Genomic DNA, 57,671 nt, shown 5'->3' with positions numbered 1-57,671 from the left:
GGTGCGTATTTATCCCAGTACTCCGAGCATAAGAGTTCGATCGAGACCCAATGGGAAGAGATCATGCGCGGCATTTCCATAGACGCGCAGACCAAGTATCAGGATCTTATTTTCCGCGATCCGGACTTCATGACCTTCTTCAAGGAATCGACGCCGCTTCCGGAAGTCGGAGAGCTCAACATCGGTTCACGTCCTTCGAAAAGGAAAGGAAGCGATCGTTTCGAAGACTTGCGCGCGATTCCGTGGGTATTCGCATGGACGCAAAGCCGCTACTTGTTACCGGCATGGTACGCAGCGGGTACGGCCTTCCAAACGTACGTGAACGGCGATGTAGAACGTCTAGAAACGCTTCGCACGATGTATCGCGAGTATTCGTTCTTCCGTTCCTTGCTTGATAATCTCCAGATGGCGCTTGGCAAAGCGGATCTCATGATCGCCCGCCAATACGCGGGGATGATCGAGGACGGCACGATCAAAGACCGGATCTTCACTCAGATCGAAGAAGAGTACGCGAAGACGACGGAAATGATTCTGACGATTACGGGACAAGAGGATATTCTCGATAACGTTCCCGTCATCCAGGAATCGATCCGGCTTCGCAATCCGTACGTCGATCCGTTAAGCTATATGCAAGTTCAATTATTAACCGAATTGCGCGCCTTGCGTTCTCAGAACGGAGACGACGCGGAACTCCTCCGCGAAGTATTGTTAACGATCAACGGCATTGCTGCGGGTCTCCGCAATACGGGCTGATTATAAAGGAACGAAGAAGGGCCCGGGTTAAGTCCCCGGGCCCTTCGTGCTCAAGGAAGCAGGTCAAACCATGAACGGAACGAAAAAGCCGATCTTAGCCATAGTACTCGTGCTGGTCGGCGCGGCAAGCTATGGATTATTGTCGGCGGTGTTCAAGTTGGCCATAGCCGATGGTTGGGGCGTTAATCAACTCACTTTCCAACAAGTATTCTCCGGAGCGGTATTGTTGTGGCTTGCGCTTGGCGTCGCGAGACTGCGCGGAAGCAAGCTTGTGCTGGCGGGTAATTGGAAAGCTTGGATAATGCTGATAGCTACCGGAGTCATCGGGTTGTCGCTTACTACCGTTTTGTACAACGAGTGCTTGTCGCGTTTGGACGCTTCTTTGGGGATTGTCTTGCTTTTTCAGTTTACGTGGATTACGATTCTGCTAGAAAGTATTCGCAAACGTCAATGGCCCACGCGCCAAGAATGGATCGCCGTCCTGTGTATTGCTATCGGAACGGTGTTAGCCGTTGGAGTTCTGCAGGACGATTTCGGTAAAATAGATGGATGGGGCGTCGTGTTCGGTCTATTGTCGGCCGTCGCATATAGCTTGTTTTTCTTCCTCTCCGGATTTCTCCCCCAGCAAATGGATCCGATCGGGAAATCGACGATCATGTCTACGGCATCGCTCCTATTCGTGATTTTGCTCCAAACGCCAGGTACTATTGCCGAAAGCTTCGATGTATCGTTGATGGGCTGGGGGCTATTGCTCGGCTTCCTTGGGACTGCGTTTCCTTTTTTCTGTTTTAATTACGGAATACCCAAGGTAGGCAGCGGATTAGCGGCATTGCTCGGCTCGATGGAACTTCCGGCTGCCGTACTCGCTGCTTCCGTCCTTCTAGGCGAACCGCTGACAATAGGGCAAGGGGCGGGAATCATACTGATCATAGCGGGAATCATGGCCGCACAACAAAAGTCTCCGGGGCTTGTCACAGTCGGAAAGGAAGGTGAGTCGTAACTTTGAAGCCAGTTGAAACGCGGCTGGCGCGTTTAGCCCGGAAAGGGGATCAACGCGCGTTCGCGGAGATCGTGGATCTATATAAGGACAAGCTGTTTCACCTCGCATACCGAATGACGAATAACCGGCAAGAGGCCGAGGACGTCGTACAGGAAACATTCTTAAGGGTGTACAAGAATCTGGATCGATACGACGAGAATCAGAAATTTTCCACTTGGATTTATAGGATTGCCACGAATTTATGCATAGACCGACTTAGGAAAAGGAAAGCGATCTATTCCTTGGATGCGGAATCGTCCGAGCACGAAGGGTTGGACGGCTATGCCATGCTGCCGAGCGATGATCGAACGCCGGAAAGCGAGCTGCTGCTCTCCGAGACGCAGAGGCTTATTCACGAAGCGATTTCGACATTGCCCGTAAAGTATAAATCCGTGATGATTTTGCGATACCTGCAAGATCTATCCCTGCAGGAAATATCGGACGTGCTTGAGATGCCGGTAACGACGGTAAAAACGCGAGTCCATCGCGGACGAGAGTTTCTACGGAAGAAACTGGAGCACAAGCTGTAGCAATTTCATTGAAATAAGTGAAACCGTGTTGCTTAGCTGCACGTACAGTATAGAAGCATCGATAGTGGGGTTTGATCTCCGCAGAGGAAAGGGATGGCTGATATGAAGTGCAACGTCGCCGTCGTGTATATGCATGATCACCTGGATGGGGACCTGGCACGCGAGGAAATGAAGCAGTTGCAACAGCATCTGAGCGAATGCCCGTCGTGCTATACTCGTTATGAATCATTAGAGCGCACCGATGCGCTTGTAAGAGCTTTACCTATAGAGAAGGCGCCGGACGATCTGAGCGCTCGGATTATGAAGTCGCTGCCTAGCCGGAGACGCCCAGCGGCTTGGACTTCGTGGGTACGAAGACATCCGGCGGTGTCGGCCGCCGCGATATTCATGGTCGTCATGTTGTCCAGCTTCGTGTCTATGTGGAATCAGAGTCAAGAGTTCTCCGTCTCCGGTCCGGATCTGGAGCATGTCATCATCGAAGGCAAGAACGTAATCGTACCGGAAGGCCAGAAGGTGTCCGGGAATTTAACGGTCGTTAATGGGGACGTACAGGTACTCGGCGATCTGGATGGCAATCTAACGGTCATTGACGGACACCTCACTCCACTGGCATCGACGGCGCATATCGCCGGCGAGATTAAGACGATCGATCGTGCCGTAGACTGGTTCTGGTACAAGGTAAGTTCATTTTTTGGAACGTTGGCCTATGGTTCCTGACTCTAATCGACAGCGATTGACACGCCGAGTTATGCGCTCCGGATTGAACGAAAGAACCTCTCTGGAACAATGGAGAGGTTTTTTTGTGTAAATGACAGGATTTCTGGGCAACAGTAGAGAAAGATAATAAGAAAGAAACAATAAACTTTTCCGACAATATTCGTCGCAACTAAATCCAGCGCCGGGACGGGGGGTCGCGTCTTGGAGTATTTTGCCGGGCTGACACTAAAAAACTCCATTAAAGATATCATCGATGTGCTCATCGTGAGCTACATCATCTACGTACTCATCAAGATGGTGAGGGGCACCCGGGCGGTTCAATTGCTGAGGGGCATTTTCCTGCTTGTCATCACATGGGCATTGAGCACATGGCTGAATTTGTATACGCTGAAATGGCTTATGAATCAGATGTTCACCTTCGGCGTCGTTACGGTTCTGATTATTTTTCAGCCTGAGCTTAGGAAAGCTCTCGAGCAGCTCGGACGAGGCAAGCTGTTCACCCGTTCCTCCCCGGAGGAACAGGATACGAGACATCAGATCAACGAGGTCATTAAGTCGGTTAATTATTTAGCGCGCCGAAAAATAGGGGCGTTAATCGTCTTCGAACGAAACACGGGATTGAACGATTATATCGAGTCGGGAATCAAGATGGAATCAAGGCTGAGCTCGGAGCTTCTTAGCAACGTGTTTATCCCGAACACGCCCCTGCATGACGGGGCGGTTATTATCCGCGCCAATCAGATCATGGCGGCGGGCTGTTACTTGCCGTTGTCCGAGAACCCTTTTATCAGCAAGGAATTGGGAACGCGGCATCGTGCGGCAATCGGCATCACCGAAGTATGCGATGCGATTACGGTTACCGTCTCCGAGGAAACGGGGCAAGTCTCGCTAGCCATTAACGGGCAGATCGTTCGCGATATTAAGGAAGAGTCGCTGATCTCCAAGCTTTTCGAAGAGCTGCGTCCGCAGTTCAAGGGGAAGAGTACGGATTGGGCTTTCTGGAAACGGAAAGAAGGTGGCAACCGTGGATAAATGGTTGAATAATCCGACTGCAGCCAAACTAATCGCTCTCGCCGTTGCGATCCTCATGTGGGCGGTCGTGCATTTCGATCCGGACGAATCGACGCCGAACAACGTGTCTTCTTTGTACGATACGAAGGTGATCGAAGGGGTTACCATTCAGCCTTACGGGCTGGATGAAAGAAATTACGTTCTGATCGGCATGGAGCCGTTGAAGGTCAATTTAACGGTCAAGGGATCGAAGAGCGACTTGAAGACGGCGCAGTCGAAGGATTACCGCTTGCGCGTCGATTTAAGAACCGTAGGCGAAGGAGAGCATACACTGCAGTTGGAAGAGAATTTGCCTAGAGGAATTACTCTCGTATCGATGTCTCCGACATCGGTGTTGGTGAAGATAGAAGCGCTCCAGACGAAGGAATTCGAGGTCGATGTTCAGACCAAGGGGAATCCCGCGAAAGGCTACAAGGTTGGTACTCCGATTATCAAGCCGAGCAACCGGGTTCATGTCACGTTGCCTAAGAGCCAACTGACGAATGTCGTTAGCGTCGGAGCAACGATCGAGATCGACGGAGAAAAAGAAACGATTAAGAATAAGAGCGTCAAGTTGGCGGCATACGACGAAAGCGGCAAAGTCATCGAAGAAGCCGTGATCGAGCCGGCCGTATTGGAAGTGGAAGTGCCGATCACAAATCCGTTCAAGACGGTTCCGTTGCAGTTCAAATTAATCGGGCATATGCCCGCGGGTTTAAGTATTTCTTCGTTCAAACCGGAAGTGGAGCAGGTGACGTTATACGGCCCGCAGGATGCGTTGGACAAGATCGAGTTCCTTGAGGTCGAAGTACAATTAGACAGCTTGAGGAATTCGGGCAAAGTGTCCGTACCGCTCAAGATCGTGGCGCCGATCATCGAGATTTCGCCGGCGGAAGTCAGCATCAATATCGAGGTGTTGTTGTCCACGACGAGAACCCTTGAGGGTCTTACGATCTCTCTAAGCGGATTGGGCGAAGGACTGTTAGCAACGATAACCGATCCTTCGACGGGCAGGGCGGATATCACCATTCAAGGAGCTCCTGCGATATTGGATCGCTTGAGTCCGGGCGACGTGGATGTAATCGCCGATCTCAGCGGTCGCGGACCGGGCATCTATACCGTACCGCTGATCGTTAGTCTTGAGCGGTTCATGGAGCAAGCGGGCGGTACGAAAAGCATTACGGTCGAGATTAAGGATGAAGCGGCGGCAACGGCAACGACAACGGACGGCGAAGAAGCCGTCGGCGGCAACATCGTAGAGGAAGACGACGAGCAGACTCAGGAACCTGTGCCGCAGTAGATCAGAATGAAGGGGTAGAATAGAAGATTATGGGGAAATATTTCGGAACGGACGGCGTGCGCGGAGTCGCGAATCAGGAATTAACGCCGGAATTGGCTTATCGAATCGGACGTTGCGGCGGAGTCGTATTGGCAGGTAAGGCAGAACGTCCTAAAGTGCTAATCGGAAGCGATACCCGAATCTCGGGACCGATGCTCGAAAGCGCGTTAACGGCAGGATTATTATCCATCGGTGCGGACGTTATCAGATTAGGCGTCGTAAGCACGCCGGCGGTTGCATACTTAACCCGGATTATGGGAGCGGACGCGGGAGTCATGATCTCCGCTTCGCACAATCCGGTTGCGGATAACGGGATTAAGTTTTTCGGCGGGGACGGCTTTAAGCTATTGGACGAGACGGAAGCGGAGATCGAGCGCTTAATGGATGCGGAGGAAGATACTTTACCGCGTCCGGTCGGCGGCGGCATTGGATCGGTGACGACGGATCTTGGCGCTAAGTCGCGTTATCTTGAATATTTGCAAACGACGGTAGGACACTCTTTCGCGGGCGTTAAGCTTGTGCTTGATTGCGCCAACGGCTCGGCCTACGAGTTGGCGCCGGAAGTATTTCGGGCACTTGGCGCCGAGGTTATCGCGTATGGAGCGGAGCCTAACGGTTTGAATATTAACGAGGGAGTCGGATCTACGCATCCGGAGATGCTCGCGGCTAAAGTAAAGGAACATGGAGCCGATCTTGGCCTGGCATTCGACGGCGACGCGGATCGACTGATCGCGATCGACGAGGACGGCGAAGAGGTGGACGGCGACTACATCCTCTGCATTTGCGGAGATGCGATGCGCAAGTCCGGACAATTGGCGCACGATACCGTCGTGACGACGGTCATGGCGAACATCGGGTTCTTCAAAGCGGCGGAGACGCTCGGCTTACGCACGGCGAAGACGGCGGTCGGCGATCGTTACGTGATGGAAGAGATGGTTAACGGGGGCTACAACCTCGGCGGCGAGCAATCCGGTCATGTCATCTTCCTGGATCATAGCACGACGGGAGACGGCATTCTAACGGGGCTTCAGCTAGTCGATACGATCGTCGGATCGGGTCGCAAGCTGGGCGAGCTGAAACGAATGATGCGGAAATATCCGCAGGTGTTAGTGAACGTACGGGTAGCCGATAAATCCCGCTATCCGGGTAACGAGGCGATAGCGGAAGCGGTTGCGGCGGCGGAGACCGCGCTAGGCGATAACGGGCGTGTCTTGGTGCGGCCGTCCGGCACGGAAGCGTTAATCCGCGTTATGGCCGAAGGGCCGGAGCGGGAAGAGATCGAGCGCCATGTGGCGGCGATCGTCGACGTGGTGAAGGCGGAGCTGGTGTAGCCTGAGCTGTAATTGGGCGTAGCGGTGCCGTGTGAGCAGTATGGCGGCTGATAACGTTACGACATCACTCTATTCGGACTCAGTGCGTTCGGTTTTTTACCAATAACGTTACAGAATCACTCTATTACTTTAAGGAAAGCCAATATTGGTGGTGATGAGCGAGTATAGCGCTATGGCATCACTTTATTGTGGCTGAGCTGCATTTACATGGGTGTAATAACGTTATGGCAACACTCTATATTGGAATCTAATCGCATTAAACAAGCTCCCGTTCCTGAGAACAGGAGCTTTGTTTGTGTGACTCTTATGAAGGGAGCTCTTCCCCGAATTCGTTCACTCCGAGGGAGTGCCGAGCCATAGCGAGATAATCTTCCAATCCGGATTTCATTGCAAAGCTGGCGATGAGAACGGGGTATGCGGCCAGCATCTCGACAATATGCTCGCGCATCCGTGGCCACACCTGACCTCCGGCCTTCTCATATTGCTCAAGTAACTTCTCCAAACCAGACTCTCCGAATGCCGCGCAGTAGATCGTGAAGTCGGAAGCGGGATCGGCGACCTCCGCTTCGGTCCAATCGAGTAACCCGGTTACCCGGCCATCGGAATCGATGACGATATGACCGGGATGAAGATCGCCATGGATCAGGGAGGAATGCGGAGGCCAGTAGCTGTCATCGGCTAACCAAGCTTGCCAACGTTGCCAGAGGGCTTCCGCTACTCCGAAGATTCTTTTGATTTCATACATCTTGTCGGTTAGATCGCGGCGTACTTCTTTTGGCTGGTTGACCCTCGCTCCGGCTTCGCGTGCGGTCTCGTGATCTATTTCATGCAGAGCAGCCATTGCCCTTGCCAGCGTCTCAATGAAGACCTCTGGAGGCGATTGCGGGTCGATCACCCAATCGTAATTACTCGTCTTGGGATTAATGGTGGCTGCGGGGGTACCGTTCAGTCGCGGGTAAGCGATTAATTCCGGCGTGCAGATTCGCCAATCGGGAACGGCTACCGGCAGTCGCTCCTGAATAAGCTTAAGCACGTTCTTCTCATATACCGCCGATGCGACAACATCTGGCCGTCTGGGTTCACGGATCACCCAAGCATCCCCGTTGTCCGTTTGGCCGAATACCGCGAGAAAATCGAGCCCGGATTCATTAATCTCGGCGTTAGTCGACGAGATATTCAGGTCATGCTGCCGAGCGAGTTCTAATATACGTTCAATTCGAGCGTTCGTAGTCATAGATACACCTCTCCAATTTGATCAAGGTCACTGTAATGCGTCAGAAATAAACTCCGTCCTCTACGGTCTTTTTTCGCGAAAGCCACCCACACTATAACATCCGAACCCGCTTGCATCAATCGAACCGAGAACGGAAGGGGGAAAATAAGAAAAATGTCATTTCCGAGGAAATAATGACGGAAAGGTTGCAAGACAATTTCAAAACGAATAAGATAAGGGATAGATTCCGGAACAGAAGGGCAGGGTAGTGGAGAAATAGCAAGAAAAGCGCCAGAACTTGTTGAATCCTGGGAGAACGGGGAAGGGCAAAGATCAGGGACGGGAAAGCTGATCCGAGCGTCAAACTTCAGCGTGTCGACCATGCAGGGGGCAAGTTGACGAGGTGGAGGTGTTCGAAATATTCGGCGGGGACCTTCCGGCTTATCATCGGAGCCGACAATCGGAATTCAAAACGCAGCGGGCAACCGGGCGTACAAAGATCCGATACGATGAGGTAACTAGGAACATTAAGTAAGAACCAATAGAGATGTCCAGCGGCTGTAACCAGTCGCGAGAGGGGCATGACGTGGGAAGTTCGGGTAGGGAGCGAACCCTTATTTGAACATTATTATTTTACGGCTTATGCCGCTCAATATCGGCTTGGTTGCGGTGTCTCTGGAAAAATAACCTGAGAAACCAAAACGGAGGCTTATATAAATATGTGCGGAATCGTTGGATATATCGGATTTAGGGAATCACAGCCGATCTTGATCGAAGGGCTTAAGAAGTTGGAATACCGGGGTTACGATTCGGCGGGCATCGCCGTTCAGACGGAGCAAGGCTTGGAAGTCACGAAGACGGTCGGTCGGCTTGTGAACTTGGAAAATCGCTTGAGCGGTGATCCGCTGCGCGGAACGGTCGGAATCGGACATACGCGCTGGGCGACTCACGGTAAACCATCGGACGTGAATTCTCATCCTCATACGGACAATACGTTGAAATTTTCCGTCGTTCATAACGGGATTATCGAGAACTACTTGGAGCTTAAGGAAGAGCTCGTGCAAGCCGGTCATAAATTCCTGTCCGAGACGGATACGGAAATCATTTCCCATCTGATCTCGGTCGAGTATGACGGGGACATCGTAAAGGCGGTACAGCGTGCCGTTAAAAAAATGCGCGGAGCTTTCGCGCTCGGCGTGTTGACGGAGCACGAACCGGATCGGCTAGTTGCGGTACGTTACGCGAGTCCGCTCATTATCGGCGTCGGCGAAGGCGAGAAATATATCGCTTCGGACATTCCGGCGATTCTGGAGCATACGCGCGACATCTATATTCTGAACGACGGCGAGATGGCCGTTCTGACGCGCGATGGCGTGGAGCTGCTTACGATTGAAGGAAATTTCATTTCGAAGGAAATTTTCCATGTCGATTGGGATTTGATGACCGCGGAGAAGGCGGGCTACGATCACTTTATGTTGAAGGAAATCCACGAGCAGCCTAAAGCGTATCGCGACACGATGCTCGGTCGCATTAGCGAGGATGGCCGTTCGGTTGAATTGCCTGAGCTTAAGATGACAGCCGAACAGTTGAAAGGGATCAATCGCGTACACATCGTAGCTTGCGGAACGGCGCTACATGCGGGACTTGTCGGGAAAAACGTGATCGAGTCGCTCGTTCGGATTCCGGTCGAGACGGATGTCGCTTCCGAGTATCGTTATCGTTCGCCGATTATTACGCCGGATACATTAGTTATCGTGGTAAGCCAGTCGGGGGAAACTGCGGATACGTTAGCCGCGTTGCGCGAAGCGCAACGTTGCGGAGCTCGAGTGCTCGCCATCACGAACGTAGTCGGTAGCTCCGTCGCTCGTGAAGCCGATGACGTAATTATCACGTTGGCGGGACCTGAGATTGCCGTTGCTTCTACGAAGGCTTACTCGTCACAGCTTATTGCTTTTTTCCTGTTGGGATTGTATTGGGCGCAAACGGTTGGCCGGAAGGACGAAGCCGAAGTGGCGAATGTGCTGGCCGCGATGCAGGCATTGCCTGAACAGGTGGAGAAAATCCTCGCGCAATCGGAAGTCATCAAGCAAGTCGCGGAATCGATCTCCCACCACAGCAGCCTGTTCTTCATCGGTCGAGGCGTCGATTACGCAGTGGCGATGGAAGGCTCGCTGAAGCTGAAAGAAATCTCGTATATCCACTCCGAGGCTTACGCGGCAGGTGAACTGAAGCACGGAACTTTGGCGCTGATCGAAGAGGGTACTCCGGTGATCGCGCTTCTGACGCAAGAGGATCTATACGAGAAGATGCTTAGCAACATTAAAGAAACGAAAGCGCGCGGCGCGGATGTTCTCGGAATCGTCAATGAAGGGCGCGAGGAGGAAGTGGCGAAGTCGGTTGATCGCCAGTTTGCGATTCCCCGCACGTTGCCGTTGCTGACTCCGGCGTTGTCGGTAATTCCGCTGCAACTGCTGTCGTATTATGCCTCGCTAGCGCTTGGGCATGATGTTGATAAGCCTAGGAACTTGGCTAAGAGTGTTACGGTGGAGTAGGGGCGGTTAAGTGTTGGGTGATAAATATTGACTTACAATTAAGTTTTGAAGTTGACAATAAAGATTTGAAATAACAAACATATTTTTGGAATGACAAATAAAAGGTTGAAGGAACATTGAGGGTACCCGGTATTCATCCTGGGTACTTTTTTATTTGGATAAAAAGACGGAAGGGCTATCGTACGCAGGTACGACAGCCCTTCCGTCTTTTCAGGATTAATCCAGAAACTCAATGGAAGACCTCGTTATTCGTTATTCGTCAGTCTATCGGACGATTGCAGATCATCTATTCGTCAAACTTACAGCCTGTGCAGGTGACCTTGAGGAAAGTCTCTCGATAAAGTGCGTATCCACCATGATCTTAGATGTCACAGCAGAGTCCGATTCAATGGACTCCATGAGGATGTCAACCGCTAAGTGAGCCATGCGCTCTTTCTCTACATGGACGGTCGTAAGTTCGGGCGAGACGATCTGAGCTTCGGTGATGTTATCAAAGCCGACAACGGAGACGTCCTCCGGTACTCGATATCCGAGCTCGTTTAACGATTTGATAGCGCTAATCGCGATATAATCGCATTCGCAGAATAAGGCGGTTGGTAAAGGCAAACCTTTGTCCAAATACGCGGAGAGCTGTTTCTTCAAGGCATCCTGGGAAGACAAGATCGTAGGGGCGACGGAAAATACAGTTTCCCCGGCCAATTCTACGCCGGATTCTCGTAGCGCCTGAACGAATCCGATCCGTCGGTCGTCGAAATTCCGGATACGAATATCCGATGCGATGTAGCCGATGTCTCGGTGGCCGAGTCTACACAAGTGCGTACCGGCCTGATATCCTCCCATCACGTTATTGATTTGAATGAAAGGGATTGGAAGCATCTCTAAACAGGTGTCCAGAACGACCAGCGGAGTACTCAAGCCGCTTGTGACCTGCCCCAGGAGATCTTTGTTTAAATTTGTTCCGAGAAGAATAACGCCGTCGCTGCGTCTATCATCAGCAATCAAACGAATTTCATCTTGAAATTTCGACATGTCTACGGAGCTGAAGAGCAGCGAATAGCCGTGAGCCCTGCAACGTTCCTCAATATATTGAATCAGCTCTCGGAAGAACGGCTGCTGATAATACTGCTCCAGTACGATACCTGAGTTGGTGAAAACAAGAAATGTAAACGAACCGGCCTGCGGATCGCGCGGGGCGGTTTTTGTTTTGGGTTGGTAACCGTGCTCGTTGGCGATTTGGAGAATACGTTCCCGGGTTTCGGGTCCGATTCCGGGTTTCCCGTTGAGTGTCAAGGAAACGGCTGCCTTGGAAACCCCCGCCAGCCTAGCAATGTCGTCAATTCTCAATTGGATTCCCTCTATCCTTTTGTTAAGTAAGTTTAGTGTACAATCCAAACGGTTTAGATGCAACAAGTATTGATTGTTTACTAAATTTAGTTCGATTTAAATAAAATATTCGACTAAAAACAACTAAATATCGTTGACCATCTATGATTTAGATGATAAATTGAATGCGTAGTCATTAAACACGTAAATTTGTTTAGTTTAGTTTAGTTAAGTTAAGTTAAGTTAAGGGAGAGGGCATAAATGAAAAAATTCAAGTTAGGTTACGCGCCAACGCGCCGTTTCGTATTCAGCGCGGAAGATGCCTTCCGTTACAAAGTGCTGATCAAGGAGAAGATCGAGAGCTTCGGGATGGATATCGACATCGTCGACTTGGAGGGACTTAACCATGAAGGTCTACTATACGACGATCACATCAATGCGGATCAGATCGCGGACCGATTCCGACAAGAAAATGTTGATGCCGTCTTTTTCCCGCACTGTAATTTTGGCACGGAGGATACGGTAGCTCGCGTAGGCAAAGCATTAGGCAAGCCTGTGCTTCTCTGGGGGCCGCGCGACGAGGCACCGTTGGAGGATGGTATGCGCCTTCGCGATACGCAATGCGGCCTGTTCGCGACCGGGAAGGTACTACGGCGCTTTAACGTTCCTTTTACCTATGTCACGAACAGCCGCGTGAATGATCCCGTATTCGAAAGAGGATTCACCAACTTCATTGCGGCCGCGAATGTCGTCCGTAAATTCCGCAGCCTTCGCATCCTGCAAATCGGACCGCGGCCGGCTTCCTTCTTGACCATGATGTGCAATGAAGGAGAGCTCCTCGAGCGGTTCGGCATCGAAATCCATCCGATCACGCTAGTGGATATCCAACGCGCTTCCCAGCGCATCGAGAAAGGCAACAGTTCGGAGCTAGCCGAGGCGATTGATTACATCAAGGCAAAGCTGGACTGGTCGGAAGTGACTGAAGCGGACGTTAGGCGTATCGCGGCGCTGAAAGTCGCGATGAAGCAATACGCCCTAAGCACGGGCAGCACCGCGATCGCAATCCAATGCTGGTCTTCCCTCCAGGATGCCATGGGCATCATGCCTTGCTTGGCCAATGCCATCTTGACCGACGAGCAGATCCCGGTCACATGCGAAACGGACATTCACGGAGCGATAACTTCGGTCATGGTGCAGGCGGCTACGATGAATCAGCATCCGACCTTCTTCGCCGACCTGACGGTCCGCCATCCGGAGAATCCGAACGGAGAGCTGCTGTTCCACTGCGGCAATTTCCCGGTATCCTTGTCGGTCGAAGACAAACCGAAGCTACGCAAGCATTTTTTGTTCGATGACCATGCTCCGGGAACGCATGAAGGGGAAATAAAAGGCGGAGATATGACGCTGGCTCGCTTCGATGGCGACCACGGAGAATATCAGCTTTTCCTCGGCAAGGCACGAGGTATTCAGGGGCCTTACACCCGTGGATCATATGTATGGGTCGAAGTGAATGACTGGCCGCTGTGGGAAGAAAAACTGGTCAAGGGACCTTATGTCCATCATTCCGTAGGCATCCACGCGAACGCCATTCCTGCGCTATACGAAGCTTGTCAGTATATTCCGGGACTTACTCCCGATCCAGTCGATCCGACCGAAAAGCAGATTCAGGCATGGTTGCGTGGCGCTGGATTGTAATTAAAGGAGGCATTTATCAATGGATATTATTGAACTCAAGGCGAAAGCCGCTGAAATACGAATGGCTCTGCTTAAGATGATCCATAATGCCAAAACTGGCCACACGGGGGGATCGCTGAGCAATACCGATATCTTAACCGCTCTTTATTATAGGGTCATGAAAATCGATCCAACCCGTCCCAAATGGGAAGATCGTGACCGCTTTATTGCCAGTAAGGGCCATTCGGTAGAATCGCTCTGGTGCATCCTTGCCAACCTGGGATTTTTCCCAGAAGAAGAGTTGAAAACCTTCAGCCAGTACGGTACTAGGCTAATCGGTCACCCGAATAACAAAGTTCCCGGCATCGAGATGAACACAGGCGCTCTAGGCCATGGACTAGCTATATCTGTCGGAATGGCGCTCGCGGGTAAAAGAGACGGAAAAGGCTACCGTGTATATTGCTTAATGGGGGACGGCGAACAAGCTGAGGGCTCAGTTTGGGAAGCCGCGATGGCAGGGGCGCATTATAAACTTGAAAATCTCGTTGCAATCATAGACCGCAACCGGCTGCAGATCAGCGGCTCGACTGAGGAAGTAATGGGCCTGGAGCCACTCGAAGAGAAGTGGGCTGCATTCGGTTGGAATGTCGTTTCCATCGACGGCAACGATATGGACGCTCTCGTACGTACATTCGAGTCGGTTCCGACAGTGTCGGGCAAACCGACTTTGTTTATGGCAAATACCGTTAAGGGAAAAGGTGTTTCTTTCGCAGAGAACGTCGCGCATTGGCATCATCACGTACCGAACGACGAGCAGTTGGAACTGGCGTTGGCGGAGTTGTCGGCAGCGCTCGAACGTTATAAGCAGGAAGGACAGGTGCAATAAACATGGCGAATTCGATTCCGAACCGGCAAGTCATTTGCGATACGTTGCTGGAGCTTTCCAAAGGAGATCGCAATATCATGGTGTTGGCCAGCGATTCTAGCGGATCGGCTGCTATGGCTCCGTTTGCCAAAGCGTATCCGGATCAGTTCGTTGAGGTCGGTATCGCAGAGCAGAACATTGTCGGCATTGCCGCAGGACTCGCTCACAGCGGCAAGAAGCCATTCGTAACGTCGCCAGCCTGCTTCCTCAGCATGCGAAGCATTGAGCAAATCAAAGTAGACGTAGCTTATTCGGCTACTAACGTTAAATTGGTCGGGATCAGCGGCGGTGTTAGCTACGGTGCGCTGGGGATGTCGCATCATTCCGTCCAGGATATCGCAGTAGCCCGCGCCATTCCAGGACTAGCCGTGGTTCTACCTGCCGACCGGCACGAGACGAAGAAGATGACGGAGGCGCTTGTCCAGTATGAAGGCGGTGTATATGTACGCATCGGGCGTAACCCTGTCGAGGATTCATACGAATCCGAGAACTACGAGTTTGTACTCGGCAAAGCGGTCACGATGCGGGAAGGTCGTGACATCACAATTATTGCCGTAGGAGAAACGGTTCGAGTCGCGCTGGATGCGGAAGCTGCGCTGAAGGAAGCTGGCGTATCTTGCCGTGTCCTCAACATGCATACGATCAAGCCTCTGGACAAAGAGGCGATTCTTAAGGCGGCCGAGGAGACCGGATATATCATCACGGTCGAAGAACATAGCATTCATGGAGGGCTGGGCGCTGCGGTTGCGGAAGTCATTGTTCAACAACGGCCGGTGCCGATGCGGATTTTAGGAATTCCGGATGAACCTGCTATTGCCGGCAAAACGTCCGAGGTGTTCGATCATTACGGGATCAGTGCAGCCAACATCACGAAGATCGCCCTGGAAATGCTGAGTAGATAAGGATGGCCTCTTATGCGAAATTATATATTGGCGATCGACCAGAGCACGGCCGGTACGAAGGCATTGCTCGTCGACTACGCTGGGCAAGTCGTTGCAAAGTGCAGCGCCGAACATAAGCAAATCTATCCAAAACCGGGCTGGGTAGAACACGACCCGCTCGAAATTTATGACAACGTCAAACGCACGATCCGGGAAGTATTAACACTGGCGGGGATAACGCCCGCTAGCCTAGCCGCCATGACGATTACGAATCAACGTGAAACGGCCATGATGTGGGACAGTACGACCGGTAAGCCAATCTGTCACGCGATTGTATGGCAATGCCAACGGACTGCTGATAAATGCGCGTTCTTGCAAGAAGCTGGTCATGGACAGGTCGTGAGGTCTGCAACAGGCTTAATGCTGGATCCGTATTTCTCAGCCTCCAAATGGGAATGGATGCTCGAGAATGTCGAAAGCGCTAAAGTACTTTTAGCGCAAGGAAAGCTACTGGCCGGCACAATGGACAGTTGGCTCATATGGAAGCTAACGGGTGGACGAGTGCACGCGACCGACTTCACGAACGCGAGTCGCACTTCTCTTTTCAATATTCATTCCTTACAGTGGGACGAAGACATGTGTCGTCTGTTTGGAGTCCCAGCTAGCCTCCTTCCAGAAGTTCGGTCGTCCGACGACGTCTTCGGGTATACAGGAGATTCGGATCTGTTCACGGACCGAATTCCGATATCGGGTATCATCGGGGATTCTCAGGCGGCCTTGTTCGGACAGATGTGCCTGGAAACCGGAATGGCGAAAGCGACTTACGGAACGGGAACTTCGGTGCTCATGAATACGGGGGAAAAACCAGCTACGTCGGATAGCGGTCTAGTGACTGCCGTCGCTTGGGCAAGAGGAGGCAAGGTAACGTATGCTCTTGAAGCCGTCATTCGTAGTTCCGGCGACAGTATTAAATGGGTACGAGACAATCTGGGGCTGTTCAATTCGTTTCAGGAATTGGATGCCATTCTAAGGCAGACGAAGGACAATGAAGGCGTTTATCTTGTGCCTGCATTCGTTGGATTAGGCGCCCCGTACTGGGATCCTTACGCGAGAGCCGCAATAACGGGCATGAATCGATCAACGGGTAAAGCTCACATTGTTCGCGCGGCGGTCGAGAGCATCGCCTACCAAGTGCGCGACGCTGCCGACATGATGGAGCGAGAGACGGGAATCCCCATGACGAAGCTTCACGCGGACGGCGGAGCATCCAGCAATCGGCTGCTGATGCAGTTTCAGGCCGATATGCTTAATCATCCCGTGTCGAAATCCGAGATCGATGAGTTGTCGGCGATGGGATCCGTGTACATGGGGGGACTTGGCGTCAGCTTTTGGCGCTCGATCGAGGATATCCGAAGTCAAATGAAAACTGGTACTCTGTATGAGCCTTCGATGGAACCCGCAGTGAGAGAAAAGTTATATTTCGGATGGCAGCGCGCCGCGGCTTCAGTTCTAAATGACCGTTCGTCATTATGAAAGCAATCAAGGGAGGATAAGCTAACCATGACTTTTAACCTATCTACTAAAGTCGGCTTAATTATGAAAAACGAGGCTGCCTGCCAAATCTTGCTCCGACATATTCCCGGTGACCCCGATGCATTTCTTCATAATGCATCATCTCTAAAGTGGTGGACTCTGGAACAACTTGGTAAATTAGGGCTAAGGGATGCGCAACTGCCGGGTTGGCTCAACAATGTTCTCACTGAACTGGCCGAGTTGCCCTCGGTGGAGCAAGCCATTCAAGAGGAACCAGAAAGCATTCCGTCACCACAATATGAGCCTTCAAGCGTGCCCATAGGTTCTGCCTCCTTCACGGCTTCTTCGCAAACCGAGCAATGGGGCGTATACGAAATCGAGCTGCATGGTCCAAGCCATGGCAATCCGTTTACCGACGTCCCATTGGGGGCCGAATTCCGCTTAGGAGACCGTTCCGTGCGGACTTCAGGTTTCTACGACGGGGATGGGATATATCGTATTCGGTTTATGCCGGATGACCAGGGCGAATGGATGTTCCGGACTTATAGTACCGCCCGGTCGTTGGATGGGATCGAAGGAACGTTCCGTAGCGTTGCGCCATCCAACGACAACCATGGTCCCGTCCGCGTGAAGAATACGTACCATTTTGCCCATGAAGACGGATCTGCCTATATTCCGGTAGGTACGACCTGCTATGTGTGGACGCATCAGGGTACAGAGCTTGAAGAACAGACATTGGCGACGCTTAGTATGTCCCCATTTAATAAGGTGCGTATGTGCGTGTTTCCAAAGTCGTATATTTTCAATTCGAAAGAACCTGATTATTACCCATTCGAAGGCTCTTTGGAGTCGGGATGGGATAATACGAGGTTTAATCCAAATTTTTTCCGTCATCTAGAAAACCGGATTGCTGATCTCGGTAAGCTGGGCATCGAGGCTGATCTCATCTTGTTCCATCCTTATGACCGCTGGGGCTTCTCCGAAATGAGCCGAGCCGCGGACGATCGTTATCTGCGTTATATCGTTGCTCGATTGTCCGCATACCGGAATGTTTGGTGGTCGCTGGCCAACGAGTACGATTTCTTTTGGTCCAAGGAAGCCGATGATTGGGAGAGATTCGCTAAGATCGTAACGGAGAACGACCCAGTAGGTCATCTGATTTCGATCCACAATGGTTTAACCTTCTACGACTACTCTAAACCTTGGGTGACACATTGCAGCATTCAACGTATCGATGCATATAAGACATCCGAAGTGACGAGCGAATGGCGTAATAAATGGAACAAGCCGGTTGTCATCGACGAGTGTGCGTATGAGGGAGATATTGACCAAGGTTGGGGCAACATCACCGGCGAAGAGATGACGCGCCGGTTCTGGGAAGGCGCATTACGCGGTGGTTACGTCGGTCACGGTGAGACGTACCTGAATCCAGAGGAAGTGCTGTGGTGGTCAAAAGGGGGCAAGCTGACGGGTACTAGCCCGGCCCGGATCGGCTTTTTGAGAAAAATTACGGAGCAAAGCCCTGGCGGTCTACTGGAGCCTCTCGCGGCTGAATGGGACGTGACTTGCGCCGGAGTCAAGGACGATTATTATTTGTTCTATTTCGGCTTCAACCAGCCTCGCTTCCGGAACTTTAACCGCACACCTGGAATCCGGTATCAGGTCGAAGTGATTGATACCTGGAATATGACCGTCGAGAAGCTTGAAGGGCTTTACGAAGGCAGCTTTAGAATCGAATTGCCCGGTAAGCCATTCATAGCTGTCCGCATGACCCGTGCGAAATAAACGCCTTCCCTTCCCAATCCGCATTGCCTATCTGTCGGGTTGGGAATTTTTTATGCTTAACGTATGCACGATGGCGAGGCTGATGAGCGTCTACGCTTCGATGAATTCGTTAATCGGTGGACTGATAATTTACGACATTAATTATCGGGGCGCGTATATTGAAGGACGCGAACTATCATCCGATTAGCATAATCTGACCGAAGCGTCTCTTCGCGAAGCATTAGCGGAAGCTAATGTTGGAGATGGAATCATCTTGCCCATTAAGTTCTTAATCTTTCAAATTTGAAAAGGGCACCGGTCATACGGCGTCCTCTTTTATTATGAGTGAAGCAAATAGAAAGTCGTTAAAGTGTTATAGCAGTGATCGGAAAAACGATAGTCCGGTATTTACCCGGAGGCTATGATAAATGAAAAGGGAGGAGATGCTGCGGATGGATCAACGGATTGAGGAGTCGATTAAACAATTGACTTTGGAAGAGAAAGCTTCACTTTGTTCCGGCATGAACAGATGGAAGACGGAAGCGATCTATCGGTTTGGCATTCCGTCGATGGTCATGAGCGATGGACCCCATGGGGTGCGGAAGCCGAAACAAGACGATGATTTCGGTATGAAAGATGTGAACGATAATCGATCGGCTACTTGTTTTCCGACCGCTTCGGCCATGGCGTCGTCCTGGGACCCCGATCTGTTGTTCGAAGTCGGTGAGGCTTTAGCCAAGGAATCGAAGGCACTCGATGTGCAAATTTTGCTAGGGCCTGGCGTGAACATGAAGCGGTCGCCTTTGGGCGGCAGAAACTTCGAATACTATTCGGAGGACCCGCACCTAGCCGGCGAGATTGGAGCAGCCTATGTCAAGGGGCTGCAAAGCCAAGGTGTCGGCGCTTGCGTCAAGCATTATGCCTGTAATAACCAGGAACACGAACGGATGAGCATTAGCTCGGAAGTCGACGAGAGAACCCTAAGGGAAATCTATCTGCCTGCATTCGAGAAGATCGTTCAAGAAGCCAAACCGTGGTCCATCATGGTCGCTTACAACAAAGTGAACGGTACTTATGCGACGGAGAATACGTATTTGCTCCGGGACATTCTCAAGAACGAATGGAACTTTGACGGTCTAACCGTATCCGATTGGGGCGCGACGAGTAATCGGATTGAGGCACTGAAGGCTGGACTTGATCTGGAGATGCCTGGTCCGTCACCTTCGAACGACAAGAAGATTGTCGAAGCCGTCCGTTCAGGCCAACTGGATGAGACGTTATTGGACGATGCCGTTCGTAGAATTCTTCGAGTTGTGTTTCGGTCGATGGAGGAGCGCAATCCAAATAAGGAGATCAATTACGAAGCGCATCATAGGCTGGCGAAGAAAGCGGCGGCAGGAAGCATCGTGCTGTTGAAGAATGAGAATCAACTGCTGCCGCTGGATGTGAACGGGGTGAGGTCATTGGCTGTCATTGGGCAAATGGCTGCTGAGCCTCGAATTCAAGGGGGAGGCAGTTCGAAGGTCAACGCGACGATGTTCGATGTTCCGCTTGAGCAGATGAAATCGCATATCGTAATCGAGGCTAAGATGGCTTATGCGGCAGGCTACTCGTATGAAGACGAAGGGGATGCTCTCGCAGAAGCACTTATTGCACAAGCGGTGCAAGCGGCCCGGGCGTCCGAAATCGCCGTGCTGTTTCTAGGTTTGCCGGATCGCTTCGAATCGGAAGGGTACGACCGTACGCACCTCGAACTGCCTTACAATCAAGTGCGGCTGCTGACCGAAGTATCGAAAGTCAATAAACGTGTCGTGGTCGTGCTGAGCAACGGTTCGGCGATAGCGATGCCGTGGATCGGCCATGCGAAGGCCATATTGGAAGGCTGGCTGGGCGGACAGGCCAGCGGCTCGGCGATTGTCGATATTTTGTTCGGTCAATGTAACCCGTCCGGAAAGCTGCAAGAGACGTTTGTGCATCAACTGGAGGACAATCCGTCCTATTTGAACTTCCCTGGGACAGATAGCAAGGTCGAATATCGGGAAGGTATCTTCATTGGCTACCGTTATTATGACAAGAAGAAAATGCAAGTGCTCTTCCCATTCGGACACGGTCTATCATATACGTCATTCGAATATACGAACCTGCGAACGAGTAGCGACTACCTGCAGGATCTGGACGGCTTGACGGTCGAGGTGGATATCACGAATACCGGCAAGCGGGAAGGTTCAGAAATCGTGCAGTTGTACGTGAATGATCGGGAGTCGAGAATTGTTCGGCCTGAGCATGAACTGAAATGCTTCGCTAAAGTCCGCCTGCTTCCCGGAGAGACGAGCACTGTCCGGATGCACCTTGAGAAACGGGACTTTTCCTACTACGATCCCACCTTGAAGAGATGGGTCATGGAGACGGGGGAGTTCGAACTTCGCGTAGGCAAATCCTCAAGAGAGATCGTATTAAAGCGAATTGTGACTGTCCAATCTACAGACGTCGTGGAACTGAAGTTGACTGGAGACAGCCTGGTGAAGGATTGGGTTGCGTCGGAGGAAGGGAGACGTATCTTTTTTGAGGTTCTGGCCGAGGAGAAGATGAAGGAGCAAGTCGAACATGCGCTTCTGGGAGACGATGCTCTGATGGTGATGGGCATGCCGCTACGCAAAATATTTTACTTTGACACTGAACGTGCGGTGCGGGCAGAAGAAATCGTGGACAGACTGTTATCACGTTTGAAATAGAAGGAGGCATACAAAGTGGGACGCGTACAAGGGAAAGTAGCCGTCATTACTGGGGCGGGTAGTGGAATCGGCAGAGCAAGTGCGATTCTGCTGGCCAAAGAAGGCGCCAAAGTGGTGCTGACGGATGTCCGAGCTGACAAGTTGACGGCTGTGACCGAGGAGATTGCAGTCTCGCATGTTCTAAATACGGGCAGGCGCGGCCTTGGCTGCTGTGGATGATTTTACCGCTATTTGTCTCCGTTTTGCTTCTGTTTTCGGTGCCCGATATGGGACGAGACGCGAAGATCGCTTATGCCGTTGCGACAAACGTGCTGTTTTATGTCTTTGTTTTTACGCCAATCTCGATGCCATACGGCAGTTTAACACCACAAGAAACCCTGACGATCGCGGGTTAATGGGGGGTTATCGAGCTGGATTCGGTTATCTGTCCGGCATGATCGTGGCGGTTGGCTTCATCCCGATCGAAAATGCCATGGGGGGCGGGAGATGCGTGGTGACGCTGCTCACGGCGATCTTTGGCGCTATCGCCGTGGCGGGGATTTATGTCGCCTTCCGGTCAACGCAGGAGAAGTACAATACGCAGCAGCTTAAAGAGGCCGGCGAAGTGAAGAAGGCATTATCGCTGGCGTCTTCGTTCAAGCTGCTTTTTACGAACCGTTACTGGCTGATTCTGTTTGCCGCGGGATTATTGGCGCAGATTTATTCGCTTTATCCGGGACAGTGGGCATGTATTACGCCAAGTATGTCTGGGGCGACGTGAACCTGGTCAGCATCATGGTGGGTGTCGGACTGATTCCCCTGTTGATCGTATTCTTGGTGTCCGGAGCGCTTATGAAGAGGCTCGGCAAGCGTAATACTGCCATTCTCGGCCTCGTGATCGGGACGTTTGGCATTCTGGTTCGCATGCTGAATCCGGAAAGCGTTGCGCGGGGCATCGCCGGGTCGCTTGTTCAAGCATTCGGCATGATCCCGCTTATGATTGTGCTCGGCCCTCTCAGCTCGGATACGATCGAATATCGCGAATGGAAACACGGAAAGCGTATCGTCGGGCTGACGAACAGCGTAAACGCCTTCGGCGGCAATCATCGGCTGGTTGTTGGCGTTGGGGCATTACAATGAAGGCGCCGCCGTACAGAGCCCATCTGCGAAACATATGATCGTCGCGTTCAACCTCTACAATCCTCTCGGCATTTATGTCGTCATTTCCATATTGTTGTACTTTTATTCGTTAGAAAAGCAATATTCTCGAATCTGGTCGATCTGGAGCATCGTAAGGCAAATTGAAGCAAATGAGAATGGGAGAAGTGACCGTGAAAATCATCCGTATGAAAACGAATCGTATCGTAAACCCGTTAGGATTCTCGTTGGGCAAGCCAAGGTTCTCTTATGTCGTTACCGAGACCGACGCCAAAAAACAGGTCGCGGCCCGTTATGAAGTCTCACGGGATGAATCGTTTACCACAACGGTTTACGACAGCGGCAAACGGGAGGATATTGACAGTCTTGCGTTTGAGCTCCCGATCGAGCTTCAACCGAGAACCAGGTATTACTGGCGAGTGGAGGTTTGGGCGGATAACGGCGACCGCGCCGTCAGTGAGTCCGCATGGTTCGAAACGGCCAAACTGGATGAGCCGTGGGCCGGGAAATGGATCGTGCCCGAGATGGACAAGGATGTTCACCCGATTCTAAGCCGTTCGTTTGAACTGACAGGACCGATCGCGTCCGCTCGGGCTTACGTATGCGGGCTGGGGTTGTACGAAATGCGGGTGAACGGCGCGAAGGCGGGGGATGAATACCTGGCTCCGCACTTCAACGCTTACCAAAAGTGGCTTCAGTATCAAACGTACGACGTGACGGATTTGCTTCGGCAAGGCGAGAACCGGGTTTCGGTCAGTCTGGGCAACGGGCTTTATAAAGGCCGATTCGGCTTTGACGGGTATTCCGCTGAACTATACGGTAAAGAGTTCACTCTCCTGTGCGAGATCGTAGTGACGTATGAGGATGGATCGACGACCGTTATCGGCTCCGATACGGATTGGACGGCAGCCGAGAGCCCGATATTGGGAGGCAACTTGTACGATGGGGAAATTTATGACGCGACCTTCACGTCCTCAGAGACTTTCGCAGTTAGGGAGGGGGACTTCGGTTACGATCGGTTAGAGGCCCGCCTAAGCTTGCCTGTCGTCGTCAAAGAGGAACTCAAACCCATCGAAGTCATTCGGACGCCTGCCGGGGAAACGGTGCTTGACATGGGGCAGAATATGGTCGGCTGGATCCGCTTCCGCACGAGCGCTCCCAAAGGCACGGTTTTCAAGCTTTATCACGGAGAAGTGCTTCAGGACGGAAACTTCTACCGGGAAAACCTGCGTACCGCGAAAGCGGAATACGCATACACGGCCGACGGGAACGAAGCTGTCGTGCGCCCTTACTTCACATTCTATGGGTTCCGGTACGTGAAAGTGGAGGGATGGCCGGGAGAACTGAATCCGAGCGATTTCACCGGATGCGTCCTCTACTCCGATCTGGAGGAGATCGGCAGTTTCGAGACAAGTGATCCGCTCGTGAACCGGCTATTCCTGAATGCTCTCTGGGGTCAAAAAGGCAACTTCCTCGACGTTCCGACGGACTGCCCGCAGCGTGACGAGAGGTTGGGGTGGACGGGAGACGCGCAAGTATTTTCCGGCACGGCTTGCTTCAACATGGATTCGCAAGCCTTCTTCGGCAAGTACGGCTATGACATGGGACTCGAGCAGGAAGAACGCGGCGGCATGGTTCCGATGGTCGTGCCCGCCGCCAACGTGCAGGGAGGCGGGTCCAGCGCGTGGGCTGACGCCGCGACGATCATTCCGTGGAACGTATACCTCCATAACGGCGACAAAGCGATCCTCGAGCAGCAGTTCGAGAGCATGAGGAGCTGGGTCGACTTTATCATCCGCGCGGATGAGGGATCCGGCGGACGGAGGCTGTGGACCGTAGGGTTCCACTTCGGCGACTGGCTGGCGCTGGACGGAAGCAACCCGGATTCGTCGATGGGCGGAACGGATACGGATTTCATCGCATCGGCTTATTATCGGCATTCTTCCCAGTTGGTGGCCAAGGCCGCTAGAGTACTGGGGAAAGACGATCTCGCCGAATACTACGGCCTGATCTCGGAGGAAGTGAAAACGGCGATCGAAGACGAGTTTTTCTCGAAGAACGGCCGTTTGGCGCTGGAAACGCAAACCGCTTATGCCGTGGCTTTATACATGGACTTGGTTCCGGAAGCTTACAAGACGAGAGTCGTGGAAGGGCTGCGCAAGCGGTTGAAAATCGATCGGAACCACTTGAAAACCGGCTTTGTGGGCACTCCGTATTTGAATCGCGTTTTGTCCGAAAACGGGTGCAACGACCTTGCCTACACGCTGCTGCTCAACGACGACTATCCGAGCTGGTTGTACGCCGTCAAGCTGGGCGCCACGACGATTTGGGAGCGCTGGAATTCGATTCTTCCGGACGGGAAGATCAGCGGTACGAGCATGAATTCGCTAAACCATTACGCGTATGGAGCCATTGTGGAGTGGATGTACCGCTCGATCGCCGGGATCAATCCCGTTGAAGACGCGCCGGGCTTCCGGAGGGCCGAACTGGCTCCGCAGCCGGATTTCCGTCTGCAGTGGGCCAAAACGGAGCTTCAATCTTCCGCGGGATTGTATAAGAGCGAGTGGGCGTTCGATGAGGAAGGCCGGCTCACGTTCCATTTCGTCATCCCGTTCAACGCGACGGCAGCCGTTCGTCTTCCTTATGCGGATATGACGAAGATCCAAATCAACGGACAGTCCTTAACTTTAAGCGGCATTGCCGGCACGCAGCAAGGTGACGAAACGCATTTGGAATTGACCAGCGGGAGCTATCTCATACACTACGTTCCCATCAAGAGTTACATCAAACGTTTGAGTACGAAGACGCCACTCATTGAACTGCTTCGCCATCCGGCAGCAAACGAATTGATCGCAAAACTTCTGCCTCCCGGCATGGAACTGAATCCGGATACGTTGAGCGGATCGATAGGGCTCGCCTCTCTCCGCAGCCTCTCCGCCTACTATCCGATGGAAGAGAGCATGCTCGATCAGTTGGACAGCCAACTGAAGGAATTGCCGGTTAGATGACAAGAACTTACCCAAAGAACGGGAGGAAGAGCGATGAGAACCTCAACACTTCAGTTAACGAATGACGGCGTCACTTTAACCACCTACCTTCTGGATAATTCGCCCGAGATGCGTAACACCTATCCGCGGCCGGCAGTCTTGGTCTTTCCGGGCTTGCTCGGACAGGGAAGCCGAACCGGTCGCGATGGCCTTCCTGGCGGAAGGATAACATGCATTCGTACTCAGGTACTCGCTGAACCAGAACGCGGCTTTCCCCAAACCGCTGCATGACGCTGAAGAAGCACTGGAGCAGCGAATAGCGCGGAGGGGGGGGGCGACCCGGAGAAGGTGGCGGTGTGCGGCTTCTCCGCCGGCGGTCACCTGGCCGCCGCGCTCGTCACGATGGGAAGAATCCGGCCGAACGCCATGATACTCGCCTATGCTTGCATCTTGGCGGCCACGGGAGGAGGCCTTCCCTCACCGATGGGTCGGCAATCGGCATTTTGCACAATGTGGTCGAAGAAGAGGATTGGGTGCACGTCGTGCAACAAACAATCGATGCGCATGGCACCGTGAATGTGCTCGTTAACAGCGCGGGCGTCAGTAACAAAGAAGATACGATGGCAGAATGGAAAAGAGTGCTTGAGATCAATCTGACAGGCAGTTATCTCGGCATAAGAAGCGTTATTCCAATCATGAAGAAAGCCGGGGGAGGATCAATCGTGAACATCGCATCCCTTGCCGGAATGGTCGGTGGAGGGTTTAACGGCTATGCCGCATCCAAAGGCGGGATTCGCGCAATATCTAGAGCAGCGGCAGTAGATTACGCTAAAGACAGCATCCGAGTAAATTCGATTTATCCGGGCTTAATCATAACACCGATGACTGAGGGGATTCTGCATCATCAACAGTTGAAGGAGCAATTTGAGGAAAAAACGCCGTTGCCCCGTTTCGGCACTCCGGATGATATCGCCTTTGGTGTGTTATATCTGGCTTCAGACGTAACATCTTACGTTACGGGGACGGAACTCGTCATCGACGGAGGTACGACGGCATCATAACCGACTTGCAACGGTTGTCGGAAAACTGCTTTGCGAGATGTCTTCTAATCCGCTTAAGAAAGCGAAAGCATAATAAGGAAAGGATGATACAAGTTGAACCAAGTAGAAAAATGGGATTTGTTTGAAATCAGCATGAAGGGACCGGAGGAAGGAAATCCTTTTATGGATGTAGATTTTAGCGCTACATTCAAGAGGAATGAGAGCAGTATTGACGTTCCTGGTTTTTATGATGGAAGTGGCATCTATAAGATTCGATTTATGCCAAGTGAACTCGGTGTTTGGTCCTATGAAACGAACAGCAACTGTTCAGAATTAAAGGCATTGACCGGAAAGTTTGAATGCATTGCGCCGTCTGCAAGCAATCATGGTCCGGTAAAAGTAAGCGACACCTATCACTTTGCTTACGCGGATGGTACGCCATACATTCCTTTTGGAACTACTTGCTACGTATGGACTCATCAAGAGGATGAACTGGAAGAGTTAACGCTTCAAACGCTGAAATCAGCTCCATTTAACAAAATGAGAATGTGTGTGTTTCCGAAACGCTATCTATACAATAATAACGATCCGGCTTTGTACCCCTTTGACGGCTCTAAGGAGGAAGTTTGGGATTTCACAAGATTTAACCCAGATTTTTTCCGGCATCTCGAAAAGAGAGTAGATGATCTTAGAAATCTTGGAATAGAAGCGGATATCATCTTATTCCATCCCTATGATAATGCAAGATGGGGCTTCGATAAAATGGGCATGGATGTCAATGTTAGATATTTACGTTACCTGACCGCTCGGTTGTCAGCTTACCGAAACGTATGGTGGTCTATGGCCAATGAATACGATCTAATGGAAAATTTGAGTTTGGAAGACTGGGACACGATCCTCAAAACAGTTGCGGGGAACGACCCCTATGATCATCTTCGGTCTATCCACAACTGCCGACAGTTCTATGATCATAACCATCCGTTAATCACACATGCAAGCGTTCAGCACCATGACCCTAGGTACATCTTTGAGTGGAAAACACAATACAATAAACCTATTGTCGTAGACGAGTGCTCCTATGAAGGAAACATCGGATTGATGTGGGGAAATATAACTGAACAGGAAATGACCAGAAGATTCTGGGATGGTTTTTTGAGTGGCGGATATGTGGGGCATGGGGAGACTTATCTTCATCCAGATGAGATTTTATGGTGGTCAAAAGGCGGGGAGCTTCATGGGAAAAGCCCAGATAGAATCGCATTCCTGAAAGATATTATAGAGAGCATTCCCGGAGAATACCGTGAACGTATATCCTTCCCACCTCAATGGGAGTATTTCCCATGTCTCGGCAAGGAAGGGGAATACTATTTGGTGTATTTAGGGATATACAGGCCTGCTGTAAAACAACTTGATTTAATGGAGGGTAAGAAATATAAAATCGAATTGATCGATACTTGGGAGATGACGATCACTCCTTTGGAGGGAACGTATGATCATAATAGTATTGTCGAGCTTCCGGGCAAGCAATACATTGCTCTACGAATCCAGAATGTGTAATAAAAATTGATCAAAGCACCCTGTGAGAAAAAACGGGGTGCTCACTCTTTGCCAGTTGGATCCCTCCTTAAGAAAGATGTCGTGAAACTGCTATTGATAAGTCGTGATACCGTTAGTGAGTCAGGGCTCCATCTCCTATGATAGGACTATGAAATACCGAACATGACAACAGGAAGGGGAACTTTTATGGCACAAGTTGTACCCATAGATGTAGTTGAGGGCGGAAGGAGGAAGAAGACTTCACAAATCAGGAAATATGCACCTCTATTGATCATGATGATACCCGGGTTACTTTACCTGCTGATCAACAACTATCTTCCGATGGCTGGCATCATCATTGCGTTCAAGAAAATCAACTTTGCCAAGGGGATTTTTGGCAGTGATTGGATCGGATTCGACAATTTCACCTATTTGTTCAAAACGTCGGATGCGTACATCATTACGCGAAATACGATCTTGTACAACGTCTTCTTCATCACCGTCGGGACGGTGCTCGCCCTGGCGACGGCAATTCTGCTGAATGAGATTCGCAAGAAGTTGCTACTCCGAACTTATCAGGCTATCATAACATTGCCTCACCTCATCTCGATGGTAATTGTCAGCTATCTGGTCTACGCCATGCTGGGCGCCGAGTCTGGATTCATTAACCGGACGGTTCTGCCGTGGTTCGGCATCGAGGATGGAATCATGTTTTACAGTGAAGCCAAATATTGGCCCGTCATCTTGTCGATTATTAGCTTCTGGAAGAGCACAGGGTTCTCCAGCATCGTGTACTTTGCTGCGTTGATGGGTATCAGCGAGGAATATTACGAAGCAGCGCGTATGGACGGGGCAAGCCGTTTGCAGCAAATATTCAAGATTACGTTGCCAATTCTAATGCCGGTCATCATTATGCTGACATTGCTTTCGGTGGGACGGATTTTCTATTCCGACTTTGGCCTGTTTTACCAGGTTCCGCTGAATGCCGGTCCGCTATTCAACACGACGGCAACGATCGACACATATGTGTTCAACGGGTTGCTTGGTAGCGGCGATCTTGGCATGACTGCAGCGGCAGGCCTCTATCAGTCGATCGTCGGATTTGTCCTCATCATTATTGCGAATTACTCAGTCAGACTTTACAACAAGGACAACGCATTATTCTAGGAGGTGACCCATATGCGACAAGATGGCAGAGGAATTGCAATATTCAGCCATGTTTCATTATTGTTGTTTTCGCTCGTATGTATTCTTCCGTTCGTGTTACTTATTTCCGCATCCTTAACGGATCAGAATTCAATTATTGCAGACGGATATTCATTTTTCCCGAAAGTGTTCAGTTGGGCAGCATACGATTACCTGATGGACAGAGGAACCGATATTGTGCGTGCATACGGAGTTTCCATCTTTGTTACCGTATTCGGCACCGCTATCGGCCTGGCGATTTCAACGCTGCTGGCCTATCCGCTTGCCAGAAAAGTGACGCCGCATCGAAACCTGATCATGTTTCTGGTTTTCTTCACAATGTTGTTTAACGGCGGATTGATTCCGAGCTACCTGGTGTACACACAGCTATTCGATATTAAGAATACGATCTGGGCGCTCATCTTTCCGGGTTTACTTACGAATGGTTATTATATCCTGTTGGCACGGACATTCTTCGCGACTACGGTGCCGACCGAAATGATTGAATCGGCGCAAATAGACGGCGCGGGCGAGTACCGTACTTTCTGGTCGATCGTGCTGCCGATTTCGACTCCGATTTTGGCTACAATTGGTTTGTTTACATGCATTATGTACTGGAACGATTGGGCCAACGGAATGGTATATATTACAAATCCTCATTATTTCAGCATTCAAAACTTGCTTAACCGTATTATGCAGGACATCCAGTTCATTACAACAATGGATTCTTCGAGAGCTTCCGATGCAATGAAGCAACTGCCAAGCGATTCAGTCAAGATGGCTATTGCAGTGATTGGCTCTCTTCCGATTCTGGTTGCATACCCGTTTTTCCAGAAGCACTTCGTCAAAGGGATTATGATCGGCGCCGTTAAAGGTTAAGTTAATCGACATTGAAAGGAAACAAACAATAAATGCTTTATCCCATCGTTTCGGAAACTCGCAGTATGATCGACTTGAATGGAATTTGGAAATTTAAACTGGAAGTGTCGATTTGCAAGACAATGACCAAACGATCGATGTGTATGACCAACCGATTGGTATCCGGACAGTTGAGGTGAAAGATGGTCAATTCCTGCTCAATAATAAGCCGTTCTATTTCAAAGGTTTCGGCAAGCATGAAGACACGCCGCTGAACGGAAGGGGCTTGAACGAAGCGGCGAATGTGATGGTTCAGAAGAAATGATGAGGCTGGCTGATCGCGAAGGCTTTGTCGTTATAGACGAGACGCCAGCAGTCGGAGAACTTCAATGTAACACCCCAGCGTGGGGTGATGCGACATACGTGGGAAGAGTTGCGAACACAGGATCATCACCAGGAAGTCGTTCGAGAGATGATTGCCCGTGATAAGAACCATCCATGCGTCGTTATGTGGTGTATTGCTAACGAACCGGCATCGGAGGAGGATGGCGCTTATGAATATTTCCTCCCGTTGGTTGAACTGGCCAAACAGATCGATCCACAGCGCAGGCCTGTTATGATTGTTAACTATATGATGGCCACCCCAGACAAAGACAAAGTGGCGGAGTTGGTGGATGTGCTGGCATTAAACCGCTATTACGGCTGGTATATCTTCGGAGGCGATTTTGAGAAGGCCAAGTCCAGCTTGCGTCAAGAGTTGAAAGGATGGATGAAGCGCTGTCCGGGTAAGCCAATCATAATGATGGAGTATGGCACTGATACAATTGCCGACCTTCATGATGTCGATCCAGTAATGTTCACAGAAGAATATCAAGTGGCTTTTTATCGGGCGAACCACGAGGTGTTCGATGAATTCGAGCATTTCGTCGGGGGAACAGGTATGGAACTTTGCAGATTTCCAAACAAGTCAAGGCATTATTCGCGTGCAGGGCAATAAGAAAGGGATTTTCACCCGCGAACGCAAACCAAAGATGGCGGCGCATGAACTGCGCAAGAGGTGGAAGTCCATTCCTGACTATGGATATAAAGGCCGTTCCTAAAATGTCGTGAAAGCACTAATCGTAATGTCGTCAAAGTGTTAGTGGCTTCCCGAGGATCACGATATGATGGTTATGTAAGCAGTTTCAAAACTCACATCATGCAGGGGGAAAAACCATGAACAGAAATAAGGTATTGAGTCTGTTGCTTTCCGTAGTCATGCTAATGAGTGTGCTCGTTGCTTGTTCATCCAAGAACAACGAAGGGGGACAACCATCCAATTCACCTGCGGCAGCTTCGGATGATAGCGCCAACCAAAGCGCAAATGCGAGCGCCGATGATGCAACGAAGGACCCGTATGAAATTACAATGGCAATACCTGCATTCGAGGCCGTACCGAAAGATGTCGCTTTAATCGAAGAAGAGATCAACAAGATTACACAGCCGAAAATTAATGCAACCGTGAAACTGCTTCCGATTAGCATCGGTGCTTGGCAACAACAGTTAAACTTGATGACTTCGGGTGGCGAAAAACTGGATATGTTCTTTGAATTTGGACAAGCTTATAGTCGCGATGTGACTTCTGGCAAGATTATAGCTCTGGATGAACTGCTGGACGAATACGGTCAGGATTTGAAAGCGGAGTTCGATTCAGCATTTCTGGATGCCGCGAAGGTGGACGGGAAAGTTTATGGCGTCCCTAATCTTGGAGATTCCACGACGGGTCAGTCGGGCATTATGATGAGGAAGGATCTTGTTGAGAAGTATAACATTGACGTTGCGTCCATAGACAGCATCGACGATCTAGATCAAGTATTTGCAACGATTAAACAGAACGAACCGAATATTACGCCGCTGGCGGTGGGTTTATCCACTCCAATCGACAAATATCATCCGTACGATCCGATCGGTCCCGGCGTCTTGCCTGATTACGGCAACGATTTGAAACTAGAGAACTTGTATGAATTGCCATGGTACGAAGATACGCTAAAGAAGATTCATAGCTGGTTTAAGGCAGGTTACATTAATAAAGATGCCGCTACGAGCAACGTCACAGGATCGGACTTTGTGAAGGCTGGTAATGCATTCTCCTATTTCTGGGCCAATCAGGTAGGTCATGTCCAATCAGAATCGCAACAAATTGGTAAAGGGTTGGTATTTGCAGGATTACTGCCGGGTAACTATATAACGACTGGTAAGATTATTACTGGGTTGTGGGCCATTTCCCAAAATTCTGAGAATCCGGAAAGAGCCATGATGTTCATGAATTTGATGTACACCGACCCCGCGCTCGCCAATCTATTGATGTGGGGCGTCGAAGGCAAGCATTATGTGAAGGTAGCCGACAATCTGGTAGATTATCCAGAAGGCATAACGCGGGAAACGGTAGGTTGGACGAATCAAACCTGGCTGATCGGCAATCCTTTTAATACGTATTTATATAAGACTGAGGATCCGAATAAATGGAGTTTAACACGGGAAGCGAACCAGAAAGCGATCAAATCGAAAGCACTCGGATTTTCCTTCAATTCGGAGCCAGTCAAAAACGAAATGACAGCCGTGACTAACGTGATCACTCAATATCGTAAAGCGTTGGAGTCGGGTACGGTTGATCCAGACAAGAAGCTGCAGGAATTCAGAGACAAGTTGAGGGCTGCCGGCATTGATAAAATTATCGCGGAAGAGCAGAATCAACTGGACAAGTGGGCAGTTGCTAAATAGTGAAGTGAATGGAGCCGAGTCGATCTCTAGACCCGGCCCATTCTAGTCTGCATTATGATAAAATCATATGAAAAACTGCATTTCTGGAGTGTGATGACCTAATGAGCCATAAACGGAATTGGTCCTTGCATTCACTTCGAATCAAATTATCCATGAGTGTATTGATCATGACCGTCCCGCTCGTCGGCATGCTCATCTATAATAATTACTATGCGAAAGATGTTGTACGGGAACAAGTAGCTGATTCCTACAAAAGTTCCTTATCGCTATATATGAGCCAGATTGATTCAAATCTTAACGATGTCGATGCGTATATGATTACGCTTTCCGATAAATTCGATTTGCTCTCGCTATCCATTGCCGATACTGACGACAATTATTATATGGCGAAGAGTGATTTGTTCTACCTGCTGTCCAAGGATGTTTCCTTGTATCGAAGCGTTACCGGTTTTTTTGTCTATGAGAGTAAGCGGCACGATTACATGGACATCCTGAACTTTGGAAACAGTCTAACCCGAGAGAACCGAGACGTCAAACTTGAAGTGATCCAATTGATTGAACAGCAGCGGAAATCCGGAAAATTCACAAGAAATTGGAAGAATATTCAAATCAATCAACATCATTATTTACTCGATATTGTACGGGCAGGAGACGCCTATTTAGGTGTATGGATCAGCACGGATAGACTCGTTTCGCAGCTACAGTTGTTGAAAGTGGGGGACGACGGTGAGGTTTTGCTCATTAATGACGAGGGAAAACCGATCACTCGCACAAGTGTTGTACAGAATGAAGGCATAGAATTGGGCCGAAATCTAAACAACTATTACTTGTCGGGCGAGAATCGGAAGTATCTTGTCGTGGGCACGCATGCCGTACGAGCCAGCTTCAGTCTTGTCGCGCTCATTCCCGACCAGCATATCTTGGCGAATCTTCCGTATCTGCAAACAATCATTTGGATCATTACGATTACAGCCATCGTCTTTATTCCGGTCGGGCTGATATTGCTAAGAAAATCATTTCTGGTACCGCTAAACAAAGTACTGTCTGCCATGAGGAAGGTGCGAGGCGGCGATTGGAGCGTTCGTGTCAATATGCAGCGCAGCTCAGACGAGTTTAACCTGTTGGGCGAATCGTTCAATTCTATGATGACCGAAATACAGACGCTGCGCGTCAATGTTTTTGAAGAGCAACTCAACAAGCAACGTGAAGAACTTCGCAGGCTGCAATTGCAGGTGAATCCCCACTTTTTTCTGAATGCGCTCAATATCTTGTACAATCTGGCAAAAGTAAAAAAACACGATTTGATCAAGGAAATGTCCATGTCGCTGATTCATTACTTCCGCTATTTATTTCGCAGCAATACTTCTTTTGTTAAACTGCAGAATGAATTGGATCATACCCGCAATTACTTACGCATACAGTGCTTACGCTTTCCCGGACAGTTGACTTGGGATATCGCAACTCCCAACTTCTTAATGGAGGTACCCGTACCGCCACTGATGATTCAATCCTTCGTCGAGAATTCCATTAAGCATGCCGTTACAATGGACAAGCCGATTCATATTACGGTGAAGATCGACATGCCGGACGAAGCTGCTGTGTCTCAGATGATTATTCAGATTCGTGATACCGGGAACGGATTTTCAAACGAAGTGCTGCAGGAATTGCAGGCAGGACGAAACATGGAAAACGAGGAGGGCGAACAAATCGGCATATGGAATGTACGCCGACGGTTGTGTCTTTTGTACGGAGATCATGTGACGCTTCGATTTCGTAATGATTCAGACACCGGCGGCGCGATCGTTGAATTGATTGTGCCTACCGAATCGAATTTGGGGGTGTCGTCATGACCTATCGAATGCTGATCGTCGATGATGAACTTCATGCAATCGAGGGTGTAAAAGCAGATTTGGATTTGGAGAAACTGGAGATCGAAGGCTTATTCACAGCATTCAATATTCGGCAGGCCAAGGATATTCTGACATGTGAATCCATCGATATTCTGTTATGCGATATCGAGATGCCGCTAGGGAGCGGGCTTGAGCTGCTTTCTTGGGTACGTGTACACCATCCAAGCACGATCACCATCTTTCTCACGAGTCACGCCGATTTCAAGTATGCGAAGGAAGCGCTACAACTCGGCTGTCTGGATTATCTATTGAAGCCTGTCCTGACCAGTGATCTTGAGGCTGTCATTCGCAGAGCACAGAATCTCATTGAGCAGCAAAGCGAAATGAACAGAAACAGTCAGTCCCATCGGCTCTGGATGAGGCATCATTCGTTGATTATCGAACGGTTCTGGCTGGATCTCATTAACCATACGACCCCGAACGACCCTGTCGCCATTTATGAGCAGGTCGAGCGACAGCAAATTCCGATTACAGAGAATTCAATCTTCTTGCCGATTCTTATCTCTGTGAAGCATTGGCGTGAAACGTTAAAACCAAGGGACGCGAAGATTCTGGAATATGCGCTGAAGAAAACAGCCGAAGAGATGTTAATTGAAAATCGGGAAGGCATTGTATTCCAGCTGGATAGGGATCAACTCCTTATCTTGTTTTTTTCGGATAATTGGAGGCAATGGGACTACGGGCAATTGCAGGATCAAAGTCGCAAGTATATCCATTTTTGCAATCGTCATTTTTACTGCGCGTTATCATGTTATTTTGGGCAGCCAGTCAAAGCACATTGTGTGGCGGACAAGGTGGGATTTTTGAAAACGAAGGATCGGAACAATGTGGCTTATTTTAACCAAGTGTTCGGGGAAGATGGAACCATGCAGAGTGACCAATCCATTATTTTGCCGGACTTGAACTTATGGTTATCTCTCTTGAAGAAGGGGACAAATGAGGCAGTTGTCCAAGGAATGGACATTGTTCTGGACGATCTCATAAAGCACAGCAAGTTAGATGCGCGTATTCTGCATCAACTTCATCAAGATTTCCTACAGGCTTTGTATTCTTACTTGAATATGAACGAGTTACAAGCACACCAATTGTTTGGTGATGAAGAATCAAAGCGCTTGTCAGAAACGGCGGGGCGCTCCGTGAACGATATGATGAATTGGGTTCGTCATGCGGTGGACAAAGCACTGCACCAGACGGAAGTGATCAGAGAGTCCGAGTCTGTCGTACAGAACATCAAGCGTTATGTAGCGACGAATATCGATCAGGACTTGTCCCGCGAGAAGATGGCGGAGCAGGTGTTTTTGAATCCCGATCATTTGTCCAAACTGTTCAAGAAGGAGACGGGCTACTCCTTGTCCGACTATGTCCTATCGGAGAGAATTAAGCTGGCCAAGGAATTGTTGAGTCAAACCAGGATCCCGATCAGTGCGGTGGCATCGTCTGTGGGATATACCAATTTTTCCCATTTCACAAAGATATTCAGGAAATACGCGGAGATGGGGCCATCGGAATACAGAAGTCAATATGGGCAAGAAGTTCAATGAAAATATGGCATCGGTGCCAATTGGACGGAGGTTCAATATGGAAAGAAACATTAAAGAAATAATTTCTCGGATGTCATTGGAAGAGAAGGCAGAATTTTGTTCCGGCGTCGGAGCGTGGTACACGACTGCGTTGCCGAAGCATGGTATTCCATCGATCATGATGACGGATGGGCCACATGGGCTTCGGAAGCAAAACGGTGCGGAGGATCACATGGGCTTGAATGAAAGTGTTCCGGCCACATGCTTTCCCACTGCAGCGGGGCTGGCTAGCTCATGGAATCGTGAGCTTGTGGAGCAGGTAGGAGTCGCACTTGGCGAAGAATGCCAAGCGGAAGGGGTGGGGATCATCCTCGGACCGGGGGCTAATATCAAGCGATCTCCATTGTGTGGTAGAAACTTCGAATATTTCTCGGAGGACCCTTACTTGTCTTCGGAGTTAACCACTAAGCATATTCAAGGAGTTCAAAGTCAGGGAGTGGGAACGTCCCTCAAGCATTTTGCCGTGAATAATCAAGAGACTCGTAGGTTTAATATTGACGTCATTCTCGATGAGAGAACCTTCAGGGAAATTTATCTGGCAAGCTTCGAAGGTGCGGTTGTGAATGCCCAACCTTGGACGATTATGTCGGCTTATAATAAAATTAACGGCATATTCTGCTCGGAGAACAGAAGATTGCTAACGGAGATCCTAAGGAACGAATGGGGCTTTGAAGGTTTCGTTGTTTCCGATTGGGGTGCGGTGAGCGAAAGAGAGATTGCTTTGGCCGCAGGATTAGATCTTGAAATGCCTACCAGCAATGGAGTTGGAAGCCGCAAAATTATTGAAGCTATCCAAAAAGGCTCAATTGAAATAAACACGCTGGATGCTGCAGTGGAAAACATTCTGACCGTCATCTTCCGAGCAGTGGATTTACAAAAAGAAAATGCAACTTATGATCAAGAAGCTCATCATCAGTTCGCAAGAGTAGTAGCAGCGGAGAGTATGGTTCTCTTGAAGAATGAGAATGACGTGCTTCCTCTAGATAAGAAGGGGTCTATCGCGGTCCTAGGCGCTTTTGCGAAAAAACCCCGGTATCAGGGGGCTGGAAGCTCCCGGGTTCAGCCTACGAAGTTGGATATTCCATATGAGGAAATCCAAAGGGTTGCCAAGGATGCTGAGTTGCTATACGCAGAGGGATATTCTCTTGAGAATGATGAGTTGAACGAAGAAATGATCGAGGCGGCGAAGAAGGTCGCCAGCCAAGTAGATGCAGCGATTCTGTTTGTCGGCTTGCCAGAGAAGTACGATGCCGAAGGCGTCGACAGAAAGCACCTAGGGCTTCCTGATAACCAAGTTGCGCTGATCGAAGCCGTATCCACTGTTCAAGAGAAGATCATTCTTGTTTTGTTAAATGGTTCCGCGGTAGAGATGCCCTGGATTCACAACTCTCAGGCAGTGCTCGAAGCCTATCTGGGCGGGCAAGCCATGGCGGGCGCGGTAGCAGATTTACTATTTGGGGTTCAGAATCCATCGGGCAAGCTGGCGGAGACGTTCCCGGAGAAACTGAGCCATACTTCCTCCTTTATTAACTTCCCTGGAGAGAGGCATCAAGTCGAATATCGGGAGGGCTTGTTCATTGGATATCGGTACTTTGACAAAGTGGATACGAAGCCTCTGTTCCCGTTTGGCCACGGTCTCTCCTATACCTCCTTCGAATATTCCGATCTGCGGATCAATAAGTCGGAAATCACGGATGCGGAAGAACTAGAAGTAACCGTTAATGTGAGAAATTCGGGGCATAGAGCAGGGAAAGAAATTGTACAGCTCTATGTTAAGGATATAGAGAGCAGTGTGCTCAGACCAATCAAGGAATTAAAAGGATTCGAAAAAGTGACTCTGGAGCCCGGAGAAGAGAAGCAGGTTACTTTTAGACTAGGGAAACGTGCATTTGCTTATTATCATGTCGACTTACAGGACTGGTATGTGGAAAGTGGAGAGTTCGAGATTCTCATTGGGAAATCTTCGGAGGACATTCAATTGAGCCATACGATTGTCGTCCTTTCAACCACCAACGTACGTAAAAAATTTACATTGGATTCAACACTTGGCGATATCCGTACAGAAACTGCCGGGGCTGAGCTTGTGTCCAAGATTTTAATGGGGATGGGCTTCGGCAGCACTAGAACTGACGCGCCATTCGGCATGGACATGGATGCTCTCTTGCACAGCCTTAAATTAAGAATTGTAGAAAGTCAAGGAGTGATTCCAAAGGAAAATCTGGAAGAACTTCTCGTTGCTTTGAATGATTCATAAAAGGCACTCAAAGTCATGGTGTTCGCTATTACGTTGAAATAATCGATACATGGAATATGACAATTAGCAGGCTTTCTGAAACTTACGAAGGATCGCATTGATTTGATTGGAAAGCAGTTTATCGCGATGAGGGTAACGGCAACACTACTATTAGGGAATAAAGGACTGAATCCGCGGCGCTGATATGAATGCGATCGCGGATTTTTGGTGTGTTTTGGATATTAATCGAAGCAACTGATCCAAACAGGCCGCTTAGTAGCTGCGAATCAATAATAAGAACGAAGATGGCCGGATCCCGGAAGGAGATGCGGCTTTCTTCGTTCGCAATGAATGAAACCGCGATTAATGGCTTGGGCGGCCCATGCAAAGAAAAAAGTCGTGAAATAGCTAGTAAATTTGTCGGAATCCTGTTAGCAGAAGCAGTGGAAGCTTCTTTAAACTAATAGAAAAGGCAAAAGACGGAGGGATCAACTTGTTTAAGCTATTTCGCGAGCTTAACCATTACCGCTGGTTTATCGTCGGCGTCATTGCTCTCACTATCGTTCAGACCGGCTCCGAGCTCTTCCTTCCGACCTTGATGTCGGACATCGTCGACATTGGAATCGTTGACGGAGACCTGTCTTATATCTACAAGGTGGGATCGGCTATGCTGGCCATCGCGATTCTCGGTGCGGTCGGTTCGGCGATGGCGAGTTACTTGGCCGCCTCTATCTCGGCCGGCTTCGGACATTCTCTCAGGGAAAGGACTTATGCCAAAGCGCAGGGGCTGAGAGTATCCGACTTTCATCGGCTGGGCGCTTCTTCGTTGATCACGAGGACGACGAACGATGTGACCCAGGTTCAGAACGTTCTTCAGATGATGCTTCGCATCATGCTGATGGCTCCGATTATGTGCATCGGCGGTGTCGTGATGGCGTTGTCCCAAGACGTGAAGCTGTCTTCCGTGCTGCTCGTCGGAATCCTGCTTCTTATCGCCGGAATCCTGCTCATCATGAAAGCGGCCTTCCCTGTGTTCAGGACCATTCAGCAGAGGGTCGATCGGATGAATCTGGTCATTCGCGAGGCGCTGACCGGCGTGCGTGTCATTCGGGCCTTCCATCGGCTAAACTGGGAGCGTGAGCGATTCGCCGAATCGAACGAGTCGCTGCGGGATCAGTCGATCGCTGCGAATCGGATCATGTCGCTGAATATGCCGGTTATCTCCATGTCCTTTAACCTCTCCACAATACTCATCCTATGGTTCGGCGCGGAGCGGGTGAGTGGTGGCAATCTCCAAGTCGGGGAGTTAATGGCGTTCATCCAATATGCCGGCATTATCCTGATGTCGATCGTCATGTTCTCCTTCCTTTTCGGCTCTCTTCCCCGGGCGATGGTATCCGCGGCGCGGCTCAACGAGCTTCTCGATATGCCATCGGAGCCATGTGGCAACCGGACGGAAGACGATCGGACCCTTGTGGATCGCCTTTCCTTGTCCGTGGAGTTTAGAAACGTCTCCTATAGATATCCCGGCTCGGAGAGGACCGTCCTGAGCGGGATTTCGTTCCGGGCGAACGAAGGGGAGGTAACCGCGATTATCGGTGGCACGGGAGCCGGCAAGTCGACTTTGCTCCAAATGGTTCCCCGGTTACTCGAGCCTGAAGAAGGGCAAATCCTCATCGGGGGAATCGATGTGGCCACCCTTCCTCTTCTCGGGCTGAGGGAGATAATCGGCTATGTCCCGCAGAAGGCGGAGATCTTCTCCGACTCGATCGCTGGTAATATTCGGTACGGCACTCCCGACGCCGGCGACGAGGATGTCCGTCGGGCGGCTGAGGTCGCCCAGGCCGCCAGATTCATCATGGATAAGGAAGAGGGATTCGACTCCTTGCTCGCCCAACGCGGCACAAACCTATCGGGGGGACAGAAGCAGAGACTGTCGATCGCCCGCGCGCTGGCGCGCAACCCCCGGATTTATCTGTTCGACGACAGCTTCTCGGCGCTCGATTACAAGACGGATGCGAAGCTGAGAGCCGAGCTTCGAAGTCATCTTCGAAACCAAGCTCGCAGCTCGATTCTCTTCATCGTCGCGCAACGGATTCGCAGTGTGATTGACGCGGACCAGATTATCGTTCTGAACGAAGGACGAATCGCTGCGATAGGAACGCATCGCGACCTGATGGAGACTAGTGAGGACTACCGCGAGATCGTAAAGTCGCAGGAGAACGGGGAAGGGGAGGAGTCGGCATGAAGCCTAAAAATTTTAAGCATACGGTTTCGAGGCTGATCGTATACCTGAGACGCTACCGCTCCTCTCTTGGCCTAGTCCTTGCGGTCGCCCTATTGGGAACGCTGTTCCAGATCGCGGCCCCTAAGTTGACGGGACTTATCGTGACGGAGCTGTTCGACGGAGCATTGGCCCGACTTCAAGGCGTTGAATCGCCGGGCATCGACATGGCCTTCATTGCCCGAATACTCGTCCTACTCTCCATTCTCTACGCGTTCAGCGCGCTGTTCAGTTATGTCCAGCTATGGTTTGCCGGCAATCTGGCGCAGCGGACAGTATTCGATCTACGGAGGGAATTAAACCATAAATTCGCCAAACTTCCCCTAGGCTATTACGACGCCCGGTCGAGCGGGGACCTTCTCAGCCGCGCGGTCAACGATGTTGATAACGTCAGCAATACGCTTCAGCAGGTCGTCTCGCAGTTCCTCTCGTCCGTCATTACGATTGTCGGCATCGTCATCATGATGCTGGCTGTAAACTTCTGGATGACCGTCGCCGTGCTCGTGACGCTCCCCCTCAGCTTCTTCGGGATGAAGACTATCGCCAAGAGATCGATGCCACACTTCCAGGCAATGCAGAGGTCGTTGGGAGAATTAAATGGCCATGTGGAGGAGACCTATTCGGCTCACTCGACGGTCAAGGCGTACGGAACGGAGCAAGAGAACCTCCGAGCCTTTCGGAAGAAAAACGAGGAGCTGTATCGGGCGGGAAAGCTAGCTCCGTTCATCTCCGGTCTTGTGATGCCGCTGATCTCGATGATCAACAATCTGGGGTATATCGCGATTTGCCTGCTCGGAGGCTTTCTGGTCACCCGCGGCGCCATCGGCATCGGCGACGTCCAAGCCTTCATTCAATACTCGAGAAGTTTCTCGCAGCCTCTCATGCAAGCGGCCAACATCGTGAATATGATCCAATCGGGAGTCGCTTCCGCCGAAAGGATCTTCGAGATTCTGGACGAGGCGGAGGAGATCCCTGAGTCCAGCAAGCCGTCCAGGATCCCTTCGCCGAGGGGCGAGGTTCGCTTCGAACGGATCGACTTCAGCTACAAGGAAGAAACGCGACTGATCGAATCGTTGAACCTCCACGTGGATCAGGGTGCCAAAGTAGCTATCGTAGGCCCGACCGGGGCCGGAAAATCCACGATGGTTAACCTGCTGATGAGGTTCTACGAAGTCGACGCCGGACGAATTACCGTCGACGGTTTCGATATCGCCATGCTGACGAGAGAAGACTTACGAAGCCTGTTCGGCATGGTTCTACAGGACACCTGGCTGTTTACGGGAACCATCCGCGACAACATCGCCTTCGGTAAACCGGGAGCCAAGGAAGTGGAGATCCAAGAGGCCGCCGTGCTGGCCCATGCGGATGTATTCATCCGACAACTGCCGGATGGCTACGATACGGTTATTAATGAGGAAGGAGGGAGTCTTTCGCAAGGCCAAAAGCAGTTGCTCACCATCGCGAGGGCAATTCTCGCAGATCCCGTCATTCTGCTGCTTGATGAAGCGACCAGCAACGTCGATACCCGAACGGAAGCGTATATCCAGCAAGCGATGAAGAGCCTGATGCAGGACCGCACGACCTTTATTATCGCGCATCGGCTGTCAACCGTCCGGGACGCAGACCTGATTCTCGTCATGGACCAAGGGTCCATCATCGAGCAGGGGACGCACGAGGAATTACTGAAGCTGCAAGGTTTCTACTCGGAGTTGTACAACAGTCAGTTCGAAAGTGCGGAGACGGCTTAATGAAATTCGGGACTTTGTCGGCTTAGCAGATGATCGGATTCGACCGAAGACGACCGCGTGAATGGTTGCTCCTGGCAGCGAGCTGCCTCCGCAGTGGGAGATGTCTTGAATCATCCAAATGAGCTGTGTTTGTAGAGTCATCATAGTGCAAACTGCATGGTCAGCAAATGGATACAGAAGATTTTGTCAAGCGGCAAAAATGAAGATGACGATAAAAATACTAATCACTTCACTGATGGGAGCGAAATGAACATGACCAGTAGCAATAACGAGCCACTATGGATCACCGCCGACATAATCGATCCGCTGTACGATCGGCCAGTCATCGACAGCGAGATGGATCTCATCACCCCATGGTCCCACATCGGAGGGTGTCGGGTCACTTAGAGGGTACGGACAAGAAGTTCACCTTCTACTTTCCCCCGATAGAGAAGTAGCAGGGCCGTTTCTTCCATTAGGTGTATCCGTTCCGGGACGATGGATCTGAACTCGAAGATCTTCACGATTGGAAGCCAGAATCCGGACATCGTGTTAAGCGATATTGGTACAGGAGCTAAACTAAGGATCGACAACCCGTGGTCTCTCGCATTGCTCTCATACCATAGGCACCGCATCACTTCTTCGCACTTTCAAAGCACCCCTTGATGCGTCAGCAACGCCGAGGGTGCTTTGGCTTTCAGTGGTCCTCAAGAAAAGCGGAAAATTTAGATATTCGCTATCTTACAAAGAGAAGATCACAATCCAAAAAGTGTCTCATATACGCAAACGCCTCCCGACTCATATACTCAGTTCAAGGAGATCTCTCACTCTCTTTTGCCAATTGCTAAGAAATGAAGATGCAACAAACCTAAAGCGCTTACTAGAACACGATAAGGGGAGTTAAAGATGCAGTTTACAAAACGTACGGTGAACCTCCAAGGATCACATGTGCCTAAGCTTGCACTAGTCGCAGTCATGTTTTGTACATTGTGGATGTCGAACATGAGCGTTTCTGCTGCGCCGACACAAACGGAATGCGCCCCACTAGATAAAGGTAGCGCAGTATGGGTGACTGCTGAATGTGTCGATCCGCTCTACAATCGTCCCATCATCGACAGTCAGAGCGATGAGACCGTTCCCGTCCCACATCACAAGGTTACGGGTCACTTCGAGGGGACGGATAAGAAGTTCAACTTCTACTTTCCGCCCAAGAAACAATGGCAGGGTCGGTTGTTCAATCTGGTGTATCCGCTCCAGGATGAGAACGCCACCGACGTAACTATCAGCTTTGGCGCGGACAGTGGGGCGTACACCGTGCAGACGAACGGCGGAGGCGGATATAGGGTCGATGCGGCCGCGGTTAAGTTCTCCAAGACCGTCGCGGCGAAGTACTATGGCACGTCCAAACGGATCTATGGATATATTTACGGTGGCAGCGGCGGTTCCTATCAGACGATCGGCGCGATCGAGAATACTTCGGGCGTCTGGGACGGCGCCGTACCGTATATCCCTGGTGCACCCACAGCAATCCCGAACAACTTCTTCGCAAGGGCATTTGCGCGCTTCGTGCTGGAAGACAAAGCGCCCTTGATTGCGGATGCAGTGAGCCCTGGTGGCAGCGGAAACCCATACGCCGTACTCAATAAAACGGAACAGGCGGTACTGCTTGAGGTTACGAAGCTAGGCGTGCCGTTGCGAGCTTGGGAGGATTATTCATATGTGCTCGGATTGAATGATGCAGATGGTCTTTTAGGATTTGGAAGTACGGTTCGAATGATCGATTCCACTTACGCAGACGACTTCTGGAGTAAGCCGGGATATCTTGGCACGGAGCAGTCTGCCCTTGTCGATCTGTTCCGCGCCGCTAAGATCGACTTTTCCACAAAGATTGGGCAAGTCAATCGAAATGCACAGAACGAACCAACAAGCTTCGTGCTCGAAAACTTGCCGACTCAACAATCAAAATTTAAGTTGGACTATACTGTCTACAATGCCGATGGTACGAAGGTTGGTCTGTTAACGGGTTCCCTGAATGCATCCACGAAGTTACTCACCTTGGGAAGCGGTAACACCTCAAGCGCGTTAAAAGCGATCGAGACCGGCGCTAAGCTGCAAATCGATAACCTTTGGAACCTTGCATTGACATCTTACCATCGTCATCAGGTTCCGAAACAGGCTGGTTTCTCTGGATGGGACCAGTTCCGAGCAGCTGACGGAAATCCGCTTTACCCGCAGCGCCCCATGGAGATTGGGCCGCTCATTGGCGGAAGTGTTACTGGAGGCGAATCGTTCACCGGCAAGATTCAAACCAAAGTCATTGTCGTTGCAAACTTGCTTGACACCGACGCTTACCCGTGGCATGCGGATTGGTACAGCGCGAAAGTCAAACAATATCTTGGCGAGCGATATGACGACAACTTCCGGCTTTGGTACAACGATAATGCGGATCACATTGAGAATGGCCCCCGCACGGCACGTCTTGTGCAGTTCGACGGAATTGTCCAGCAGGCTCTTCGGGACGTGAGTGCGTGGGTAGAGAAAGGCGTAGTGCCGGCGAAATCGACTCTTTATAACTTGACGGACAACCAGCTCAAAGTGTCGAAGAACGCCTCTTCGCGCCAGGGTATCCAACCTGTCGTCGACCTGACTGTGAACGGTGGCTCTCGAATTGATATAGAAGCCGGCCAGACCGTGACGTTCGTGGCCAAAATTCAAGTTCCGACGAAGGCTGGCAAGGTCGTGCGTACGGAATGGGACTTCCTTGGAACTGGCAAATTCAAGACGTCGTCGTTCGGAAACCCCAATCAGACGGTGGGGGTTTCAGTGAAATACACTTATACGAAGCCAGGGACTTACTTCCCGTCCATTCGGGCGACATCTCAACGTGAAGGCGATACGAAAACGCCTTTCGCGAATATCCAGAACCTGGGCCGCGTTCGAGTCGTCGTGCACGAGCCATCCAAGTTCTAACGAATGATCACTTGTGCGGATTGGAATAATTTCGCAAAATGAATAAGGTTTCGTAACAAATCATTATGGGAAAGCCGATTCCGGCTTTCCCTTTATCCATTATTCATTGGGGCGGAAGCACATGAAATTAATCCGAACGTTAGGTTCGTTACCGATACTCCCGAAGATCGCTCTTACGTTTCTGGTGGTATTGACGCCGCTTTTCTTTGTAGGGTTAAGAATGAACGAGTCCGGAGCAGGCATTGTCCGCGAAGAGATATCGAAATCGTTATCTTCGCGCGTTGAATTGTACATGGACATTCTGGACAGCGATTTCGAACGAGCGATTACAATGCTGCGGGAGTATATGAACGACGAGGATTTAATGAAGCTCAGTACAACTTCGGAGATTATGCCCGACATCGAACGTACCGAATCGGTGCTCCGTTTGAAAAAACGATTGGACCTATTGAAACGATCAAGCAGTTTTATCGACAACGCGATGGCCTTTATTCCGATGATGGATAGGACCGTAGCATCCAATGCGAACGCGATCACCGAATTCGACGATGAGATGTTCCGGGATTTGTCTCAACCGGCTGATCCCCTAAATTCACCTTTCACCTTCTGGAACAACCGAGTCTATATCTGCGTCCCGTATGGATTCGTCAACAATTCTCCACTGTTTCTGCTTGCTGTAGAAATATCGAATGCCGAGATTTCGTCAAAGCTTAAGCAATTTACTCCGGATGACAGCTTGGCGGTACTTGTTAGCAATACAATGGCATGGTCGACATTCGCCAGCGCTAGGAAACCGAGTAAAGACGAGCTTGCTGCTCTTTCGCCCATGGAAGAGGATACTTTGGAGGAGGAACCGTCCAAAATGATAGTTCTCGACGGCGTCAAATATCTGATCGCCAGTGAAAGGTCCGATTCTTATAACACGAAATTAATCATGATGGTCCCGTCTGATTTGGTCGAGAAGCCGCTGGAGCGCTATCGCTATTGGATGTTCGCCATGTATGCAGCATCTGTACTGATTATTATTGCGTTCTCATTCGGAATGTATCGCCTCATTCATCGCCCACTTAAGGTACTTGTCCGTTCGTTCCGGAAAATCGAGCAGGGGCAGTTCGAACTCTCCATCGATTATCCGTTCAAAGACGAGTTCGGGTATTTGTACAGACGACTAAATGCGACTGTGAAAGAGCTCAAGCGACTGATTCATGAAGTTTACGAACAACAATATCGCGCACGCTTAGCGGAATTGAGGCATCTGCAGTCACAAATAAATCCGCATTTTCTATATAATACGTTCTTTATTCTGTATCGAATGGCGAGACAGGAGGGGAACGAAAATATTGAAAAAGTAACGAAACATTTAGGCGAGTATTTCCAATTCATTACGAGAGACGGTGCCGAAGAAGTCTCACTGGATAGCGAGGTCGCTCACGCGAAATCGTATACGGAAATACAGTCGATTCGCTTCTCCAACCGCATCGAGATTAAATTTGCTGAATTGCCGCAGCAAGCGGAGCAAATCTTAGTGCCGCGACTCATTCTGCAACCAATCATCGAAAATGCCTTCGTCCATTCGTTGGAGAAAAGGGCGAAAGGTGGGCAGCTTGAGGTGGACTTCCATATTGAGGACTCTGAATTGCACATTCGAGTCGAAGACAGCGGAGGCATCGAGGAGGAGCAAGTTGCTCGACTGAAAGCACTGCTCAATGACAGTGACGTTACGACGACTACGGGGATGATCAATGTGCATAGGCGATTACAGATTAAATATGGCGGTTCGGCCGGCCTTCAGTTAAGCCGCGGAACGCTTGGTGGACTTAAAATCGTTCTTGTTATCCCTCTTAAGGAGACTTCGTCACATGCTTAGAGTACTCATCGTTGATGACGAGCCTTTTACCGTTGACGGGCTCTACGAGATGCTTAACGACTTGCCGGACCTTAATATGGACATTTACCGATCGTATTCCGCGGAGGATGCGATCGGTTGGATGTCCCGCACGAAGATGGATATCGTTCTGAGTGACATACGGATGCCGGAGATGGATGGGTTGCAATTGCAACAATGGATACAATCTCGCTGGCCGCGGTGCAAAGTAATCTTCCTCACGGGCATTAGCGATATCCATTACGCTCAGCAAGCGCAGCGAAGCGGTGGCGTCGACTATATCCTGAAGACGGAGGGCGACGAAGCGATCGTGGAGAGCATTCGCCGCGCAATGAGCGCAATTCAGGAGGACCAGCGGAATGAGAACGCTTTGATCCGCGCGAGAGGCCAATTAAAAGGTATGTTGCCGATGTTACGTCGAGAATGGTTTATGTCCATGTTGGAGCAAGGTGAACTTGTGCACGAAAATCACGGCTTTAGTCTTAAGGAATTGGATACGTCGCTCGACCCAGAGTCAAATGTCATTCTTGTCTGCGGCCGGGTTGACCGATGGAATGAGGAATACACTTTGTCTGATCAGACGTTATTGCTTTATGCCGTCCAGAACATCGCAGAGGAGTACATGGATCGCGTAGTAATGCTCCCTGTTATGCTGGGCGGCTCATATTTTGTATGGTTTATTCAATCGAAGGGTTCGTCCGATATCGATATGGACGAAACGGCGCGGTTCGTCCAGGGCACGCTGGAAAGCATTCAACAATCGTGTAATGCTATGCTTCATTTGCCTGTATCATTTATCAGTTCTGAGAGACCGGTGGGGTGGAAGGATGTCGTAAGAACATTCAATCTTCTCAAGCATAATCTTATTCTTGGACTCGGCAACGGGGAAGAAATGATTCTTATCTTCCGAGGGGTGGAAAATCCCGCCGCTACAGTAGATATCTCCGGTCAAGTCTTATCTCGAATCGAGAACGCGATCGAGACCGGAAACGAACAATCTCTACGAGAATTGTTGGGCGATCTGTTCCGACGGATTCCGAATCGATTCAGCGTATATGCTCAGACCTATTATTCCGTTGCCGTTATTCTGCTTAATCAATGGAATAAGACATATCGAAGCGGCGATGCGGTGGACGCTGATGCCGAATATGCGACACGAAAGTTGCTTGATGTCAATGCGCATCAAACTAAAGAACAGGCCGTTCAATTTCTGAATGATTTGGGTAGTTATCTTATCCGGAACGGAAAACGAGAACAGGATGAGCGGACAGATCGCATGATTCAGAAACTAAATCGATATATCGCAGAACATCTGGACGAGGATTTGTCGCTTACGGTCCTTGCAGACGCCGTGTACTTGAATCCTTCTTACTTATCAAACCTGTACAAAATATCTACAGGGCGTAACATATCAGACTATATCACGGAGCTCAGGGTGGATCGTGCGAAAAGCTTATTGGCTGAATCTCATGCCAAGGTACAGGAGATTGCCGTTGCAGTAGGCTTTGATACAGCTGGATACTTCACCCGTTTTTTCAAGAAACATGTCGGTGTTACCCCGCAAGAGTTCCGTAGCAGACTCTCTGTTGAGTAGCTGAAAGGAAGATACAAAGGGAAGTTCAGAATCCAAAGAGAGTCTCATATACGGTCTAAGTGCGCTTCTATATACTTGGTCTCGAGAGATCTCTTACATTCACAATAGGGGGGAACAAACGCATGAAAAAACGTGCGGGATTGCTGGCGTTATCCGTAATTATGGGTTCCAGCCTGGTCGTAAGCGCATGCAGCTCCAATAACAATAACGAATCGTCCTCTTCGAATGCGGCGAGCTCGCCAGCGGCGACGTCAACGTCTGCGGCATCGCCTGCGGCGACTGAGACAATGGATCCACTGGGTAAATACGATCCGCCGATTGATGTATCTACGGTGCGGATTTTAAGTAACACGGTCAAGTTCATAAATGGAGAAACGATCGACGACAATGTGTGGATTAAAGAATATGAGAAAGTATTGGGTATTAAGCTCAAGAATGAATGGGCAGTCACAGGAGACGAGCCGGGTGGTCAAGGCGAACAAAAGATGAACGTAACGATCGCCTCAGGCAGCCTACCGGACATTGTGCCACTTAACGCCACGCAACTGAAGCAATTGGCGGATGCAGGAAAGTTGGCGGATCTAACTGATATTTACGAAAAATATGCCTCGCCTATGACAAAGGACATCTTGACGTCATCAGGAACGACTGCGCTTGAATCCGCAACGTTCGATGGAAAGTTATTGGCGATTCCGAGCGTCAGTTCCATTTACAACGGCGTGCCTCTGCTTTGGGTCAGAACTGATTGGTTGAAAAAACTAAATTTGGAAGCACCCAAGACAATGGATGACGTCTTCTCTATCATGGATGCTTTCGTAAACCGGGATCCGGACGGCAACAACAAGAAGGACACATACGGAATTGCATTGAACAAGGATCTATATGGATTCTTCGCAGGGTTGGAGGGCTTCTTTAACAGCTATCATGCTTATCCGCGCAATGTAGGGACGGGCAACTGGGTTGAAGATGGTAATGGTAATCTTGCCTTTGGCAGCATCCAACCAGAAGTTAAGGTGGCGTTAGGCAAGCTGCAAGAGCTGTACAAGAAAGGTTATATTGATCGCGAATTCGGCGTGAAGGACTGGGCTAAGGAGAAGGAATTGATCGTTGCTGGCAAGATCGGGTTGTTCTATGGACAAATGTCGGCTCCAATCATAATGAACGATATTAAGACGAATGATCCGAACGCCGAGTGGCAGGCGTTCCCTCTCGCGTCTGTGGATGGTCAACCGGCTAAACCGGAAGTTTCGGGTATTGCACTCGGTAATCCACAATATCTTGCGGTAACGAAAAATGCCAAGAACCCAGAAGCGTTGATTAAGATGATCAATCTGTTCTTTGAAGTCAATTACGGTACGAGCTACACGCTTGATCAAGTAAAACAACTGGCGACGGGCGAAGATGGCATAGAACGCTGGATGTACTCCATCTATACGGCAGAGCCGGAGAAGAATCTGAATACGCACAGGCTAGTCAAAGAAGTCGTTGAAGGAAAGAAAGATGCATCGGTGATCACAAATGAACAGCGCGGCGCTTACGAAAGTGTCATGTTGAAGTTGAATGGTGAAGAAATGAAGCCGATTGACTGGGCGCTTGATCGCGTCTTTGCTCCGGAAAACTCCTCATTCAGCGTGATCGATCAATACGTGAACAATAACATGCTACAGCCGAATGCTTTCGCAGCGATATCGACGGATACGATGTTGAAGCGCGATGCAACGCTTCAGAAGTTGGAATTGGAGACGTTCACTAAGATTATTATGGGCGATTCTCTTGATAAATTCGATAAATTCGTTGAGAACTGGAAGAAGCTCGGCGGAGATGATATGACGAAAGAAGCCAACGAGTGGTACAAAGCCCGATAAGTCAGTTACAGCTAGAGTCTGTCCGCTCCGCGGACAGACTCTGGTTAACTGATCAGGAGAGGAAGAGCACCTATGTTGAAGCATACTAAACAGGAGTCGGCCTTACTGGATCCGAGTGCCGGCATACGTTCGAAATCGGCGAGGCTGTCACAACGGCCTCTGCATCTTATGATATTGCCGGCATTGCTGTTAATCATCATTTACAGCTATGGGCCAATATTGGGAGTCGTCATTGCTTTCCAGGACTTCAATCCTGCGCTCGGAATCTTCCATTCACCTTTTCACGGACTGGAAAATTTCCGCTACGTGTTGGATTTGCCGGGTTCGATTCAAGTCGTCAAGAACACCCTCATCATCGCGGTTATGAAGCTCATTGTAGGGTTGATTGTCCCAATTGCAGTCGCGTTGTTGTTGAACGAAGTGCGTAAAGAACTGTTTAAGCGCAGTGTACAAACGTTGATTTATTTGCCTCACTTCTTGTCCTGGATTATTCTCGGGGGCATCTTAATCGATATTTTATCCCCTTCGAACGGGATCGTTAACGATTTGCTAAAGTGGTTCGGTTTCGATCCGGTTTATTTCCTAGGAAGCAATGAATGGTTCCGTTACGTGCTTGTTATCTCTGATGTGTGGAAAGAATTCGGTTTCAACACGATCGTATATCTTGCTGCGCTGACAGGTATTAACCCGGCGCTCTACGAAGCAGCTGTAATTGATGGAGCTGGTCGATGGAAGCAAACGCTTTACGTCACTTTGCCAGGTATGGCTCCAATCATTATATTGACATCAACATTAGCTTTGGGGCAAGTGCTCAATGCTGGTTTCGATCAAGTATTCAATCTATATAGCCCGCAAGTATATGAGACCGGCGACATTATCGATACATTCGTATATCGTATCGGAATCGTCGATGCGCAATATGGTGTGGCAACCGCTGTGGGACTTTTTAAATCAGTAGTATCGTTGACTCTACTCTCGGTTTCCTACTTCCTGGCCTATCGCTTAGCCAATTACCGGATATTCTGACGGAGAGAGAGAGAGGAGACAACAACATGATAGAAAGAGATACGTTCGGTCGTAGGCTGTTTTTTGGCTCCAATTATTTATTTTTGACGATATTATCAATAATGTGTATTTTGCCGCTTGTTCATGTGCTTGCGATATCGTTTAGTTCGAGCGCTGCGGCTTCCGCCGGTATGGTCAAGTTATGGCCGGTTGACTTCACATTGTCTTCGTATGAATACGTATTGGAGAAAAAGGAGTTCTTCCGCGCCATTCTTGTGACATTGGAACGCGTGGTTATCGGCTTATCTGTCAACATGGTGTTAACGGTGTTGGTGGCCTATCCGCTGTCCAAAGAGATTCATAAATTCCGTGGTCGTACGATTTACTCTTGGGTGTTCGTATTCACCATGCTGTTCAACGGCGGACTCATTCCGCTCTATATGACAGTAAAATACACTGGCATACTCGACTCCGTATGGGCGTTGGTGCTGCCTGGAGCAGTGCCTGTGTTCAACGTCATCCTGTTGCTCAATTTCTTTCGCGGTTTGCCAAAGGAGATGGAAGAGGCTGCTTTCATGGATGGGGCCGGCCATTGGACAACTTTGTGGAAAATATATGTTCCGATGTCATTGCCCGCTTTGGCGACGATTACGTTGTTTGCGACTGTAGGGCATTGGAATTCTTGGTTTGACGGTCTCATTTTCATGAACTCACCGGATCACTATCCGCTGCAGAGCTATCTGCAGACCATCGTTATTGTGAAGAACTTTACGATCAGTAACCTCGACAACCTAAAAATGTTGGCGGAAATCGATGAGCGTACGTTCAAAGCGGCGCAAATCTTTCTCGGAGCGCTTCCGATCCTAATGGTATATCCGTTCCTGCAAAGGTTCTTCATGAAAGGGATTGTGCTGGGTAGTGTGAAGGAGTAAGGGATCCCCTTCTGGATACGGAGGGGGATTGTTTGTATCAATAAGGAAGAAGAAAACACCATTTTCTTACTTTATATATCTTGAGAAGGTGAGTCATTTGATGAAATATAGTTCGATACGTCCAGGTCAAATGTGGCTGGACACCGAGGGGAAACCGATTCAGGCGCATGGGGGCTCAATCATAACCGTCGGTGATACTTTTTATTGGTTCGGAGAGAACAAGGAGAAGACGAAGCCTGGAAGCGGAATCTGGCACTGGGGAGTCCGGTGCTATGCATCTAAAGATATGTACAATTGGGAGGACAAAGGCCTTATTATCCCCCCAAACTTGGAGGACGAGTCTTCGCCTCTGCATCCTACTCAGTATATGGATAGGCCACACATAATTTTCAATCAAAAGACCCGCAAGTTCGTCTGCTGGTTGAAAATCATGAAAAAGGCCGGAACGCAGGAGTCGACGGTGTTGACCGCAGATCATATTCTGGGACCTTATACAATGGAGAGAAGAGATCTTCGTCCATTGAATATGAGCGCCGGCGACTTCGACTTGATCATCAGTCCAGATGGCAAAGCCTACTATTACTTCGAGAGAGTGCATAGTGAATTGATCTGTGCAGACCTAACGGCGGATTACACCGACGTCACGGGCTATTATTCGACGCACTTTCCGAAGATTCAGCCTCCCTATGTACGTGAGGCACCGGCTTATTTCTATCGGAAAGGGCTGCATTATCTGTTTACGTCCGGCACGACGGGGTATCATCCAAACCCTTCCGAGGTCGCCTGCGCGAAGACGTTCCACGGCTCGTGGAATATTTTGGGCAATCCACATGCGCAGGACACTTCTTGTACGTCGTACAATTCGCAAATTACGTCAGTTTTCAAACATCCTTTTAAGAAGGATCTATATATCGCCTTGGCTGACCGGTGGATCCCGAATCTTCCAGAGTTGGGGGGCGAAGCGTTCGGTAACGGAGATAAATACCGTAAGACGGCAGAGCAGTTCCGGGCAATCTTCGATCCGGAGACCGATTATGTTCCTACCGAGGACCACCACGACGATCTTGCCGTCGATACATCAGTCTCCACTTACGTATGGCTTCCCGTTCGGTTCGATGGAGAGATGGCGTACCTGGATTGGCATGACGAATGGAAATTGGAGGATTACGAATGATAGACGCCAAATACCTGAATCCCTCGCTACCAGCTATTGATCGTGCGGAAGATTTGCTTAGTCGAATGAGCCTGGAAGAGAAAATGAGCCAAATCGTCGGTTTTTTGCCGGGGAAAGACCCAATCGAGCAGCTTGAGAAGGATTATCCGCATGGAGCCGGTGAAGTGTCCATGCTGTTTGTCGGTCAGCTTCGCGATCGTGAAGAGGTTGCCAATCAAGTGACCCAAGTTCAACAGAAGATCATGGATCTTAGCGGTCATCGCATCCCGGCGATCTTTCACATTGAGACGTTGACAGGTGGTCTTATGCCGGATGCGACTGTATTCCCTTCCGGTATCGGTCAAGCGTCGACGTGGAATCCGAGCTTGCAGCATAAGTTGGCGAGTGTAATCCGTAGTCAGGTACGTGCCGTCGGTGCTACCCATGCTTTCGCTCCGGTTCTAGACATTTCACGAGATTCTCGCTTTGGTCGCCAGGGGGAAACATATGGGGAGGACCCTACCCTGGCAGCCGCGATGGGGGCGGCATATGTATTAGGGCTTCAGAACAGCGGGAATCTCAAAGAAGGGGCATTGGCTTGTGCCAAACATTTTCTAGGCTATCATGCGACACAAGGCGGTATCCATGCGGCTTCGACACCGATTCCGCCGAGAGCACTTCGTGAGGTATACGCCAAACCATTTCAGGCAGCGATCACAAAAGCGGGCTTGAAGTCCGTCATGAATACCTACAGTTCGATCGATGGGGAAGCGGTTGCGGGTTCCAGAGCAATTATGACCGATTTCCTTCGCAAAGAGTTGGGATTCGACGGCGTGACCGTGTCGGATTACACGTCGATTTTGGAGTTGCATACAAGATTAAAGCTTTGCGAGAGCGAGACGGATGCCGGTGAGCAAGCGTTACTGGCCGGAATGGACATAGAACTGCCAGCCAAAGCATGCTATAACGATGAGCTTATGAAGCGGATCCGGGACGGCAAAATTGATATGGATGCACTGGATAACGCCGTTCGCCGAGTGCTCATTGCCAAATTCAAATTAGGCCTGTTCGAACAGCCATTTCCGATGGGCAAATACGAAAGGGAAATGATCTTCGTCGATCCCCTCAACAAGCGGGTTGGGGGGGAAGTGGCAAGGCAGTCTCTCGTATTGCTGAAGAATAACGGAGTGCTCCCCTTAAAGCACACTAGGCAGAAAATTGCAGTAATCGGGCATCATGCATCCTCCGTACGATCGTTATTCGGTGGTTACACCTTCGCTACGTTGGCAGAAAACATGTTGGGCATGGGAAATACGATGGCTGGCGTCGATTTCGAGAAAATTTCTAATCTAAGCGTAGAGGAATTTGGTACTCTGCGGGACAGTTATGCTTACCCGGGGAGTCTCGTTCAGATTGAGCCTGCCAAAGTCGAAGAGATCGTCCGGAGTTACTATCCGGGTACTCGTAGTTTATTCGAACAGTTGTCTCTTGCATGTCCGGAGGCCGAGTTCGCGCACGCCTACGGGTATGCCTATGCAGGTAACGATACGTCCAAACATGAAGAAGCTCTTGTGGCGGCTGCGGAAGCCGACTTGGTGATTCTTACGCTAGGGGGCAAGCATGGATGGGGCATGACATGTACGACAGGGGAAGGTATCGACGCAACAGACATTGGGCTGCCCGAGTGTCAGGAGAGCTTCATTCGGAAGTTGGCTGTACTCGGCAAACCGACGGTCGCAATTCATTTCGACGGAAGGCCGATTTCAAGCGATGCGGCTGACCTCCATGCTGACGCGATCCTGGAGGCCTGGAATCCGGGGCAATATGGTGCAGAAGCAATTGCTGGCGTGCTGTTCGGGGATACAAATCCAGCCGGACGATTACCGGTATCGGTTGCCTACAATGCAGGACAGATTCCGATTTATTATAACCATGACAACGGTTCGAGCTATCACGTCGGTACAGCTAACGAGTTTACAAGCTACGTGGATTGTCCCCGCGAGCCGAGATATTATTTCGGGCATGGGCTGTCTTACACCACGTTCGCTTATTCGAACCTGCAGATCGAACAGAAATCTTATGCCCCGCATGAGCCACTTCGCGTATCGGTTGACGTGGAGAATACCGGAGACTTATATGGGGAGGAAGTCGTGCAGCTTTACGTCCGAGATCCATATGCGAGCATGGTCCGCCCAGTGCTGGAGCTGGCCGGCTTTGCCCGGATTCCCTTAGCGCCTAAAGAGAAGAAGACGGCCAAATTCAAGATGGAAATGAGCCAGTTCGCCTTTCTGGATGCGAATATGCGGTGGAAAATCGAGTCCGGAAATATGGATGTATGGGTTGGTTCATCTTCGCGAGATATTCGAGTCACAGGATCTTTCCATATCTCCGAAGACTTGTTTATCGATGGCAAAACGAGGGGATTCTTTGCGGATGTGACGATAAGCAAATAAGTACGATGGGGAACTAGGGATAATTCAGGCTATAGGCATGCACAAATTGATTTTGCATTGCTACTAATGAAACGAACTAGGGAGGAATAGAAGTGGCATTATCTTTTCAGGTACCAGAACGTAAACGGGTGCGGCTTCTTATAAACTCCGACGTCAAGAACGAGGCGGATGACCAATATGCGATTGTTCATGCACTGCTCACCCCAATGTTCATTAACAAAGGGATCATTGCCGCGCATTTCGGAACTTGGCGGACAACGGAGTCAATGGAAGAGAGCTATGCCGAAGCAAAATATGTATTGAGTCTAATAGGGGATGTAGGCAACGTACCAGTCTATAAAGGAGCTCCAAGGGCATTGCCGGACGAAAAAACGCCTGTTGTCTCAGAAGGTGCAGAGGCTATTATTCGAGAAGCGCTGTCCGATGATCCGCAACGTCTATTTATCGTTTTCCTAGGACCTTTAACTGATCTGGCATCCGCCTATCTGATGGAACCGCGGATCGAGGAGAAGCTGACTGTCATTTGGATTGGAGGTGGTCCGTATCCGAATGGGAATTGGGAGTTCAATTTGAATAACGACATCCACGCAGCTAATGTGGTGTTTAAATCACGGATTCCTTTATGGCAAGTTCCTCAAAATGTTTACGCAAGCGTTCGAGTAAGCCTGGCAGAACTAGAGAGAAGAGTTAAGCCGCACGGCGAGATTGGAAAGTATTTGTTCGAGCAATTGGTTCGCTTTAATGACGAGAACGCGGACGGTTGGCCGCGGGGAGAGTCATGGAGTCTAGGTGACTCCCCGATAGTCAGTCTGATTCTGGATGATCAGGCATTCGATTACGATATGAGACCGGCTCCGCGAATCACGGACGACATGCGCTATATTCATTACCAGGACGAGCGGAAGATTCGAGTATACCGCCAGGTCGACACAAGATTTCTTCTGGAAGATATGTACGCCAAACTTGAACTGTTCGCAATTAGCCAGGAGACTCGGTGATAGCGAGAGGGGACAAAACTCATGAAATATTCAAAACAGGTCGAACAATGGGATATTTTCGAGATCGAGCTGCAGTTCTCTAATTTAGGGGGAAACCCCTTTCGTGATATATGGTTGCAAGCTACCTTCAAAATTGGAGATGAATTTAAGCGCGTAAATGGTTTTTATGACGGTGGAACCACATGGCGAATCCGATTCATGCCGGAAACAACAGGCAACTACC

General features: G+C 50.0%; 42 protein-coding genes and 2 pseudogenes (2 of these 44 only partly in view). 42 read left to right on the top strand and 2 right to left on the bottom strand.

The window, feature by feature from the left end:
* The 7 genes from ppc to glmM form a co-directional block, all read left to right on the top strand.
* On the top strand, nt 1-753 hold the 3' portion of the coding sequence (gene ppc / locus HH215_RS18905; RefSeq protein WP_169281320.1) for a phosphoenolpyruvate carboxylase. Its footprint begins 2,040 nt before the window's first position; 753 of the gene's 2,793 nt are visible here — the last part of the coding sequence; the start codon falls outside the window, past its left edge; its stop codon occupies nt 751-753.
* A 70-nt stretch (nt 754-823) separates the two neighbouring features.
* Nucleotides 824-1,753 carry an EamA family transporter gene (locus HH215_RS18900; protein ID WP_169281319.1) on the top strand — a complete coding sequence of 310 codons (930 nt, stop codon included), beginning with the start codon at nt 824-826 and terminating at the stop codon, nt 1,751-1,753.
* Between the two features lie 2 nt (nt 1,754-1,755).
* Complete coding sequence (gene sigW, locus HH215_RS18895) at nt 1,756-2,322, top strand: RNA polymerase sigma factor SigW (protein WP_169281318.1); 567 nt, start codon at nt 1,756-1,758, stop codon at nt 2,320-2,322.
* Nucleotides 2,323-2,415: 93 nt separating this feature from the next.
* Nucleotides 2,416-3,039, top strand: coding sequence for a zf-HC2 domain-containing protein (locus tag HH215_RS18890; RefSeq protein WP_254450148.1), 624 nt, complete (start codon nt 2,416-2,418; stop codon nt 3,037-3,039).
* 201 nt (nt 3,040-3,240) lie between these two features.
* On the top strand, nt 3,241-4,071 hold the full coding sequence (gene cdaA, locus HH215_RS18885; RefSeq protein ID WP_169281317.1) for a diadenylate cyclase CdaA: 831 nt from the start codon (nt 3,241-3,243) through the stop codon (nt 4,069-4,071).
* Entirely contained in the window at nt 4,064-5,389 is a 1,326-nt protein-coding gene (locus HH215_RS18880; protein ID WP_169281316.1) for a CdaR family protein, read from the top strand. The genes cdaA and HH215_RS18880 overlap by 8 nt, the downstream gene beginning before the upstream one ends.
* Before the next feature lie 29 nt (nt 5,390-5,418).
* Nucleotides 5,419-6,759, top strand: a complete 1,341-nt coding sequence (gene glmM / locus HH215_RS18875; protein WP_169281315.1) for a phosphoglucosamine mutase — start codon at nt 5,419-5,421, stop codon at nt 6,757-6,759.
* A 304-nt stretch (nt 6,760-7,063) separates the two neighbouring features.
* Here glmM and HH215_RS18870 read toward each other — a convergent pair whose 3' ends face one another.
* Nucleotides 7,064-7,993, bottom strand: a complete 930-nt coding sequence (locus HH215_RS18870; protein WP_169281314.1) for a macrolide 2'-phosphotransferase — start codon at nt 7,991-7,993, stop codon at nt 7,064-7,066.
* A 698-nt stretch (nt 7,994-8,691) separates the two neighbouring features.
* Here HH215_RS18870 and glmS point away from each other — a divergent pair.
* Entirely contained in the window at nt 8,692-10,524 is a 1,833-nt protein-coding gene (gene glmS, locus HH215_RS18865) for a glutamine--fructose-6-phosphate transaminase (isomerizing) (RefSeq protein WP_169281313.1), read from the top strand.
* Between the two features lie 282 nt (nt 10,525-10,806).
* Here the strand turns inward: glmS and HH215_RS18860 are convergent, their stop codons facing one another.
* A complete protein-coding gene (locus HH215_RS18860; protein WP_169281312.1) occupies nt 10,807-11,868 on the bottom strand; it encodes a LacI family DNA-binding transcriptional regulator in 1,062 nt (353 codons plus the stop codon).
* Between the two features lie 240 nt (nt 11,869-12,108).
* Between HH215_RS18860 and HH215_RS18855 the strand changes: the two genes are divergently transcribed.
* From HH215_RS18855 to HH215_RS18690, 34 genes and pseudogenes are all read left to right on the top strand, one after another.
* Complete coding sequence (locus HH215_RS18855; protein WP_169281311.1) at nt 12,109-13,542, top strand: L-fucose/L-arabinose isomerase family protein; 1,434 nt, start codon at nt 12,109-12,111, stop codon at nt 13,540-13,542.
* A gap of 19 nt (nt 13,543-13,561) precedes the next feature.
* Nucleotides 13,562-14,407, top strand: coding sequence for a transketolase (locus HH215_RS18850; protein WP_169281310.1), 846 nt, complete (start codon nt 13,562-13,564; stop codon nt 14,405-14,407).
* Nucleotides 14,408-14,409: 2 nt separating this feature from the next.
* Entirely contained in the window at nt 14,410-15,348 is a 939-nt protein-coding gene (locus HH215_RS18845; RefSeq protein WP_169281309.1) for a transketolase family protein, read from the top strand.
* Between the two features lie 12 nt (nt 15,349-15,360).
* Nucleotides 15,361-16,860 carry a glycerol kinase GlpK gene (glpK, locus tag HH215_RS18840; RefSeq protein ID WP_169281308.1) on the top strand — a complete coding sequence of 500 codons (1,500 nt, stop codon included), beginning with the start codon at nt 15,361-15,363 and terminating at the stop codon, nt 16,858-16,860.
* Nucleotides 16,861-16,887: 27 nt separating this feature from the next.
* Nucleotides 16,888-18,645 carry a DUF5605 domain-containing protein gene (locus HH215_RS18835; protein WP_169281307.1) on the top strand — a complete coding sequence of 586 codons (1,758 nt, stop codon included), beginning with the start codon at nt 16,888-16,890 and terminating at the stop codon, nt 18,643-18,645.
* 407 nt (nt 18,646-19,052) lie between these two features.
* The gene (locus HH215_RS18830; protein WP_254450147.1) at nt 19,053-21,356 is read left to right on the top strand and encodes a beta-glucosidase family protein; all 2,304 of its coding nucleotides are present in this window, start codon (nt 19,053-19,055) and stop codon (nt 21,354-21,356) included.
* A gap of 15 nt (nt 21,357-21,371) precedes the next feature.
* A complete protein-coding gene (locus tag HH215_RS36450) occupies nt 21,372-21,575 on the top strand; it encodes an SDR family NAD(P)-dependent oxidoreductase (protein ID WP_169281306.1) in 204 nt (67 codons plus the stop codon).
* A pseudogene (locus tag HH215_RS18815) lies at nt 21,572-22,116 on the top strand (MFS transporter). The gene HH215_RS36450 and the pseudogene HH215_RS18815 overlap by 4 nt, the downstream one beginning before the upstream one ends.
* Entirely contained in the window at nt 22,083-22,475 is a 393-nt protein-coding gene (locus tag HH215_RS18810) for an MFS transporter (RefSeq protein WP_169281303.1), read from the top strand. Before HH215_RS18815 ends, HH215_RS18810 begins: the two are co-directional and overlap by 34 nt.
* Nucleotides 22,476-22,666: 191 nt before the next feature.
* Nucleotides 22,667-25,501 carry an alpha-L-rhamnosidase gene (locus HH215_RS18805; RefSeq protein WP_169281302.1) on the top strand — a complete coding sequence of 945 codons (2,835 nt, stop codon included), beginning with the start codon at nt 22,667-22,669 and terminating at the stop codon, nt 25,499-25,501.
* A gap of 327 nt (nt 25,502-25,828) precedes the next feature.
* On the top strand, nt 25,829-26,056 hold the full coding sequence (locus HH215_RS36445) for a hypothetical protein (protein ID WP_310735488.1): 228 nt from the start codon (nt 25,829-25,831) through the stop codon (nt 26,054-26,056).
* The gene (locus HH215_RS18800) at nt 25,975-26,541 is read left to right on the top strand and encodes an SDR family oxidoreductase (protein ID WP_256376741.1); all 567 of its coding nucleotides are present in this window, start codon (nt 25,975-25,977) and stop codon (nt 26,539-26,541) included. Before HH215_RS36445 ends, HH215_RS18800 begins: the two co-directional genes overlap by 82 nt.
* A 93-nt stretch (nt 26,542-26,634) precedes the next feature.
* On the top strand, nt 26,635-28,077 hold the full coding sequence (locus tag HH215_RS18795; protein WP_256376614.1) for a DUF5605 domain-containing protein: 1,443 nt from the start codon (nt 26,635-26,637) through the stop codon (nt 28,075-28,077).
* Between the two features lie 186 nt (nt 28,078-28,263).
* Nucleotides 28,264-29,223: an ABC transporter permease gene (locus tag HH215_RS18790; protein ID WP_169281300.1), complete on the top strand. Its 960-nt coding sequence runs from the start codon at nt 28,264-28,266 to the stop codon at nt 29,221-29,223.
* Nucleotides 29,224-29,235: 12 nt separating this feature from the next.
* On the top strand, nt 29,236-30,120 hold the full coding sequence (locus HH215_RS18785; protein ID WP_169281299.1) for a carbohydrate ABC transporter permease: 885 nt from the start codon (nt 29,236-29,238) through the stop codon (nt 30,118-30,120).
* 106 nt (nt 30,121-30,226) lie between these two features.
* A pseudogene (locus HH215_RS18780) lies at nt 30,227-31,199 on the top strand (glycoside hydrolase family 2 TIM barrel-domain containing protein); the annotation flags it as partial.
* Nucleotides 31,200-31,314: 115 nt separating this feature from the next.
* Nucleotides 31,315-32,859 carry an ABC transporter substrate-binding protein gene (locus tag HH215_RS18775; RefSeq protein WP_169281298.1) on the top strand — a complete coding sequence of 515 codons (1,545 nt, stop codon included), beginning with the start codon at nt 31,315-31,317 and terminating at the stop codon, nt 32,857-32,859.
* Between the two features lie 101 nt (nt 32,860-32,960).
* Nucleotides 32,961-34,709, top strand: coding sequence for a sensor histidine kinase (locus HH215_RS18770; protein WP_169281297.1), 1,749 nt, complete (start codon nt 32,961-32,963; stop codon nt 34,707-34,709).
* Entirely contained in the window at nt 34,706-36,310 is a 1,605-nt protein-coding gene (locus HH215_RS18765) for a response regulator transcription factor (RefSeq protein WP_169281296.1), read from the top strand. Before HH215_RS18770 ends, HH215_RS18765 begins: the two co-directional genes overlap by 4 nt.
* A gap of 37 nt (nt 36,311-36,347) precedes the next feature.
* Nucleotides 36,348-38,603 carry a glycoside hydrolase family 3 C-terminal domain-containing protein gene (locus HH215_RS18760; RefSeq protein ID WP_169281295.1) on the top strand — a complete coding sequence of 752 codons (2,256 nt, stop codon included), beginning with the start codon at nt 36,348-36,350 and terminating at the stop codon, nt 38,601-38,603.
* Nucleotides 38,600-38,704, top strand: coding sequence for a DUF5605 domain-containing protein (locus tag HH215_RS37070; protein WP_169284469.1), 105 nt, complete (start codon nt 38,600-38,602; stop codon nt 38,702-38,704). Before HH215_RS18760 ends, HH215_RS37070 begins: the two co-directional genes overlap by 4 nt.
* Before the next feature lie 371 nt (nt 38,705-39,075).
* Nucleotides 39,076-40,830, top strand: a complete 1,755-nt coding sequence (locus HH215_RS18750) for an ABC transporter ATP-binding protein (RefSeq protein WP_169281294.1) — start codon at nt 39,076-39,078, stop codon at nt 40,828-40,830.
* Entirely contained in the window at nt 40,827-42,614 is a 1,788-nt protein-coding gene (locus HH215_RS18745; protein WP_169281293.1) for an ABC transporter ATP-binding protein, read from the top strand. Before HH215_RS18750 ends, HH215_RS18745 begins: the two co-directional genes overlap by 4 nt.
* A gap of 252 nt (nt 42,615-42,866) precedes the next feature.
* Nucleotides 42,867-43,001, top strand: a complete 135-nt coding sequence (locus HH215_RS36725) for a hypothetical protein (RefSeq protein WP_256376613.1) — start codon at nt 42,867-42,869, stop codon at nt 42,999-43,001.
* 660 nt (nt 43,002-43,661) lie between these two features.
* The gene (locus tag HH215_RS18735; protein ID WP_254450146.1) at nt 43,662-45,563 is read left to right on the top strand and encodes a PKD domain-containing protein; all 1,902 of its coding nucleotides are present in this window, start codon (nt 43,662-43,664) and stop codon (nt 45,561-45,563) included.
* A gap of 121 nt (nt 45,564-45,684) precedes the next feature.
* The gene (locus tag HH215_RS18730) at nt 45,685-47,430 is read left to right on the top strand and encodes a sensor histidine kinase (RefSeq protein WP_169281291.1); all 1,746 of its coding nucleotides are present in this window, start codon (nt 45,685-45,687) and stop codon (nt 47,428-47,430) included.
* Nucleotides 47,423-49,042: a response regulator transcription factor gene (locus HH215_RS18725; protein ID WP_169281290.1), complete on the top strand. Its 1,620-nt coding sequence runs from the start codon at nt 47,423-47,425 to the stop codon at nt 49,040-49,042. Before HH215_RS18730 ends, HH215_RS18725 begins: the two co-directional genes overlap by 8 nt.
* 122 nt (nt 49,043-49,164) lie before the next feature.
* Nucleotides 49,165-50,907 (top strand): extracellular solute-binding protein, encoded by a 1,743-nt coding sequence (locus tag HH215_RS18720; RefSeq protein WP_169281289.1) that lies wholly within the window; start codon nt 49,165-49,167, stop codon nt 50,905-50,907.
* A gap of 72 nt (nt 50,908-50,979) precedes the next feature.
* Entirely contained in the window at nt 50,980-51,933 is a 954-nt protein-coding gene (locus tag HH215_RS18715) for an ABC transporter permease (protein WP_169281288.1), read from the top strand.
* 26 nt (nt 51,934-51,959) lie between these two features.
* Complete coding sequence (locus HH215_RS18710; RefSeq protein WP_169281287.1) at nt 51,960-52,844, top strand: carbohydrate ABC transporter permease; 885 nt, start codon at nt 51,960-51,962, stop codon at nt 52,842-52,844.
* 100 nt (nt 52,845-52,944) lie between these two features.
* On the top strand, nt 52,945-54,018 hold the full coding sequence (locus HH215_RS18705; RefSeq protein WP_169281286.1) for a family 43 glycosylhydrolase: 1,074 nt from the start codon (nt 52,945-52,947) through the stop codon (nt 54,016-54,018).
* On the top strand, nt 54,015-56,450 hold the full coding sequence (locus HH215_RS18700; protein ID WP_169281285.1) for a glycoside hydrolase family 3 N-terminal domain-containing protein: 2,436 nt from the start codon (nt 54,015-54,017) through the stop codon (nt 56,448-56,450). Before HH215_RS18705 ends, HH215_RS18700 begins: the two co-directional genes overlap by 4 nt.
* A gap of 92 nt (nt 56,451-56,542) precedes the next feature.
* Nucleotides 56,543-57,448 carry a nucleoside hydrolase gene (locus HH215_RS18695; RefSeq protein ID WP_169281284.1) on the top strand — a complete coding sequence of 302 codons (906 nt, stop codon included), beginning with the start codon at nt 56,543-56,545 and terminating at the stop codon, nt 57,446-57,448.
* Between the two features lie 21 nt (nt 57,449-57,469).
* Nucleotides 57,470-57,671, top strand: the beginning of a protein-coding gene (locus HH215_RS18690; RefSeq protein ID WP_169281283.1) for a DUF5060 domain-containing protein. The gene runs 1,319 nt beyond the window's last position; the window shows 202 of its 1,521 coding nt (coding positions 1-202); the start codon lies at nt 57,470-57,472; the stop codon falls past the right edge of the window.

This window comes from Cohnella herbarum, assembly GCF_012849095.1.
Classification (GTDB): domain Bacteria; phylum Bacillota; class Bacilli; order Paenibacillales; family Paenibacillaceae; genus Cohnella; species Cohnella herbarum.
The sequence above is the reverse complement of the archived record's forward strand: the minus strand, read 5'-3'. Positions and strand labels throughout refer to the sequence as shown.

What these genes read in the sequence shown, in the direction of transcription:
- HH215_RS18775 (WP_169281298.1), top strand. Translation starts at nt 31,315, where the DNA reads ATGAACAGAAATAAGGTATTGAGTCTGTTGCTTTCCGTAGTCATGCTA.
- HH215_RS18785 (WP_169281299.1), top strand. Translation starts at nt 29,236, where the DNA reads ATGCGACAAGATGGCAGAGGAATTGCAATATTCAGCCATGTTTCATTA.
- HH215_RS18705 (WP_169281286.1), top strand. Translation starts at nt 52,945, where the DNA reads ATGAAATATAGTTCGATACGTCCAGGTCAAATGTGGCTGGACACCGAG.
- HH215_RS18760 (WP_169281295.1), top strand. Translation starts at nt 36,348, where the DNA reads ATGGAAAGAAACATTAAAGAAATAATTTCTCGGATGTCATTGGAAGAG.
- HH215_RS18720 (WP_169281289.1), top strand. Translation starts at nt 49,165, where the DNA reads ATGAAAAAACGTGCGGGATTGCTGGCGTTATCCGTAATTATGGGTTCC.
- HH215_RS18725 (WP_169281290.1), top strand. Translation starts at nt 47,423, where the DNA reads ATGCTTAGAGTACTCATCGTTGATGACGAGCCTTTTACCGTTGACGGG.
- HH215_RS18765 (WP_169281296.1), top strand. Translation starts at nt 34,706, where the DNA reads ATGACCTATCGAATGCTGATCGTCGATGATGAACTTCATGCAATCGAG.
- HH215_RS18845 (WP_169281309.1), top strand. Translation starts at nt 14,410, where the DNA reads ATGGCGAATTCGATTCCGAACCGGCAAGTCATTTGCGATACGTTGCTG.
- HH215_RS18855 (WP_169281311.1), top strand. Translation starts at nt 12,109, where the DNA reads ATGAAAAAATTCAAGTTAGGTTACGCGCCAACGCGCCGTTTCGTATTC.
- HH215_RS18830 (WP_254450147.1), top strand. Translation starts at nt 19,053, where the DNA reads ATGAAAAGGGAGGAGATGCTGCGGATGGATCAACGGATTGAGGAGTCG.
- glmM (WP_169281315.1), top strand. Translation starts at nt 5,419, where the DNA reads ATGGGGAAATATTTCGGAACGGACGGCGTGCGCGGAGTCGCGAATCAG.
- HH215_RS18710 (WP_169281287.1), top strand. Translation starts at nt 51,960, where the DNA reads ATGATAGAAAGAGATACGTTCGGTCGTAGGCTGTTTTTTGGCTCCAAT.
- HH215_RS18700 (WP_169281285.1), top strand. Translation starts at nt 54,015, where the DNA reads ATGATAGACGCCAAATACCTGAATCCCTCGCTACCAGCTATTGATCGT.
- HH215_RS36725 (WP_256376613.1), top strand. Translation starts at nt 42,867, where the DNA reads ATGACCAGTAGCAATAACGAGCCACTATGGATCACCGCCGACATAATC.
- HH215_RS18770 (WP_169281297.1), top strand. Translation starts at nt 32,961, where the DNA reads ATGAGCCATAAACGGAATTGGTCCTTGCATTCACTTCGAATCAAATTA.
- HH215_RS18745 (WP_169281293.1), top strand. Translation starts at nt 40,827, where the DNA reads ATGAAGCCTAAAAATTTTAAGCATACGGTTTCGAGGCTGATCGTATAC.
- HH215_RS18890 (WP_254450148.1), top strand. Translation starts at nt 2,416, where the DNA reads ATGGCTGATATGAAGTGCAACGTCGCCGTCGTGTATATGCATGATCAC.
- HH215_RS18810 (WP_169281303.1), top strand. Translation starts at nt 22,083, where the DNA reads ATGTATTACGCCAAGTATGTCTGGGGCGACGTGAACCTGGTCAGCATC.
- HH215_RS18790 (WP_169281300.1), top strand. Translation starts at nt 28,264, where the DNA reads ATGGCACAAGTTGTACCCATAGATGTAGTTGAGGGCGGAAGGAGGAAG.
- HH215_RS18850 (WP_169281310.1), top strand. Translation starts at nt 13,562, where the DNA reads ATGGATATTATTGAACTCAAGGCGAAAGCCGCTGAAATACGAATGGCT.
- HH215_RS18835 (WP_169281307.1), top strand. Translation starts at nt 16,888, where the DNA reads ATGACTTTTAACCTATCTACTAAAGTCGGCTTAATTATGAAAAACGAG.
- HH215_RS18730 (WP_169281291.1), top strand. Translation starts at nt 45,685, where the DNA reads ATGAAATTAATCCGAACGTTAGGTTCGTTACCGATACTCCCGAAGATC.
- HH215_RS18870 (WP_169281314.1), bottom strand. Translation starts at nt 7,993, where the DNA reads ATGACTACGAACGCTCGAATTGAACGTATATTAGAACTCGCTCGGCAG.
- HH215_RS18900 (WP_169281319.1), top strand. Translation starts at nt 824, where the DNA reads ATGAACGGAACGAAAAAGCCGATCTTAGCCATAGTACTCGTGCTGGTC.
- glpK (WP_169281308.1), top strand. Translation starts at nt 15,361, where the DNA reads ATGCGAAATTATATATTGGCGATCGACCAGAGCACGGCCGGTACGAAG.
- HH215_RS18715 (WP_169281288.1), top strand. Translation starts at nt 50,980, where the DNA reads ATGTTGAAGCATACTAAACAGGAGTCGGCCTTACTGGATCCGAGTGCC.
- glmS (WP_169281313.1), top strand. Translation starts at nt 8,692, where the DNA reads ATGTGCGGAATCGTTGGATATATCGGATTTAGGGAATCACAGCCGATC.